Here is a 57671-nt window from a genome sequence, read left to right as displayed (position 1 = left end):
TAAAAGAGTCCATTCTTGTGATTATAAAAGTGTTCTCTAGCTCTTTTATAATGCGTCTGAATTCAATGGAATCAATAGCAAGTTTGTATTTTGTATTATTTGCCGTTATAAAGGAATTAACTGTTATTTTTAAATCCTCTAACAATACAGGCGTACCCAAGGTAGATAATACTAGCATTACCACTTGGGAGCCTTTTGAAATAGTGTTTTCAAAAGCATGCTCCCATACACTTGTTGGATTATTAAAGAAGGAGACTAAAGTTTTTGAAAACTCTTTAGGGTCACTATTTTTCCAAAAATGACTTTTAACAAACGTTTCAATAATTCTTGGATTATAACTTTTATGTTCTATTAATGTAAGGTACGTTTTCGTTTCAATCAAATTTTTCAAAAACGCTAGAGGAACGTTCGCAAAGAAAAGATGATTGTACAATATCATTGCCTTAATCTTTCTAGTGTATTTTGAAAGATCCAGAGTACACTTCGCCAATTCTAAGGATGAATCATCAAGTAGTTCAAAAGTATTTCTAGCTTGTTTTAGAATATATTCTCTTGTTGCAAGAATTAAAATCTTGTTTTTGGATTTTTTTATTCTTTCAATGAACTTTATAAGCTTGCTATCTTCATTCACTGCAAGACCAGTTTCTAAAAAGTTTCTCCCTAAAAAATCATCAAAGAAAAACACTTGTTTCTTACCGTCTTGATAATAAGAATATGCATCATTTATACTTTCTGAGATATACACAAAATCGTCAAACTCTTGTGCAAGCAATCTATAAACTAACATTCTGGACAAGGTGGTCTTTCCAATACCCGGTATACCAGATATGATAACATAATTGTTATCCTTTAATATTTTAAGAGCTTCTTTATGGCTATCGTTCTGTACGTAAATTCTAAGGACTTCTTTAATTTCATCTAATTCAAATTTAGATTGATTGTAAACGGTACTATTAACCAACCGTCTTAGAATATTTGTACTAGATAACCATAATTTATAATATTTTTCTTCAATTTTGGGATGTATTCCAAGAAGGTTATTAAGGTCATCCTTACCTAGAATATCTTCGGTAGACTTAATATATGGGAAAAAGAGATTTTTAATGTATTTCTTATTCAAGGGTGTCAGCCCAATACTTGTTGTGAGTATGTATCTATTTGGGGCAAGTTTCTTGACATTTTCAATTTCTTTTTTAAGCGTTGATTTTAAGTTACTAAAGCGTGTATATCGTTTAGCTTGTACAATAATGTTATTATCATAGCATGAAGAAGCTCTCAAATCTACACCGCCATCTTGACCTGAAGTAAAGCTTTCAAAGTAGAAACCTAACTTTTCTTGCAAAATGTCACGTGAAAGGTTTTCAAATTCAAATGAGGAAAGATTTAAAAAAGTATATTCATTCATTTAATAATTAATTTGTTTTACCCAGAACTTTTGATTTTGGCACCCATTCCACAAGCATCTCTAAATTAAACCATCCCATTGTATGCATTGCGAAAGCCGTAAATAATAAGAAAAGAAATATTAGAACAATATAAAGAACTACAATAATTGTTCTGAGTTTTTTTATTTTATTTTTTATTTTTTTAAAATCTTCTTTAAAATCTTCGAAAATTAATTTATAAGAATCTTTAATACTTGTTTCCTCATTTTGGACATCCTGCTTTAAACATTTCACGTTATAAGAAGTCATTCTTAAAATTAAAAATGCAACAATAGAATATAAAAGATAAGCAACAAGAATAAGTAATAGTATACCAGGTTGTTCTTTTACTTTGTAACTAGCAAAGATTGTTGCAGCAAATGTTAGTGGGAATGAAACTACTTGTTTTCCGACAGAAGCAATATTTTTATCTAAACTTGCAAAATATGATTCACGCTCAGTTTTGAATTCTGACTTAAGTTTATCAAATGCAAAATTAGACACATAAGTTTCATAATCCCTTCGGGCTAGGCTAAGTAGAGTTGCGGATGTTTTTAATATTTCACTGTATCTTAATTTTTCCGGAGTATTGTGTACTCCACTGATGATAATTTCTTTAAAGAATTGAATATATTCTTTTTTTTTAAACTCTTTATTAAGTTTTGTTCTAAGACCAGATAAATTCACATTATGAAAATAATCTTCTTTAGGTGTGCTATAGCCTACATTAAAAACACCATTTTCTTTACTTATTATGGTGAATACCTTATCTGTTTCACTTTTATAAGGCACCAATTCTGGGGTTGTTAAGAAATCATTTAAAATTTGTTTGTACTCATGTAGATTGTATATAAACTTGTTGTTTTCTAAGTATGATTGATTAATTTGTTTAATTATACTCTTTCCCTCTAATTTTAGTATGATAATTACACTTTCGTTATATTTTTCTTTAATAGAATACCGATTTATAAAATCGATTTCATTAAAGTAGAGGTAATGGTTTTTTAATAAAACACTAGATAATACAATTTCAACTTGATTATTTGGAAGTAACACAGTTGTTTTAAAAACCTTTTCTATAAGGTTGAATTCAGCAACGTCTAATTTTTTAGTAAATTTCAACAATAATGTTCTTCCATCATAAGAAACGAAATTCTGTTCTTTCATACTTCGAAAGAAGGTTAAGAATTTTTGTATATCTAAGTGTTGACTGTTAAACATCTATTGATTGAGCTTTTTGATATTTGTTTGATATAAGAGCTGCTAAATCTTTTGAGTGAATAACAACTTTATTTTCGAGTACTTGTACGTCTTCATCATTTATTTTATCATAATCAATATCAATTTTAATACCTTTTACTGACGCTCTGATTGTTATTAATGACTTCCATTTAGCGGAAGTAACTTTAAATTCAGGATCTAAAATAATATTGTTTGCATCCGCAAAGTCTTTCATTGCAGATTTGGAACCTTCTCCATAAAAATGAGTGCTTATGTCATAAATATTGACACGATTTCGCTTGTTGGTTCGAACATAGTCATATACTTGTCGTTTGAAATCTGCTCTTTCGATTTCGTTACCATTGACATCTTTTGGAAGGTCAATTGTTTTTAAAATTGTAATAAACCTATCTGTGTTTACAGCATTTTTGATTAATCCTTCTGCTAATATCCATTCTTTAAAATATTCTGAAACTTCTCCATCTGACTGGGTAGTAATTAAGGCTAAATAGTTCCTGTCATCTACTGAGGATTTATAAATATTGTGATTTATCCTTGTTGCCATGGCTATTTTTTCAATATTGATATTTTCAGAGCTATCAAGTTTAAAAAGTTCTCCATCCTTAATTATGTTAATACCTGATTTTTTTCTTAGCAATACAATAGCTAAATATCTATCTTTACTTATTGAGTAGTCACAAAATAAATAATATCCACCTTTTGCAAAAAACTCTTTTTCTACTTTCTCACGTAGAAGGGATAATGAGTTTGAAAATGTAATGAAATTATTATCATTTTCTGAATCTAAGTATTCTTTTAATGTATTAGTGAATAAATTGGTTTCACCTTCTTTAAAAGTTGCGTTTTTTAAACTTGGACTGGTGCTAATTGATTCATGAAGCTCTGATACTAATTTTTCCGCAAATTCATCAACTTCCAATAATTTTTTTGAAGACTCAATTTTTGCTAAACTTGATTTAGGCTGTTTTTCTAAAAAATGAACAATTATTCTTTGTATGGCTATTGACATTTAGTGTTTTATTTTAGTTTGTAGCAATAGATAATTGTAAATTTAATGATATTTCAATCGTTTACAGTAATCTTTTCTTACAATTATAAAGAGTTAAATTAAAATAGTATTACATAATAGTCAATTCCTTTTAAGGAAAATATAAACTTAAGATTGTATTTTTCTAGATTTTAATTTTCATCTAAATTCTTTAAAATATAAGTGTTTCATTATTTCATATACACATCTCACAATCTCAACAAAAAACTCTTTCATAATGCCGTATTTAAATAATTAGTAATCCCTATTAAAATGGCCAACGCCATAGCCTGACTGTTTTTAGGTTTCAAAAAATAGTCCCCTTCATCTGCATGGGTAATAAACCCCATTTCCACAAGTACCGCTGGAAAAACAGAAACTGTTTCCCGAAGTACCTGGAAATTAGCAAATTTTACGCCTCGTTTTTTAAAGCCTAATTTTTCAGTGCTTTCTTGGAGTATGGATAATCCTAACGCAATAGATTTCTTGGTATACAAATTATCTGTTGTATGCACATAAACTTCCATTCCTTTAGAATAGTTTGGGGAAGCATTACAATGTAAAGACACGAATGTATCTGCATGTAATCTTTTGGCCAATTGCGTTCTATCGGATAAAGAAATTAAAGTGTCTTTATATCGGGTTAAGTAAATATCAAAATTATCCCTGAAAAATGTTTTATTAAGTCTAATCATCTCTTTAGCAATATGTAAAACCACTTCTTTTTCTAGAATTCCATGTATACCGATAGCGCCAGTATCTTTTCCGCCATGTCCAGGATCTATAACAATCACTTTTTGTTGTCCAAAAAGGAAACACATTTTGAGTAACAAAAGCATAAAGCTGACTTTTTGGAGCATCTTTTTCCAAGGTATTTTCATAATCGAGAGGATTTTAGTGCTGGTTTTCAATAAGATTTGATTCGTTTTATTCTCCTTTAAAAGCAAAACAATTCAAACAATATTATTTATGTAAAATATTGATAATCAGTTGTTTAAATTCAAATATAATGTATTTTTATTACAACGAAAATGTATTAAAATTTAAACTATTTGAGCATGAAAAAATCAATCTATCTAAGCGCATTTTTATTATTCATAACCAACTCCATTTTTGCACAAATTGGAGGTATTGAAGATTCTGTTACCGATGTTTCAGATACTATAAGAGCCATCTTTCCCATAATTCTTGGAATCATTTTTTTAATAGGTTTTCTATTTAACGCTGGACATTTTTTTGGTGAAAATGCAGATTTAAAAAAAGGTATCACCCGTGTATTAGTATTTGTACTTATTGCAGGCGCAGTAGTAGGGATTTTCACTTACCTAATCGGCATCGTAGTCTAAGGTCGCTAAGCGACATTAAGTATGAATGTATTATGAAAAATGATGTTGTATGAAAAATGTTGTTGTATGAAAAAATACGAAGTATATAAAAATATTAGAAAACGAGCGGTAATTATGGGTTTGCCTATATCGCTGTTTGCTTTAATGATGACATGCGTAATTGGCTCCCTTTTGTTTATCATTTTCTCTTTTAGTTTTCTAGTTATTATTTGTGTTTTCGTACTTAATGGAGTCTTGTATATAGCATTAATACATTTTACCAAGAACCCTTCGCTATTGTATTTTAAAAAGGTGTTTCCTAAAACCATCAGTAATAAAAATGCCTGCATCGCTAGTGTTCTAAAAGGTCATTCGGTTCTCAAATAACTAAAACTATTACTCTATATGAAAAGACTAAATCTATCCGCATACCATCCGATTATAGATATCCAAGGCAACATAATATTCGCTAATAATGGGAATGTTGTTCTTGGTTATAAAGTAGATTCTCCCGAGATCTACAGCCTATCCGAAAAAGACTTTGAAGATATGCACGGTTCGTGGTTTCAGGCTTTTAAATCCTTACCCACAAGCACAGTTATCCATAAACAAGATATTTATAAAAAGGACGAATATTCGGAAGATAGGCTGCCTAATTGTACTTTTTTACAAAGGGCTACAAATAGCTATTTTAAAGGGCGAGAATACCTAGTGCATTCCAGCTACCTCTATTTTATTTTGCCTTATAACAAAGCTTTGAATGCGGCAAAGTTTACTAACCCATTTCGGAAAATAGAGAATGGTATTTCTAAAGAATTAGATACGAATGTTCAAGAGTTTATTGGCTCTGTAAAGGATGCCGTTTCTTTTGTCAATAATAGCCGAAAAATGGCACTAAAGCCATTAAACGAGAGTGAAATACTAAATGTATGCGATGCCTACTTTAATGGATTTAATCAAGGTTTTGATACGGATGTACAACTGAAAAAAGAGAATATTGAAATTGGAAACAACCATTTTGATGTTCTAGCCATCAATAGCGAACTCTGTTTTGGCGATGTAGTACAGAGTAGTAAAACCAATGATAAATTCACTTCCGATGATTTTGTATTCCATCAAGGTTTTATGGATGGATTAGGATTGAATCTGAATGAAAACCATATCCTTAATCAAATCATCTATCTAGATGATAAACACAAATGGCGCAAGCTACTAGATAAGAAAATTGAGGAGCTGAACAAGAGCTCCAATTTTGGAACGCAGAACAAAGTTATTCTAAAGAAGATTGAAGACATTGTTGCTAAAATCAATGAAGATGATAATGCAAGAATTATCAGAGGACACCTTAATATTATTTTCTGGTCTCGGGAAGCCCGAGAGCTAAGTACTATTGCCTCCAAAATAAAGACAGAATTTAAGGAATTGGATATTGTTCCTTACTACCCAAAAGGGGAGGAGCGGAAACATTATTTTCTGAATTCCTATTGTTGTTTTTCTTCTAACTTCTCTAATGAAGATCTGTATGTAACAGATTTAAAACATGCCTTGTGTTTGTATATTAATAACACCAATTATAAATCGGATGCAACAGGAATCCTATTTAATGACCGGCAGCATAATATACCGGTACTCAAAGATGTTTGGGACGAAAAGAAAAAGCGTATCAAGGCCAGAAATTTTGCCATTTTCGCTCCAACAGGAGAAGGGAAATCTTTTTTAGCCAATAATATATTGCGCCAATACTTTGAGGATGGCGTTCGGTTAGTGATTATAGATTTAGGAGGCTCGTATTCCAAGTTTGCCAAACTCTATCCAGATGATCATATAATTCTACGCTACGAACAGGGAAAAAACTTGGGGATTAATCCATTTTATATTTCTAATGAAAGTGATTTAACACCAGAACGATTAGAAGATTTAGCTGTTTTTATATTAGAGCTATTGGCTTCTGGTAAAGAAACCACGAAAGCCGAAGAAGTAGCCGTTAAAAAAGTATTGCTGCATTATTATGCTACCGTTAGAACAGGGCATTCCTTAGCTACTTTATATCAATTTGTAGATACGAAAAAGGATATCCTTATGGAGGAAATCAAAGTAAGAGAAACGCATTTCAGTGTCTACAATTTTCTACACATCCTTTCGGAATATGTGGATAATGGATTATATAGTTTTCTGTTCCATGTAAATGAAGATCAGACGTATAAAATAGAAGACAAGCGGATGATAGTTTTTGAATTGGATGAAGTAAAAGATAATAAGGAAATCCTTTCGGTAATGTTAAAGCTAATTAAGTCTGCCATACAACGAACCATTTGGCGCAACAAAGCAGAAAAAGGCATCATACTTTTTGATGAATTCGCCAAGCAGTTGAAATTCGACAATGTATTGGAAAGTGTAGAATTCTACTATCAAGCGATCCGTAAACAAAACGGAGCTATTGGTATTATTCTACAATCTATTAATCAACTCCCTAATAATTCTACTTCGGCAAGTATTCTAGAAAACACCCAAGTGATTTATAGTCTGAATAATGAAAAAGGCTACGAAGAATTAAAAAAGAGACTTAACCTGTCTAGTCATGATTTAAATCAATTAAAATCCATCCGAAATAATCTTACTGGAGAACGAAAATACACGGAGATGTTTATCAAAATAGGAAAGGATAGCAACATTTTTCGATTAGAAGTTCCAAACGAAGTGTATGCTGCATACCTAACCGACGGTAAAGAAAGCGAGGCCATAATGGCCATTTATGAGGAAACTCAAAATATGGAGACCGCTATCAATGAATTTATAGAAAAGAATTATTAATTAAATCCAGGCAATGCCTGTTAAAATCTAAAAATTATGAAACAGAAAATGAAAACATTAGGAATAGTACTGACTTTGACATTAATCCTTTTATTGCCTGGCCGTGCTACGGCCCAAGGGGTACCGGTGTATGATAATACCAATTTTATCAGCTTTATTAAATCCCTATTAGAATCAGGGAAACAGACCTCACAATTATTAAAAACAGTAAAATTTTTAAAACAACAAAAGGAAAATGTAGACAAGGTAAATAATGTAATAAAACAGTTGAAGGCAGTGAAGGAATTGGCCAGTAACAATCAAAAATTATTTGATATGGTACAGGTGGATTTACGTGAGATTTTTAATTCGCCCTATATAAAACCCCATGAAGTAAATAGGATATCCGAGTCCTTTAATGCTATTATAGAAAACTCTATGGAAGGTATGGAGTATATAGACCAGATACTCTCCAATGGCAGCCTAAAAATGACCGATGCTGAGCGTGCAGAAGTTTTAAAAGCAAAAGAGTTAGAATCTAAAGAAATGGTGGCAGAAATAGAAGCAAAAACCAGACGTTATCGAGAGATTATTTCATTTAGAGAAATGCAGTCCATTATCAACAGTAGAAAAGCAAATTACTAACGGATGTCGGGTCTAGCTTTAAGTATAGGATTAGAATATGTAGATACGGTATTTACCACGATTAAGAATAGTGATTTTTCGCAATACACCATGACAGGAATGAAAACCCTTGCTATTCTGTTTTTTCTAATTAATATCTTAAAAAAATACAATGAAGGCGTAGCGAATAATGAAGGCTATACTTGGGGATTAACCCCAGCAGAATTAGCCAAGAATTTTGCAGTAATTATTCTAGTTATTTTTTCTACCCAGGTATTGACTGTTTTTGATACTATACTGGTAGCCATTGAAGGGCAATATAGAGATACGGCTCCAGCACTCCTCCCGTTACAACTACAAGATGTAGATTTAGAGCAGGATGTGGGTGCTTTGGAAGCCGCCAAAAAAGCAATGGCTATACTTTATGAAGCCTTGGTAACCCCATTGTATGGTCTTAAAATGTTGTCCTTTATTGTAGCTATGTTTTTATGGTTGCTAGATCTATTTATCTATCCATTGTTTCTGTCTGAACGCTATTTTTTATTAGGCATAATGCAGGCATTTTTTCCTTTGGTGATTAGTCTTGCCGTATTTGAGAAATTTAGAAGCCTAGCGTATAATTTCTTTAAACTCTATGCAGGAGTATATATGTTGGTACCCGCCTTTTTTCTGGTAAATGTATTTGTCAATAATCTCTATACAGAAATCAATACTAATTTTTGGAGTAGTCTTTTTGGTACGGATTGGGGAAGTAACTTTTTTGCACCATTACTACAATTTGGCTCTATAGGGTTTATAGTGCTATTAAAATTTAAACTCTATAGGAGAGCGACCTCTTTCGTCTTTAAACTTTTTTCAGGCGGATAAATACTCCCTTTGAACATGAAATAATTAAAAGAGTAAAACCAATATGAAAACACCTTATAAAAATATATATACTATTCTACAACAAAATCGACTTATCGTATTAACAGTCGTAATAGGAGCAGTACTTACCAGTATCGTTTCTATTTTGATGGTTGTTAAGTTGCACAAGGAAACTGTTAACAATGCCTTTGTGGTAAATACAGATGGCAGTGTAATTCCTTTACAACTGGTTTCGCAACACGAAAATTTAGAAGTAGAATTACTGGCACATCTAGAACTTTTTCACACCTATTTTTATCATATCGATGCCAGTAATTATGAAAAGCATTTAGAAAAGGCTTTGTGGTTGGGAGATAGTTCTGTAGATGCTTTGTACCAACAAAAGAAAGCAGACGGCGTATACAACCGCATATTGCAGTATTCTTTGATACAAAAGGTGTTGCGCATAGATTCAAGAATAGATATTACACAAGAGCCATATCGCTTTGAAAGTACTACCATTTTTGAAATTAATAGAGGAACTATAACAGACACCTATGAATTAACCACTTCAGGAAATGTAATGCATGTAGATAGGAACTTTCCTAATAATACCCATGGGCTTTTGATTACCAATTTTTTTGAAAACAAACTAAAGAAAATCTCTAACGGAGAGTAGAAGTTAAAAGGCATTTAAAAAAGGATGATTATGAAAATAGAAAAAAATAAAATAGTCTTTGGGCTAGTCTTATTATGTGTGGTTCTTTTTATTGGCGTCTATACCACAATGATTCTAGGAGAAGAGGAAGAGCCAACTATCGAAGGCAACAAAATACCAGTCCCAAAACTGGAAGAGACACAAGAGGAATATGATTCTAAATTAGAAGCCTTAGATGCATTAAAAGAAGTAAGAGAGAATAATGCTCCTAGTATATATGATGAGCGATTATTAGATTCTATGGGAGTCTATGACGCGGATTTTTTAGATAAAGAAAAGATGCGAATGGTAGATAGTATCTATAACCAAGGTCGTATTAATTATACCGATAGAGGATATCGCCAAATAAAACAAAAACCTATTATATCTCCTAAAATAATAGAAAAGGATACAACAGATAATGATGGTATTGCAGAAAGTGAAACGAATGTTGCCGCCAAAGAGCGTAGTCTGGAGCATCAGCTTTTTTTTGCATCGCACCCGATAGCAAACCAAGCAATGCATACCCAAAACACGGACGCCTATATTTATGTACGTGTAGATGGGAGGCAAACTATTAAGAACAATTATCGCTTGCAAATGCGACTGACTAAAGCTGCTTATATCAATAATATTTTGGTGGAAAAAAACGCACCTATTTATGGTTTTGTAAGTTTTAAAGCAAACCGAACTATGATAATCATTGAAAATATAAATCATAAGCCAGTAAAACTTAAAGCTTTTGACTTGCAGGATGGGAGCGAGGGAATCTATGTGAAGAATAGTTTTAGAGCAGAAGCAACCAATGAAGTTATTGGAGATTTGGTAGATGAAATAAATATTACCGGTGTGCCACAAGTTAGTGGTGTTAGAAAGATATTCCAGCGGAACCACCGAAATGTAAAAGTGACGGTAACCGATAATTACCAACTTATTTTAAGAACCCCGAAACAAACATTAAGCCAACTTTTTGGAAAGCCCATAATGCCCAAGTATTAAAGGCTTTTAAAAAGCACTTATTAAAACACCATCTTATAAAAGCCCTTAAAGGGCACTGTTTAAACTTACTTTTATGAAAAAATATATTATTATTTTATTAATTATCTGTTCAACTTCAATGTTAGCACAACAATCGTTAGATACTATTTATGCTAATGATAAAAAGAATGTAGCTCTTTTTTTTCCTAAGCCTATTCGCCAGGGAATTACTGGAGCTACCCATTTTGTATTTACCTACAATCGTGAAAAAGAACAGTATTTTGGATTACTCCAAGCACAGCCTGGAATAGAAAGTAATCTGCTTACAGTTACAAATAATGGAAAGGTGTATTCGTATATTTTAAAGTACGCTGAAGAATTGCCTAAGTTGAATTATTTTATTCTTGAAAAGGAAAGTATTGGAAACGAAATACCTAAAGTTTTGCCGGCAGTAAAAGAGAAGAAAGTAACCCATTTTGAAAAAGATAAAATGGATTATTTTTATAGAGCTTGCACCTATGTACTTAATTCTAAGTATGAGACTCTAGCCACTATACGAAAAAAAGGTATGCAGTTACAATTGCAAAGAATGGTTTACGATGGTGATGAAGTATATCTGGCTATTGAAATCAAAAATACCTCAGAAATAAATTTTGATGTGGACTATATTAATATCTATGTAACTAATGGAAATGCCAAAAGAAAATCTTCGTATCAAAGCTTACAGCAAGAAGTAATATACAAACATAAAATGCCAAAATCTGTTATGAAAGGCTTACATCAAAGATTCGTTTATGTACTTCCTAAGTTTGTTTTAGGAGAGAATGAACGATTAGAAATTGAATTGAAAGAATTAAAAGGGAATAGGAAGGTAGTTTTGAATAAAGCGTTATGATTCTTTGGCCAGACATGTATTCAAGCTAAGTTTATTTCTTCACTAAAAGCGTCTTAAATAGATGCTTTTTTTATGTCTAAAATGTAGCTATAATATTCCAAAATATTTGATTTAGTTTATTTAATATTTTGTATTATCTTAGTACAATCATAAAGAAATAGAATCAAAGCAAAAGTTACCTATTCGGTTACCTGTTTTGAAAAATAAAAGTAACTATTTGATTATTAATGATATATGAGATGGCCGTTAGTTCTGCCACCCCGACTTAAAAGCCTTCTATTTATAGAAGGCTTTTTTTATGTCTATAGCTTATCATCCAATCAAATGTAGCAACTCTAGTAATTATTGGATGAGGTAATACATTTTTGAGTGAAGCTACATAGAAATTCAATTTTTACTTGTCATAAAATACTATTCTTTTTTATAAAATACGCACAGCTTTTGATTCTTAAAAGGAACCCACCCATGGTTTAATCTGAAGTGGATTGCAGCTAACTAATTCAAAAAAATTATTTGATAAAGGATTGCAGCTTTGACTATTACTACTATAACATATAATATTTCCATTATATGTTTACATTGTTTTTTATTCCTATCAAGGTTTTTACAATAACTTCTTTTTCATACTCTAAGTGCGTTAGGCAATGGAATCTAATGGAAGTATTCTTATGGATTGTAAAGTTCAGGTAGATTACTTTGTGCTTGTAGATGTAGAAAAGTAAAACCGGTTGTAACTATAACCTATTAAGTGGAGTTCTATAACGTGTTCTTTTTTTGTTTGTAGGAATATATAATTAGTGAAAACGGATTTATATCGATATTTAAGCTTATGTTGCTTTTTTTGGTTTTCACACACATACTTACCTAAGTCTACAACATTTGTAGGAAAAAGCTTATAATTTAAGATAAGTTAGCGTTTAAATGTAAAATAATTCAATTAAACTTTAATTTATGAAACTTAACAAACTGCCTCTTAAGAGGATCCCCCTAAGTGTTATTATTCTATTATTTGCTTGTTTCGGCTTACAGGCACAATCCAAAAGTCTTGTTGTAATAGATTCTGATTTTGCAGATAAACAACAAGTCATTAGTTCTTTAACTTCAGACGAAGTTTTGTTACAATTAACGAATTCTAATAACCCCTGGAGCGATATTAGAAGCGAACTAGAGTCTAATTCGACTATAAAGACAATTCATCTTTTTGTAAATGCATCCTACAACTCTTTACAAATGGGAGGCATAACTTACAACTTAGATTCGGTTAGTTCGGAGTTTGAGCTTAGTATGTTAGAAGGTCTTTATCAAGGCGAGCATATTCAATTACTTATGTACAATTGTAATTTAGGTACAAACACAGATGGTTTGGCATTAATACAAGCAATTGGAGAAAAGGCATATTTTAATATAGGTGCTTGCACAAGTTGTACATCTATTTTTGATGCAGCATTTAATTTTGACTATTGGTCCTTAAGTGCGTCAACAACCAATTCCATTTTAACAAAGTAAAATCCCCCAAATGAAGAATATATTTAAAACCACCTTAGTGTGGGTATGCTTGGTATGCGCCAGTGTATCCTTTGCACAAACTGTAGATATGGCAGTGCAGCAGGGTCCAAACATAGATGTTATGGTCACTGTTGGTTCTGCGCAATTAGATTTAACACCTTTTGAGGATGATTTAGAAGCATCCTTAATTGGAAAAGGAATGCCTTTAGGAAAACTTCGTGTAGAAGCATTTGAAAGGAGTACAATATCATCTGATCAGGCAGATGCAGCTGATATTTTTAATAGTTGGAGTAAAATGAACTTCAATGGAACAGAACCACCAAATCACCCTTCTTATTCGGGAGACTATTTTACTTTTGATGGCGGAACTAATCGAATAATTGCTGATTTTGTAGGAAGAAATACATCTTATGGATGGGGTTTCGCAATGTATGACCCTATCGGAGATATTTCTGATGGTACTCTTTCCGCAACTTGGGGACTTTCAGAAGCTCCTTATCCCCATGGAGAAGTTGGTTTTATTTTTAGAAAAGTAGACAGCCAAAATTTTTATGCATATATAATTGATAACCACTCTGCTTGTGGTAATATTAGTGGTTATGGTTCTGATGGCGATCCAGCAGAAGCAATTTTAAAAGTGGAAAACGGTACGATTACAGTTTTAGCCCTTAATACTAATAGTGGAAGCTCAGGAAGACCGGCGAGTTGGGATACTAATAGATCAGATATGTTTGCGGCCTATTTCAATGGACAGGCAATTGATTTTAAAGTGGAAATGTCAGGGAATGATATAAAAATTTCTAGAAAAGGAGGCGGAGGTAGTGCTGGTACTGGATGGATAGAAGCGTTTGACATAACGGACAGTACTCATGATGCTGGTAGTTATGGTTTTTATGTACATGAACAATCTGGTGCATATTTTGAAGATATTGCTATTGAAAAATTATCATTAAGAGCTTTTAAAGATGTTCTAAGAGAGCCACAATGGAGAAATAGTGCTTTACGTTTTAATGTGAATTTGGACGATTTAGAAGTTGCAGATTTTGATGTGGATTCTGACTTATCCGAAATTTTAATGCGTACCATTAATGAAGACATTCATTATATAGGCTGGGGTGTTAATGCTAATAAAGCCCAGTTTGAAAGATTTGTTACGCAAAACAATCAAAAAGGAACCTTTGTAAATAGAGACGAAACAGCATATAACGATTGGATAGACCAAATTGCACAATATATATACGATCAGTATGTTTTTGGCACCGTTAGCGCAGGAGAGTTTTTTATAGCAGGTACTTCTATTGAAATGGATATTACGCCAACGGAATTAAAAACAAATACAGCTAATGCTACCTATCCTAACGGAAGATGGAAAGTTAGTCATGACGAAACCTATTTTGATAATGATAGTGGTAAAGTATCTTGGCATGATTTATATTTAGAAGATGTTCCAGAATTTTATGAAAAACCTGGAGAATATACTTTTACTTTCCAGGATTTACCTACAGCACCAACAACATTGTATTTTCATAGAAAACCAGTGGCAAGTTTTGCTTACAATCCAATTACAGGTGCGTTAACCAATAATTCATACGATTTAGATGGAGGTGCTAACAATGGTATTGCAAATTCCGAATGGAAGTGGAAATCCGTAGATGCAGGATCTACAAATGATTGGACAATAGGGCAATTTAACCCTTCTGGTCAGCCAGATGGTCAATATTTAATAATGCTTACCGTACAAGATCATCAAGGAACGTATAGTTCTCCTTCAAGTATTTATGTAGAAAAAACGTCAGCCACACCTGGTAATGATGATTTGCCTTTAGCACAATTTAATATTCTACCAGATGTGTTAACAACATATACCGGGGCTATGACAATAGCAATCGAAAATAACTCAGCTGATCCTTATGGAAGAACACTCACTGCTGAAGAGTGGATTGTAACACAACGAACGTATGATAATGACAATAATCCAACAGATGTTGAAGTGTATAATTCTACCACACCAATGACTGATTTTTCTGCATATAATACAGAAAGTGCAGAGTATATAATTAGTTTAAGAACACAAACAGATACAGGGGTATGGTCCTTACCATTTTATAGAACGTTAAACATAATTCACGACGCGTCTAACCCTACAATTGCGGCTTCGCCAGCAAACGGGAATGTTACTACAGAGGATAATATTACCTTAAGTTTTTCAGATGAAGGTTCGGGTAGCGGTTTTGATGTACAACGTTATGTATTAACACAAAGTGCTACACCACCTGCAACCGATGATGTTAATTGGAGTTCATGGAGTAATAGTCAATCTAAAGATGTTTCTTTCTCAAGTGGAGGTTCTGGTTGGTATATTCACGCTGAGGCTAAAGACAATGCAGGTAATACAGGGGCAACTTCTTTTGGTCCATATAATTTAACCTTAGTAGTGGGAGCGGAAGATGATTTGGCTCTGACGAATGAGGATAATACTTCTGACCCTATTAATGTATTGTATAATGATACATATGACGGGGGACAAAGCGTTACAATTACCATTGATACACAGGGAACAAAAGGAATTGCAACAGTAGATGGAAGTAATAATATTATTTATGCTCCAAACGAAGATGCGTATGGAACAGATACTGTAATTTATCAATTAGATAACAACGGAACAATTGTTACAGGTACACTTACAATGTCTATTCAAGCAGAAGATGATTTACCAATTGCTGTTGTAGATAGTTTTAACGTAGATGAGAATGATACTTTAAATAATGATGTTTCAACTAATGATGAAGAAGTTGATGGGGATCCATTAGTATATCATTTAGTGAATGGACCTTCTGATGCAACCTCATTTACATTTAATAATGACGGAACATTTACCTACCAGCATAATGGTTCTGAAAACTTAACAGATACTTTTACGTATAATTTTGAAGATGCAAATAACTTTTCTAGTACGGTAACCGCAACCCTTAATTTTACTCCGCAGAACGATGCTCCTACAGGAGGAAACATTTCTGTAGATGTGGTACAAGATGTAGATTTTACTTTTACACCAGGAGATTTTACATTTAATGATGTAGATACAGGAGATCAATTTAACGGAATTCAAATAATTTCTTTACCGTCCGTTGGGAAAGGAGTATTAACATATGAAGGTAATCCAGTTTCTGAAAATGATTTAATAGATGATGTAACAAAGTTAATTTATGTTACAGAGGCAGGAGAGTTTGGAACCAATTACACGTCTTTCTCCTTTAAAGTAAAAGATTTAGAGGATGAGGTTAGTACCGCAACATATACCTCTAATATTGATGCGGATGAAGATACAGATGGTGATGGAGATGGTAACAGTACAGATCCAGATGATGATGGCGATGGTACACCAGATGTTGAGGATGCTTTTCCATTAGATAATACAGAAGATACCGATTCCGATAATGACGGAACAGGAGATAATGCAGATGATGACGATGATAATGATGGTACACCAGATGAAGAGGATGATTTCCCATTAGATGCCAATGAAGATACCGATACGGATAATGATGGTACAGGTGATAATGCAGATACCGATGATGATAATGATGGTACACCAGATGTTGATGATGCTTTTCCATTAGATGCCAATGAAGATACCGATACGGATAATGATGGTACAGGCGATAATGCAGATACCGATGACGACGGTGATGGTACACCAGATGTTGATGATGATTTCCCATTAGATGCCAATGAAGATACCGATACGGATAATGATGGTACAGGCGATAATGCAGATACCGATGATGATAATGATGGCACACTAGATGTTGATGATGATTTTCCATTAGATGCTAATGAAGATACCGATACAGATAATGATGGTACAGGTGATAATGCGGATACCGATGACGACGGTGATGGTACACCAGATCTTGAGGATGATTTCCCGTTAGATACCAATGAAGACACCGATTCCGATAATGACGGAACAGGCGATAATGCAGATACCGATGACGATGGTGATGGTACACCAGATGTTGAGGATGATTTCCCATTAGATGCCAATGAAGATACCGATACGGATAACGATGGTACAGGTGATAATGCGGATGACGATGATGATAATGATGGCACCCTAGATTCTGAAGATGATTTTCCACTAGATCCTACTGAGGATACCGATACGGATAACGATGGTATTGGAGATTACGCCGATACCGATGATGATGGTGATGGAAATATAGATACCGATACCGATGGTGATGGTTTAGGAAATAATATTGATTTAGATGATGATAACGACGGTACTTTAGATTTTGAAGATGCTTTTTCAACAGATCCAGCAGAAGATACGGATACCGATGGCGATGGAACAGGGGATAACGCAGATTTAGATGATGATAATGATGGGTATTCGGATCAAGTAGAACATAGAGAAGGTACAGATTCTAAAAATTTCGCCAGTACACCTGAAGATACAGATTTAGATGGAATTTCTGATAGTGTTGATACCGACGATGATAATGATGGAGTTGTAGATACTGAGGATGTATTTCCTAAAATAGCAGAACCTACATTAGCACCAGCTGAAGCATTTACCCCTAACGGAGATGGTATAAATGATAGTTGGGTTATTCCAGGAATAGATAATTATCCTAATTCCAATGTAAAAGTTTATAATCGATGGGGGCATGAGGTTTTTGCTACAGAAAGTTATAAAAATGATTGGAATGGAAAATACAAATCTAATTCAGAAAAACTTCCAGCAGGATCCTATTTATATGTAATAGACTTAGGTAATGGTACAGCACCGTTACGTGGTTGGATGTTTATTAATTACTAATGCAAAACCCCCAGATAATGAAACTAAAATTAATATATACAATAATCTTGTTTGCTTTGGCAACGGTAAGTTTGTCTGCACAGCAAGAACCTAATTATACATTTTATAGGTATAATATGAACTTAATAAATCCTGCTTATGCAGGAGCTAATGAAGGTACCGATTTAGGGCTAAATGTACGCAGCCAATGGGCAAGTGTAGAAGGAGCTCCAGAAACTCAAAGTGTTATTTTCGGTACACCTTTACGTAAAAATGTAGGTATTGGTGCATCTATAATAAATGATAGAACTTTTATAGAAAATCAAACCTCTATTGCTTTAGATTTTTCTTATAAACTTAAATTAAATGAAAAGCATGACTTATTTTTTGGAATAAAGGCTGGGTTTAATTCCTATAAAGCAAATACTGCAGGTTTAATGACTTATGGAATTCAGGCAGATCCTTCATTAATGAATATTGATGGCAGTTTTAATGTTAATATTGGAATAGGAGCTTATTTAAAGAACGATAAGTATTTTTTAGCCTTGTCTATACCAAGAGTTTTAACGCCGGATAGATTAGAGTTTGATAATGGTTTAGCAAAGATTGGTATGGATAAAATGCACGTATATTTAGCGGGTGGATACGATATTGCGCTTGCAGATAAGATTGTATTAAAACCAACAGTACTATTAAGCTATGTGGAAGCATCTCCTTTATCTTTAGATGTTACGACACTTGTAGAATTTAATAATAGATTCGATATTGGTGTAGGTTACAGATTAGATGAAAGCATAAGTGGCATCCTCATTTTTAAAGCCAGTAAATGGATGGATATAGGGTATGCCTATGAAGCAGCTTTTGAGAGTCCAGTTAGGACTATTGATAATGGTACACATGAAATATTACTTAATTTAAAATTGTAGAAGTAAAGTTTATTTGATTTTTTTATAGTAATGAAAAGACCGTCTAAAGAACAAAATTTAGGCGGTTTTTTTGTCCCTTACTTTGGTTTTGTGTTGCATAACTTTCGGAAGTTACGAAAAGGGTTTCGTGAAATTTTTGTAAATGTATTTATGAGTTTATGTTGTTTATTGTTAAGTGTTTATATTGTTGTTTTTGAATTATAATAGATTGTTTTTATTTCTATTTTCTGTTTAGTTTGCTAGAATTATTGAAAATCAAAAAGTATTTATTTAAGTTTAAAAGGATTATACTCATTTGTCTTGTTATGAAGTATATGTTTTATCAAAAAAAAAGAATAAGTTAAAAATAATATAATCGTATAGACTTATGATTTCAATAATGGAAAATGCAGATTGGTGGGTCTTAGGAGCCTATTTTGCAGCATTAATAGGTGTTGCAATATGGGTAATACTTCAAAAGAATAAAGACACCGCTGATTATTTTTTAGCAGGAAGAAATGTAGGTTGGTTTGTTATTGGTGCATCTATTTTTGCATCCAATATTGGTTCAGAACATGTAGTAGGTTTAGCGGGTACAGGGGCAGAGTCTGGCATGCCAATGGCACATTATGAGCTTCATGCTTGGATTGTTTTGTTGCTTGGGTGGTTGTTTTTGCCATTTTACTTTAGAAGTAATGCCTTTACAATGCCAGAGTTTCTAGAAAAAAGATTTGACTCTCGTTCGCGCTGGTTTTTATCTGTTTTCTCTTTAGCTGGTTACGTAATAACCAAGGTCTCGGTCACGATTTATGCCGGCGGTATAGTAGTTTCAGAACTATTAGGTATTCCTTTTTGGTATGGGGCTATTGGTATTGTTGTATTTACAGGAGCATATACGGTAATAGGAGGAATGAAAGCCGTTATTTATACCGAAACTTTACAGACAGTGGTACTTATTTTAGGATCCGTAATTATTACTTATTTAGGATTACAAGAAGTAGGAGGGTGGGGAGTTTTAAAAGAGACTGTTGGGACAGACCATCTTAATATGTGGAGACCAATAAATGACCCAGATTTTCCTTGGACAGGGATGTTATTTGGAGGAACAATAGTTGGTATATGGTATTGGTGTACGGATCAATATATTGTACAAAGAACCTTAGCTGCTAATAATATAAAAATAGGAAGAAGAGGGGCTATTTTTGGGGCATATTTAAAAATACTTCCCATATTTATTTTTTTAATTCCAGGGATTATAGCTTATGCACTTTCTATACAAGGGGTATTATCTTATGAAAAAGCCGATCAGGTATTTCCAGTTTTAGTAAAAACACTTTTACCAGTAGGTTTAAAAGGACTGGTTGCTGGTGGTTTAATGGCAGCTTTAATGAGCTCTTTAGCGTCTGTTTTTAATTCCTGTTCAACAATTTTTACGATTGATATTTATAAGAAATTGAAACCGCATACAGAGGAGAAAAAATTGTTAACTATTGGGAAGGTCGCTACGACTATAGTTGTTATATTGGGTATTATTTGGATTCCAATAATGGAGAAAATTGGAGGAGGCACTCTCTATCAATACTTACAAAGTGTACAATCTTATATAGCTCCCCCCATAACAGCGGTATTTATATTAGGAGTTTTGTGGAAAAGAACCAATTCGCAAGCGGCAATAGTTACATTATTTTCGGGCTTAGTTGTAGCAGCATTGCGAATATTAGCAGAAATTTACCAAAATAGTTTATCTGGAGTCCTTCTAGAATTTGCTACTATAAATTTTGCACATATGGCTATTTTTATGTTTCTGTTATCTATAGTTATTTGTATTGGAGTGAGTTTGGCTACAAATCCGTCAAATTATGCGGCTATTACTGGGCTTTCGTTTGGAACTTTAACCGAAGATGATAAGCGTTTAAATAAAGAAAGTATTAGCACTATAGATATTATTTTATCGGTCGTATTAATTGTAATTGTTATCTCAATTTTATCCTATTTCGTAGGATAAAGTTATTTATATAGTTCCCCTATAAATAGAGTAGTTGTTTGGCTCCTTCCTAGTAGTTTTTTTTGTTGAGATAAGTTTGGTTAGAAAATAATATGCTATCCTTTATGATTAATGTTATTGAAGTTATTTTTTCTTTGTAGTTAGACCTTCTCTTTTTCATTTAAGGTGATATATGTCATGTTATTAGTTTTATATCTGAAGTAAATTTGAGATATAACATTAAAATTAATCAATATGACTATAGATATTCAATACGTGCAAATGCCAACAAGCGAAAGTATGAGTAATTTTGTAACTGAGAAGCTGAAAAAAATAGCATCTAAATATGATTGGTTAATTAGAGCAGAAGTTTTTTTTAAATTAGAAAATGACAGAAGTGGAAAGGGTAAAGTTTGCGAAATACAATTAAGTGCTCCCGGACCAAGACTTTTTGCAAAAGCTACAGATGTAAAGTTTGATAAAGCTGCTATTAAAACCATTCACGAATTAGAAAAACAACTTTCTAAACGCAAAGAGGCATTTAGTCATCATTAGTTAATGGCAATTTTATCTTTTTTTATCCCAAGAAATGCTCAAGACACCTCGTGCTCCATTTACATCGTAATTAACGGCTTTATCTTCTGGATGCAGTATTCTTAATGTTGCCATAGTTGCAATTTCAATATTTTTAGAAGAATTGCCATGACATTGTAAACACATAAAATTTGTTTTTATTGGATAGTAAAAATGTATTTTATCCTTTCCTTTTTCTACTATGGGAGTAATCTCTTTTTCTTCGGATACCAGTTTTTAAACGTATTAATATGTTTCAATTCTATTGCATTAGCCATATGGTTAGAATTTCTGGGTTTATCAGAAACACGTTTAATATTAGCGTTATTTAATCTAGTTATACTATCTGTTAGCGTAGTGGCTTTTGCATTACAAAATTCAACAGCACCAACGGTTCCTTTTTCTTTTATAGTGTGCATTAAATTTTTTCGCAATTGAGTTTTAGTGGATTCTTGCCTACAATGTTCGTTGAGCTATTTGGGTTGTTCCATAGCATTTTTAAACTCTCATCTTTACAATAGGTAAAAAGCAACATTGCAAGAGAGAAATATATAAATTTCATAACATATTTATTTAGATAATTTTCCGGTAGCGCAGCTTACAAAAGAAGCGGCTTTTGCTAGGATAGAGTTTTCCGAATCTATTGTTGGGTAACCTAGAGATTGTAGCTTGTTTTTTATTATTTCTTGGTCTTCTTCCTTACGATATGAGAAAGAAACGGTAGAGTTGTTTGGGTTTACTAGGACTTCTGTAATATTATTTAATGTGTTTAATTTGTTGGTAATGGTTTTTGCACAACCTTCACATTTTAAATTCTGTACTATAAAAGACGTTTTCATGTTTTCTATTTTAATCGCTGGGCGATAGCCCATTTGGGTTTAATTCCCCGACACTTGCGTTGAAATAATAAAAGGTGTTCCTATTTAATATCTCGTACCCTTGGGTCTAGGAAGTTTATTTAGTTGAATAAAAAAAGGAAACAACGGGTTCCTTATTTTATAACTGTGTCGTTGGGCTGATGTATGTAGATGTTTTTAAACTCGTTTTTTTTATATCTGCAAAGCCCCCTATAACATCTGCAAAATCATCCCAGCCTCTTTGTTTTAAAATGGAGGCTGCAATCATACTTCTATATCCTCCTGCACAATAAAGAATAAATGGTTTTTCTTTAGGTAATTCTGCTAAACGTTGGTTAATTTCATTTAAAGGAACATTTATTGCTCCTAATACATGTTCTGAGTTGTACTCGCTTCTTTTTCTTATGTCTACTATTAATGGCATTTCGGCTTTATATCCGACTTCAAACTCTTTATTTGTAATTCTATTAATTCTATCTATTTGTTTATGAGATTTTTTCCAGCTAGGAAATCCTCCCTCTAAAAAACCAATAGTATTATCGTAGCCAACACGAGATAATCTAGTAATACTTTCCTCTTCTCGGTTAGGATAAGTTATTAATAAAATTTCCTGTTTTACATCTGGTATCATTTCACCTACCCACTGTGCGAAGTTTCCATTTATTCCTATGTTAATACTATTTGGAATATGCGCTTGTGCATAATCGGTGGCGTCTCTAGTATCTAATAAAAGAGCTGCTGTTTCATTAGCTACAACTTCAAAATTGATTGGGTTTAAAGGTTTTTTTGCCCTTGCTAAAACAGAATCTAAACTGTCATACCCTTTTATATTCATTAGTACATTTTGAGGAAAATATGCAGGCGGTTTAGATAAACCTGTAAGCACTTCTTTAATGAATTCTTCTTTTGTCATATCAGCGCGTAAAGCATAGTTTACTTTTTTCTGATGACCTAAAGTATCTGTAGTTTCTTTGCTCATCATTTTGCCACAAGCAGATCCAGCGCCATGATTTGGGTATACCGTTAATTTATCAGATAGAGGCATAATTTTATTACGTAAAGAATCAAACAAATGCCCCGCTAAAAGCTCCTCTGTAAGTTCGGATGCAACATGTTGCGCCAAGTCTGGTCTTCCTACATCGCCGATAAATAAGGTGTCTCCAGTAATAATTCCTTTCTCATTATTATTTTCGTCAATTAATAAGAATGAAGAACTTTCCATGGTATGACCTGGAGTGTGTAGCAGTTTAATTTTATAGTCTCCTATTTTAAATATTTGATTATCCGTAGCTATTAAGGCATTATAATTTGGATTTGCTGTAGGTCCAAATACAATAGTAGCTCCTGTTTTCTTTTGTAGGTCTAAATGTCCGCTAACGAAATCGGCATGAAAATGAGTTTCAAAAACATATTTAATTTTGGCATTATCTTTCTTAGCTCTATCTAAATATGGTTGCACTTCTCGCAGTGGGTCAAATATTGCGGCTTCTCCATTATTTTCAATATAATAAGCTGCGTGCGCTAAACATCCTGTATAAATTTGTTCTATTTTCATGATAATTGGCGTAGTTATAAATGCTATAAAATTAGGTTTCTAGAAAAAAGTACACTGTAACTTTGGTTACATATATAATGTAAGAACATTGTCCTGTTTCGATTAAGTAAGTAGTTGTTTTAATTTGGCAAGTAGTATTAATTCTGATTTGTTTTTTCCAGAAAAGGAAGAAGCAATATCATCTGCGGTTTTCCATATTATTTTATTAATATCTAGAGTAAAAAATGTTGGATGTTCTTTATAAAAATCTAAGAACTCTTTGTAATAGTACTCGCTTTCTTTTTCTTCTAAATGAAGCCAGTCGAAAACAATTTCAATTTGAAAAGCGGCATCTGTTCCGTATGCATCTTCTGTGTTATCTAAAGGAACCCAATACTTTCTAACATCTTCTTTTAATTTTTGTACTTCATGAGAATTTACTTGTTTATCTGCCATGGCAATTGCATAAAACAATTTTCCTAGATTTTGATAAAAAGCATTGCGTATTTTTGGGTTATGTACCATAAGTGCATGTATTTTTCCAAAAACAATTCCGGAAAGAACGTTCCGTTTTGAACAGATTTACTCGAAAAGGTTTAAGGGTATTACCTCAAAATTATTATATCTGTTTTTTTTGGGAAATGATATTAATCATACTAATAGAATTAAAAATTATATTTTTTTGTTAACTCTAAAATGTTTTCCATTATGATAAAGAAGAAACTTGTTTTTCCTGTTTTGTTATTGCTGATTTTGGCACCGTTAAAATCTGTAAACTCTCAGGTTAAATTTAAAAAAGATAGTAATCCTTTTGTAAAGCATTTATATACTGCAGATCCTTCGGCACATGTTTTTAATAATCGTTTGTATGTGTACACATCGCATGACGAAAATGATGCTGCCTATTTTGATATGTTAGATTGGCATGTATTTTCTTCAGATAATTTAGTAGATTGGGATGATCACGGAGCTATTTTTAGCATTGATGATATTGCATGCGCAAAAAAATGGGCTTGGGCACCAGATTGTATAGAACGTAATGGCACTTATTATTTTTATTATCCGGTAGAAAGGACAAAAATTGGAGTAGCAATTAGTGATTCTCCTATTGGTCCTTTTAAAGATGCAATTGGAAAACCATTAATAGATAATACGGGACAGGTAGAAAAAATAGGACCAGAACCAATTGACCCGGCAATTTTAATAGATAATGGGCAAGCATATATGTTTTTTGGTTGTAGAGAGTTAAGAGCGGTGAAATTACAAGATAATATGACCGAGTTAGATGGCGATATTAGTACTGTTAAAATTAATGGTATTGAAAACGATAAAGAAAACTTCGGTGGTTTTTATGGTGAAGGACCATGGGTTTTTAAAAGAAAGGACACTTTTTATTTTATATATTCCAATGGGTGGGGAAAAGAAAGCACCTTGGTATATGCCACAAGCAAAAAACCTTTAGGACCGTATGATTTTAAAGGAGAAGTTATGGATCCAGTAGATTCGTGGACATCTCATGGATCTATAGTAGAGTACAATAGTAAATGGTATATTTTCTATCATAATATGAATTTATCTGGGGACAATTACAGAAGGTCTATTTGTTTTGATGAGATTACTTTTGCTGAAGATGGTAGCATAAATAGACTTGTTTTTCCAAAGAAAAAAAAGGGAAAACAGAAATAATAGTAGCTTTGTTTTTTAAAACGGAAGCCTAATGTAATAGTATACTCCTCAAAAAAAGAGATGGATAATTAATAAAAAGATTTTATAGTATTTACAATTTCTTGCTTAGGAACAACACCCGATTGTCGCCAAACTTGTTTTCCATTTTTAAAAATGAGCATTGTAGGGACGCCACGTACTTGGTATTTTTGAGATAGGGTTTGGTTTTTATCTACATCAATTTTAATAATTTTAACGCTATCTCCAAGATTTTCTTTTACTTCCTTTAAAATAGGAGCTAAAGATTTACAGGGACCACACCATTCTGCAAAAAAGTCTATTAATACAGGAGTGTCCGATTCAATAATTTTTTGAAAGTTACTTTTCATAGTATAGTACTTATTGCAAAGGTAAAAAAGGTTTTTTTTGTAACTGATGAATGTCATGGTTTTTTAATTGTAATGCTGTTATATTTATTCAATAATCCAGATAGACATACTCTGAGAATTGAGTTAAAATTAGAATTAATCGCTTCATATCGCTTTTCGGAGATTGTTAATAGGTAGTTTATTTGTTAAGTAGTATTTGACATGAGAAAAGTTTTGGTTCCTACAGATTTTTCGGAAAATGCATTTAATGCGTTAAAATATGCATGCCAAATTTTTAAATACGAGAAGTGCGAATTTTTCATTCTACATGCCTATGCCGATGAAGTATATGCTATTGATGTTAAAAATGAAAGGTTAGTATTAGAAGAAATAAAAGATAAATGCTATCAAGAAGTATTACTAGGTTTACAATTAATAACTGAACAAATAAAAGAATATTCCCCTAATCCTAGACATATATTTAAAACAGTTCCTGCATTTGAAACTCTCGTTGACGCGGTTAATGATTTGGTGAATCAAGAAAATATGGATATTGTTCTAATGGGAACAAGAGGAGGTACTAATGACCGGAAAATTACATTTGGAAGTAACGCTTTACGCGTACTTAAATTTGTAAACTGCCCTGTATTAACAATACCAGAAGAATATAAATATTATCCTCCTAAAGAAGTTCTTTTTCCTACTAATTATTTAATTCCGTATAAGAGAAGAGAATTAAAACTATTGTGCGAATTAACAGGTTCGTATAGGTCTACAATTCATGTTTTATATATTAATGCAGAAAGAAAATTATCCTTAAGACAAGAGGATAACCAAAAATTTATGAAGGAGTGTTTACAGAAACCCAATTTAGTTTTTGAAACTATGGCTATAGAAGATAAGTCTATGGCTATATCTAAATACATTGTTCACAAGGATATAGATATGTTAGTAATTGTTAATTCCAGGCATTCTTATGTAGACGAAATGTTGTACGAATCTACTATAGATAAATTAGGATTACATATAAAAATTCCTTTTTTAGTATTACAAAACTTAGCTCGATAATCTTATTTACATGTTATGAAAAATATTTTAGTTCCCACTGACTTTTCTAATAATGCATATAATGCTTTTTTTCATGCTACCGAACTTGTAAAAAATAGCGAATGCACTTTTTATTTATTAAATGCTTATCCAGAAGATAAATCTTTATGGAGCAAAGGAGTTGTAAGTCAATTAACAGAGCAGTTAGAAGAAGACTCTATTGTTGGCTTAAAGAATACATGCCATAGAATAAAACTAGATTATAATAACCCAGAACATAAGTTGAAAACGATTTCTAAAAAAGGAGATTTGGTAAAAAGTGTTTGTACAGTTATCGATGAAGAAAATATAGATTTGGTGGTAATGGGTAATCATGGATGTTCAGAGTTAAAGGCAATTTTCTTAGGAAGTAACACTTTAAGGGTAGTAGAAAATGTTAAAAATTGCCCTATTTTAATAGTACCGAAGGAGATAGAATTTAGTATTCCAAAAGAAATAGCTTTTGTTACAGATTATAGACGCCCATTTAATGCAGAAGTATTAAAACCATTGCTGACCTTGGCGCAATATAATTCTTCTAGAATTTGTGTAATGCACGTTAATAATGAAGGTAAATTAACTAAGGAGCAGCAAGCAAACAAAAACTTTTTGGAAGCGTTTTTAAAACCTTTGAAGCATTCCAGTCATTGGATGCCTAATTTTTCTACTAAAGCAGATGTAATAAAACTATTCTTAGAAGAATTAGGAATAGATATGTTAGCAATGGTACAATATAGCCATACGTTTTTTGAAAATGTAACTCACGAACCCGTCATTAAAAAGGTAGCGTATAACTTAGATATTCCTTTTTTAGTAATACCCGATAGAAAGTAATTTATAATTAATGATGTTCCAAAATGTTTTCTAATTCATTCTTTTTACTTCTGCTCATAGGAATTTTGTTATTACATATTTCAACACTATTACTACAGAAGTTTTCTATTTTTACGACATTTACAATGTATGACTTGTGTATTCGTACAAATTGATTGTCGGGTAATTTAGTTAAAAAATCTTTCATAGTAGAGAGTACTAGTAGAGATTTGTCACTTGTAATTATTTTGATATAATCTCCTAAAGCTTCAACCCATTTTATTTCGTTTAAAAACACTTTTACCTTTTGTAAATTACTATTAACAAGAATATATGGTTGCTCTTGAGAGGCTCCTGCGATTTGATTTTTTAATTTTAAGACCCTGTCTATTGCCACAAAAAAGCGCTGTTTATTTATGGGTTTTTGTAAATAATCTGTAATAGTATAATCAAAAGCCTTTAATGCATAATCCGCTTTACTGGCAATAAGTATAACTTGAGGCTTGTGTTTTAAACCTTTCATGTTTTCTAGTTCTTCTAAAAAATCGAACCCACTACTAATAGGCATCTCTATATCCAAGAAAACCAAGTGTACTTTATTAGAGATTAAGTCTTGTTGAGCAACAATACCATTGGGATAAGTTTCTACTAAATTTAAATTAGGGTGCCTATCTATCATTTTAGAAATAGACAAGCGTTGCGTAGGAGAGTCATCTATGATAATGCAATTTAAAGCCGAGTTAGTCATCGTTAGTGTTTTAAGTTGTCAATGGATAAAACAATATTATAGTTTGTGATTAGGAAAAAGTAATGTTCTATGCAAAAGGCATGTGACTTTTAACAAATCTGTGACAAATACCCCATATACAAAATGATATTTATCATTTACAAAAAGAATACTATTGTAATAGATAATAGAATAAAACAAGAACCATACCACGATAAAGTTTAAGCAATAAGATTCCCTAAGGAAGACGTTTTTTTAGGTTAAAAACGAAATTTTTGTTTTTTTGATGAAAAAATTACGAAAACCCTTTCGAAAACTTTCGTATAGTACGAAAATATTTGTAATTGCCCGATATGCTTATTATAACGTGGTTTTTTTAATTTTTGTTGAGAAGTTGTTTATCTCTGTAACAAATGCTTAGAACTTTTAAAATATGCGTTTTAGTACGTCTTTGAATTATATTTGAAAGGGGGCAGACGTCAATTATAAATTATGAAAATAAATACATCAGAATATATGTATTATGTAGGTTTAGATATAGGAAGCTCATCTATTAAAATAGCTTTGGTGGATGTAGAAACAGGAAAAAGTTTAGGAGTAATACAAGAACCAGAAACCGAAATGTCCATGTTTGCTTCTAAAAATGGTTGGGCTGAACAGAAGCCCGAAGACTGGTGGGAATATGTTTGTAAAGGAATACGCCGTATAAAGAAAAAGTACAATGTTTCTAGAAAGCAAATAAAAGGAGTAGGTATTTCATACCAGATGCATGGTTTGGTTGTTTTGGATAAAGAAGGCAATCCTCTACGTAAATCTATAATCTGGTGCGATAGTAGAGCTGTTTCAATTGGTAATAGAGCTTTTAATGAAATAGGAGAAGATAAGTGTGCGCAATATTTATTAAACTCTCCTGCGAATTTTACGGCATCCAAATTAAAATGGGTAAAAGAGAACGAACCAGACATATATAAGAAAGTTTATAAATTTATGCTTCCGGGAGATTATATAGCGTATAAGTTTTCTAATATTATGAATACTACTATATCAGGATTATCGGAAGGAATACTATGGGATTTTAAAAAGGATAGTGTGGCTGATTTTCTGTTGAAATACTATGGGGTCTATAGCCATTTAGTACCAGATATTGTAGATACTTTTTCCAATCAATCGCAAGTAAATGCGCAAGGAGAAAAAGAAAGTGGTTTAGCAGCAGGAACTCCCATATTTTATAGAGCAGGAGACCAACCGAATAATGCACTTTCTTTAAATGTATTAAATCCTGGAGAGGTAGCAGCTACTGGAGGGACCTCTGGTGTGGTTTACGCAGTCACAAATAGTTTATCTGGAAAAGAAAGTTCTAGAGTAAATAATTTTGCGCATGTAAATTACAAAAAAGGCGAGGACCCAAGAATTGGTAAGTTATTATGTATAAATGGCGCGGGAATACAATATCGATGGCTGCTAAATAATTTAGCCGTTTCTTCATATGAAGAGATGAATATTTTGGCATCTGAAATATCGGTAGGCTCCGATGGTGTTTGTGTAATACCGTTTGGTAATGGGGCAGAAAGAATGCTAAATAATAAAGAAATAGGAACTAGAGTAGTAAACTTAAATTTAAATAATCATACTAAAGCACATATTTGTAGAGCCACATTAGAAGGAATAGCCTTTTCTTTTGTCTATGGTATGAACATATTAAAATCAGACGGTATTAATGTAAATGTAATACGCGCTGGTAACGATAATCTTTTTAGATCCGAAATTTTTGCAAATACCATAGCTACTTTAATAGAGCACGAAATAGAAATATACAACACAACAGGGGCCATAGGAGCTGCAAGAGCGGCGGATTTGCATTTGGGAGATTTTAAGAAATTTAGTAACTCTATTTTGGATAATGATTATGTAATGACATTTACGCCATTTAAAGATAAAGAGCTTTATATACAAGCGTACGCAAACTGGAAACAAGAACTAGAATTAATCACGAATAAATAAACACGAAAAATAAAAATGGCATTACTAGGAGATAAAGAATATTTTAAAGGAATTGGAGAAGTTAAATTTGAAGGAAAAGAATCGGATAATCCATTGGCATTTAAATATTATAATCCAGAACAAGTTGTGGCTGGTAGAACAATGCGCGAGCATTTTAAATTTGCCATAGCATATTGGCATACGTTCTGCGGACAGGGGTCAGACCCTTTTGGCCCAGGAACTCAGAATTTCGCTTGGGACCAGTCCTCTGACCCAATACAGGCAGCTAAAGATAAAGCAGATGCGGCGTTTGAATTTATAAGTAAAATGGGGTTCGATTATTTTTGTTTTCATGATTTCGATTTAATTCAAGAAGCGCCAACATTTGCAGAATCAGAAAAAAGAATAGCTATAATTACAGAATATATAAAAGAGAAAAAAGCAGCTTCTGGTATTAAGCTACTTTGGGGAACGGCTAATTGTTTTTCTAATCCAAGATACATGAATGGTGCAGCTACCAATCCAGACTTTACTGTCATGGCAAGAGCAGGCGGACAAATAAAAATGGCTTTAGACGCTACTATAGCTTTAGGAGGAGAAAATTATGTTTTCTGGGGAGGTAGAGAAGGGTATATGTCTCTATTAAATACAGATATGGGACGTGAATTGGATCATATGGGCCAGTTTTTAGGAATGGCAAGAGATTATGCACGAGCACAAGGGTTTAAAGGAAATTTCTTTATAGAGCCTAAGCCTATGGAACCAATGAAACATCAATACGATTTTGATTCTGCTACAGCTATAGGATTCTTAAAAGAATATGGCCTTGAGAAAGATTTTAAAATGAATATTGAAGTTAATCATGCAACTTTAGCGCAGCACACTTTTCAGCATGAGATGGAAGTTGCCGCTAGGGCAGGAATGTTAGGTAGTTTAGATGCCAACCGTGGCGATTATCAAAACGGATGGGATACCGACCAGTTTCCTAATAATATACAAGAAACAACGGAGGCAATGTTGGTATTCTTAAAAGCAGGAGGTCTCCAAGGTGGAGGAGTTAATTTCGATGCAAAAATTAGAAGAAACTCTACGGATATGGAAGATGTTTTCTTAGCGCATATTGGAGGAGCAGATACTTTTGCAAGAGCTTTATTAACCGCAGATGCTATTATTTCTAATTCTCAGTATGACGCTTTAAGAGAAAAAAGATATGCTTCTTTTGATAGTGGAAAAGGAAAAGATTTTGAAGACGGAAAATTAGACTTTACAGACTTGTATAAAATTGCTCAAGAAAATGGGGAGCTAAAATTACAGAGTGGTAAACAAGAATTATTCGAGAATATAATAAATCAATATATTTAAATTTTAGAAAAGCAGTTAAGGGGCTTTCTTAGCTGCTTTTTTAAATTTTTATTTGAGTGAACCTCCCTAGGAATAAGAAAAACAAAGTAAATAGTTCTGATTATTTAAATATTGCTATGAAAAAAATAACACTTAAAGATATAGGAGAGCATTTTGGAGTTTCTATTTCTACGGTTTCAAAGGCGGTAAGAGACAGTCATGAAATAAGTAAAGAACTTAAACTTAAAATTCAGACTTATGCTAAGGAAAAGCACTATAAACCTAATAAATTAGCTTTAAACTTATTAAATAAAAGTACAAGAACTATTGGGGTTGTAGTTCCTAATATTCTTAATTATTTCTTTATTCAAGTACTATACGGAATAGAACAAATAGCGAATGAAAAAGGGTATAGTATAATCAGTTGTGTTAGCGACGAATCTAATGAAAAAGAAGGGAAAACATTAGAGGTTTTGGATGCTGGAACAGTAGACGGACTTATAATTTCGTTAACCGACGATTCTAGATTAAACAAAAACATAGGCTATTTAAAAGAAATAGCGGAAAGTCAAATCCCATTGGTTCTTTTTGATAGAGTAACAGATTTAATTGCATGCGATAAAGTAGTTGTAGATGATTACGAATCCGGATTTAAAACCACAGAATATTTTATAAATATTGGATGTAAAAACATAGCAGTGGTCACTCCAATTAGCAATTCTAATATCGGGAAATTAAGAATCGAGGGGTACAAAAAAGCCCTACTTAAGAATAACATTTTGTTTGATGAAGGTATGATATTGAATATTGGACCCAAACAAGATTTAGATTTAGAAATGTCTTTTTTGTTAAACTATAAAAAAGTAGACGCTCTTCTTTGTTTAGATGAAATTACGGCGGTTCAAGTACAAAGTATTGTAAAAGAAAGAGGATATAGTGTTCCTGGAGATATTTCTATAATTGGGTTTACTAATGGTCAACTTTCTCAATACGTAACACCTGCAATGACTATGGTTAGTCAACATGGAAAGTATATTGGTGAAATGGCTGCAAAAATGCTGATTAAAAGAATAGAAGAACCAGAAACTTACAAAGCTTATGAGACTAAAGTAATAAAGACAAGCTTGATAGTTCGCGAGTCTACAAGAAAATTAGAAAAGTAGATTTCTAAAACCATTTTATAGTGGCATTTGTTAGTTTTTTCTTTCTTTCTGTGTATGGTGGATATAATAATTCCGTGGCACTAACGGTATGTTGCTTTAGAATAGAACGCATGTTTGAGAACTCTTGAAAACCATAAAAACCATGAGCTTTTCCTATGCCGCTGGTATTACTCCCGCCAAACGGTAAATGGTGGTTAGAATATTGTAAAACAACATGGTTTACGCAGCTACTCCCAGCCCTAGTATTTTTTATAATATATTCGGTATTTTTTTTATTTTGACTAAAAATATAGAGTGCAAGAGGTTTGTCTTTTGCGTTTATATAATTAATGGCTTCCTCCAATTTTTCATAAGTAAGAATTGGTAAAATAGGACCAAAAATTTCATCTTCTAGCAATGAGGCGTCTTTTGGAAGGTTAGTAATAAGGGTAGGAGAAATGTAATTCTCTTTTTCATTAGTTACACCTCCAAATGCAATAGTGGCATTTTTATCTTTGGCATCTTCTATATGTTGTAATAATCGAGTAAAATGTTTAGAATTAATTATCCTACAGTAAGATTCGGATACCTGCGCATTAGTACCATAAAAATATTCAATTTGTTTTTTAATGGCTTTTACAAATTGTTTTTCTACTTTTTTAGAGATTAAAACATAGTCAGGAGCTACACACACTTGTCCGTTATTTATAAATTTTCCCCAAGCAATACGTTTGGCAGCTTTTTCAATATTTGCGGTTTCATCAATTACGGTAGGCGATTTGCCTCCAAGCTCTAAAGTAACAGAGGTTAAGTGCTCTGCAGCAGCTTTCATTACTATTTTTCCAATACTAGGAGATCCTGTAAAGAAAATATGATTAAAAGGTAGTTGTAATAATTCTTGGGAAACCGTAACATCCCCCTGTATTAAGGTAATTTCATTGGGTTTAAAGAGATCTGAAATAATATCGCCCATAATTTTAGATGTTTCTGGGTAATGTTCCGAGGGTTTAATAATCACAGTATTACCTGCAGCTATAGCAGAAACTAAAGGGGCAAAAGTTAAATTTATAGGAAAATTCCATGGAGATATTAACAGACAAACTCCTTTTGGTTCATAAAGAATATAGGAGCTAGAACCTAATAAGGATAAAGGAGTGGTAACTTTTTTCTTTTTAGTCCATTTTTTTAAATTTTTAATGGCAAATTTTATTTCTCCGATTACCGGATAAATTTCTGTTAGCTCTGTTTCTACTAGAGGTTTTTTAAAATCATGATAAAGGGCATTACAAATTTTTTCTCGATGGGTACTTTCTAAAGCACGTTTTAATCGTTTTAGTTTTCTTATGCGTTGCTTATAATTAGAATTGGCAATATTCTGCTGATTACTTTTTTGTAAAGTATATGTTTCTAGAAACTTATTTTTTAAATTACTCATAAGAATACAGCCATGAAATTATTTATACTTTACAAGATAAAAATAGTTTTTGAAAAAAAAGTATTGTTTTTTGTCGATATGAAGCAAGTAGAATGCTTATAATAATAAGTACCTTATACGAAGTAAATTTTAATATAAAGGGACTATGGAAGAATTAACATTGTTTTTTGCCAATTTGAGTAGCCCTCAAAAGTTAGTTTGGATAGTATCTTGTGTGTTACTATTTTGGACTTTAGAAGGTTTGTATCCGTTACGTAAACTGCAATATACTAAATGGGAACATGCACTTCCTAATTTTGTGTTTTTGGGTTGTACCATTGTTATTAATGTTCTTTTTGGAATACTAACTGTAGGTGTTTTCCTTTGGTTAGAAAAAAGCAATTTTGGGTTGTTAAACTGGTTTGTGTCGCCCACATGGTTAGAACTAATAATTAGTATTTTAATCTTAGATTTTATTGCACAGTATATAGCCCATTTTTTGCTACATAAAATTGGTTTTATGTGGCGTTTTCATATGGTTCATCATAGCGATACTCATTTAGATGTTACCTCCGGAACAAGGCATCACCCAGGAGATTTTTTGATGAGAGAGTTTTTTGCGTTAATAGCTGTTGTTATTGCAGGGTTGCCATTTGCTTATTATGTAATTTATAGGATAATTACAATTTTTTGCACTTTCTTTTCACATGCTAATATTTCATTGCCATTATGGTTAGATAAGGGGATAAGCCTTCTCTTTATATCTCCAAATATGCATAAATTTCATCATCATTTTGAACGCCCTTGGACAGATTCTAATTACGGTAATATTTTTTCTATTTGGGACCGTGTTTTTGGGACATTTGTTTACGAAGACACCACTAAAATTATATATGGATTAGATGTTTTGGAGGATAAAGATGCAAATGACGTACTATATCAATTTAAATTACCTTTTAATAAAAAAATTAAAACGGATTATTAATTTCAAAAGTAAGAAGTTGCCATAAAATATAAACGAATGTCAATAGACTTACATCTGTTGTTTATCTTATGTGCAATACAGTTTATATCAATTATTAAATTAACAAACAACTAACAAATGCAAATTAAAGAATCATCTAAAATTTATGATGTCATCATTGTAGGCTCTGGAGCTGGTGGTGGCATGGCCACAAAAATTTTAGGGGATGCAGGTCTAAAAGTTGCTGTCGTTGAGGCAGGCCCTTTTTTTGATCCCAAATCCCCGGAACAACAAACACAGCTGAAATGGCCGTATGAATCTCCTCGACGAGGAGCAAGTACGGTAAGGCCATTTGGCGATTTCGACAGTGCTTATGGAGGGTGGGAGATTGAAGGGGAGCCGTACACAAGAAAAAATGGAACAAAATTCGATTGGTTTAGATCCAGAATGCTAGGGGGTAGAACCAATCATTGGGGACGTATTTCTTTGCGTTTTGGCCCAGACGATTTTAAGAAAAAAAACATTGATGGGCTAGGAGATAATTGGCCTATTGGGTATGATGACGTTAAGCCATATTACGATAAAGTAGATAAACTAATTGGTGTTTTTGGTAGTAAAGAAGGACTCCGTAACGATCCTGATGGTTTCTTTTTACCAGCTCCAAAACCTCGATTGCACGAGCTATTTTATATAAAAGGAGCAAGAAAAAGTAATATTCCTGTAATTCCCTCAAGAATGTCAATGCTTACAAAGAGAATTAATGAGGAACGTGGGGTTTGTTTTTATTGTGGTCAGTGCTCCAGAGCGTGCCAAGTATATGCAGATTTTTCGTCTGGCACATGTTTAATATTTCCTGCTCAAAAGAATGGCGGACAAATAGATCTTTTTGTGAATGCAATGGTTCGTGAAGTTACTACAAATGACGAGGGAAAAGCAACAGGAGTTTCGTATATAAATAAAGAAGACAGAAAAGAGTATAAACTAAAAGGTAAAGTGGTTATACTTGCTGCTTCGGCCTGTAGTTCTGCAAGAATATTATTGAATTCTAAGAGTAAGCAACATCCTAATGGATTAGGTAATGGGAGTAATATTGTTGGTAAATATCTTCATGATTCTACAGGTGCAAGTAGGTCTGCTTTTATACCCGATCTTATGAACAGAAAAACTTATAATGAAGACGGCGTAGGAGGTATGCATGTGTATACGCCATGGTGGTTAGATAATAAAAATTTAGATTTTCCGAGAGGATATCATATAGAACAATGGGGAGGTTTAGGAATGCCAAACTATGGGTTTGGATTTAATCCTAATGATTTAAATAAATATCTAGGAGAAAAAGTAGGAGGCTATGGAGAGAGTTTACGAACAGATGTGAAAAAATACTATGGGTCTGTAGTAGGGGTTTCTGGTAGAGGAGAATCGGTAGCTATGAAAGATAATTATTGCGAAATAGACCCAACGGTGGTAGATGAATTTGGGATACCGGTTTTAAGTTTTCATTACAAATGGTCCGATTTTGAAGTAAAACAAGCAAAACATATGCATGAGACTTTTGAAGAAATACTTCATAATATGGGGGGGCATGTATTACAAGAAAGGCCTAGCAAGAAAGAGCAATATGGATTATTAGCCCCAGGTAGAATAATTCATGAAGTAGGCACTACTAGAATGGGCGATGATGCAAAAACATCTGTAGTTAATCAACACCAACAATTATATGAAGTAGATAATGTGTTTATAGTCGATGCAGGTCCATTTGTATCACAAGCGGATAAAAACCCTACGTGGACAATTTTAGCACTGTCTTGGAGAACATCCGACTATATCATAGAGCAATTGAAACAACAAAACATCTAAAGAAATGGACAGAAGAAAAAGTATAAAATCAATTATTTTAGGTTCGGTTGCTGGTGGATTGGCTGTAAATGGCTGCAAACCAGGGAAGGAAAAACCTTTGGTTGAATCTACTGTTGAAGTTAATGAAAAACACTTTGGTAGAACTCCAAAAGAAAAAGAATTAATTGCAGAGCTAAATGCCAAGGAATTTTTTAATCTTCATGAAAAAGAAAGTTTGGGCGTTCTATGTAATTTAGTATTGCCTGCCAATGCAACAATTGGAGGAGCGATAGAAGCAGAGGTGCCAGACTTTATAGAATTTATGGCAAAAGATATTCCAGAATATCAGCCTACGTTAAGAGGTGGTCTTATGTGGTTAGACCATAAGAGTAATGCAGATTTTCAAGCTGAATTTAAAACCATAACAGAAATACAGCAAAAAGAGATATTAGATACTTTAGCGTACCCAGATATCGATGTTCCGGAAAAGGAAAGACCTTTAGAAATTCAATTTTTTTCTTTGGTTAGGAATCTTACTTTAACAGGGTATTATACAAGCAAAATTGGTATTGAAGATATCGGGTATAAAGGTAATATGCCTAATGTATGGGATGGTGTTCCAGAAGAAGTTTTAGCGGAGTATAATGTATCTTATGAGGAAGAATGGTTGGCCAAATGTGTAGATCAAAGTAAACGATCAATTATTGCTAAGTGGGATGAAAATGGTAATTTAGTAACTTAAATAAAAGAGAAATAAGAATGAAAATTAGTAAAAAATACAAAGCAGTACTTGTATTAGCTTTAGGATTTGGAACTTTACAAAGTTCAGCGCAAGAAATAGGTATTCAATTATGGAGTTTAAGAAATCAGTTTAAAACAGATATTCCAGGAACTCTAGCTACAATAAAAGATTGGGGAATTACTAAGATTGAAGGAGGAGATAGTTACGGAATGCCTTTTGATGAATTTAACGGACTTCTTAAAAAGAACAATCTAGAAATGGTTAGTATCGGAGCACCATTTAAAGATTTAGAAGATTCTCCAGAAAAAGTAGTAGAAAGCGCTAAGGCTTATGGAGCAAAGTACGTTATGTGTGCTTGGGTGCCTCATAACGAAAATGATTTTGCGATAGCAGAAACCAAGCATGCAACAGAAGTTTTTAATAAGGCGGGGAAGTTGTTAAAGGAAAACGGAATTACTTTAGCTTATCATGCGCATGGATATGAGTTTAGACCTTATAAAAACGGAACTCTTTTTGATTATATGATGGAGAATGCGGAACATTTTACTTTCGAAATGGATTTGTTCTGGGTGCAACATGGAGGAGAAGACCCATTGGCTTTAATGAAAAAGTATCCAGAAAAAGTTACACTATTACATTTAAAAGATATGGCTAAAGGTGTTGTTGGTAATAATACAGGTAGTGAAGATAGAGAAACTAATGTGGTTTTAGGAACAGGACAAATAGATATTGCTGGTGTTGTTGCAGAGGCTAAAAAGCTTGGAGTAGAATATATGTTTATAGAAGACGAATCTTCTAGAGTGGTAGAACAAGTGCCACAAAGTTTAGAGTATTTAAAAGGTTTAGACTAAAAAAGTATAAATTATCATTAAAAAACCAATTTCTAATCGTACTTAGAAATTGGTTTTTCTTGTTATATAAAGTTCTAAAAATATATAGTACCTTTCTGTTTTAATAGAAAATCTAAATAGTAAAATGAGAATATTAACCGTTCTATGTTTATGTATTTTTTTCTCATGTAAGGAGAAAATAAAAGAAACAAAATCTTCAGAAAAATTAGAAACAGCTATAATTGATAGTATTAAAGAAGAAAAGCCAATCACTATTATAATTCCAGAAGAGCAAAAATTAAAATTGTTTAATGCTGTAGCAGATTCTACTTTTATACGTTTGGCAGATTATAGTAATGATTTTGCATATGACATGCGTTATGCTACAGAAAATAATTTTTTAAAAGCAAAGGTGTATGATTGTGCAGAATGTTATACAAGAGTAAAAACGGCAAAAGCTTTAATAGCAGCAAATAAAGAATTTCTTAAAAGAGGCGTAAAAATAAAGTTTTTTGATTGTTATAGACCAAATTCTGTGCAGTATAAAATGTGGAAAATTGTTCCTAATCCACAATATGTAGCAAACCCTAAAAAAGGTTCTATTCATAATAAAGGAGGTGCTGTAGATATTACTTTGGTAACTTTAGAAGGAGAAGAACTAGATATGGGAACAGATTTTGATTTTTTTGGAAAAAGAGCGTATCATGATAATTTAGATTTACCAAAAGAGATATTGGAGAATAGAAAATTACTAAAAGAAACCATGGAAAAACATGGTTTTTGGTCCATTAGGACAGAATGGTGGCATTATAATTTACGAGCAGCTAGTAATGATAAAATAGCTGATTTTAAATGGGAGTGTAAGGATGTTAATTAAACTTCAAAAATATTTAATGGTGTTTATATTTTTTGGATTTTTTGGATTTTTTGGTTGTGAATCAAATAAAAATATAATAGCGTTATGGCCAGACGATAAAATTCCAAATCATATAGAAACTAATATAGAAGAAGTACATGAGCAAACTAATATTCTAAGAATAAAAAACGTTCAAAAACCTACTATAGAAGTATTCTTACCAGATGAATCTATTGCTACAGGTAAAGCCTTATTAATTTTTCCAGGAGGCGGTTATGGTTTACTTGCTTACGATTGGGAAGGAACTGATATTGCTAAATTTTTGAATAAGCATGGCATTGCAGGTATCGTGGTTAAGTACAGGTTACCATCAGATAAAACACAAACCAAAAAACATAAGGTACCGCTAATAGATGCGCTACGAGCAATGCGATTGGTGCGAAGTAGAGCAGATGACTGGAGAATTAACAAAAATCAGATAGGTGTGATTGGGTTTTCTGCTGGAGGCCATTTAGCATCCACTTTAGGAACCCAGTATAACAAAAAAGTTTATAATCCAATGGACAGTGTGGATAATTTAAGTGCAAAACCAGATTTCATGGCTTTAATTTATCCTGTAATAACTATGGGAGAAAAAACACATAATGGGTCTAAAAAAAACCTGTTAGGAGAGAACCCATCCGAAGCCTTGGTTAAAAAGTATTCTAGTCATCTTCATGTTAATGAAAATACACCCGCAACATTTCTTGTCCACGCCATAGATGATAAAGCTGTACCAAGAGAAAATAGTGAGTTTTTTCATACGATGTTATCAGTAAAAGGGGAAGGGAAGTCTATTCTGCATCTTTACGAAAAAGGCGGGCACGGGTTTTCATTAGGAGAAAAAGATGTTCATTTACGAGTATGGACAGACCGTTTGCTAGAATGGTTAGAAAGTTTGGAGTAAAATATTCCTATAAAAAAAGCAGCATATGATACTATATACTGCTTTTTTAGTATGAACTTTAAAATAAATACCTAAAACTCGTAGGCACCTATATCTATAGATTCGCCATTAATTTTTCTTGGCTCTACACCATTTGGAAGTTTAAATTGATATTCTAATTTTTTTGCGTCGGCCGGAATTTCCATACCAGCGTCAATTGCCTTAGAATTATTTTGAAGTAAGTAAGCTTTAGAAGAGTCTAGTAAGAAATCTTCATCGGGAATCATCATTCCTTCTACCTTTTCGAATAATAGGCTGCTATTTCCACATCTTTTTTGGTCTTCACCAGTATATCTAGTGCTATATGAAGCTCGGGTTGATGTAGTAATTAAATTGTTAGAAAATACTTCGGCCGTTCCAGAATTTCTTAATATACTCACGTGTATGTCTGGATCGGTACTATCATTTTGATAATATAGAATGTTGTTAAAAGCTTTTAATTTTCCTTCACAAAAAGTAAGGTCAAAAAACATTTTTCGATAACTTAATTTATTATTTCCTTTTAAAACAAAAGTATTATTATAGCAGTATAATGTACCTTTTCTATTGCCTTTACCATCTGGTGTTGCAGAATCTACATCATTTCCGTAATGTAAAATAGTTCCAGCACCAGTAGCACTGCCTTCTATAATGTTACCAGCAAAATAGGTTGTTTTAAAGGAAGGTAATTGCGGAAAATAGTCTACTGCATTTTCTGTTTCAGCAAGGTTAATTTGTCTTCCCGCAGGACCAACAAAACGATTATACATAATAACATCTCCGGAAGATCTACTTTTATAATTTCCTCCAGTAGACCCTTCTCTAATAGGACCAAATTGATTTCCTGTAGAAACAAAGCCCTCTGCTTCTATATAAATATTATGCTGGCGATCTACTTTAAACGTACCATTTTCTTTAATTATATTATTATTTAACCTAACATCTATTAATGGGTCTTTAGGGCTATTGTATGCTCCGAAAATTCCATTACCATTATTTATAATTATACAATTGTTAACTTCTAAATGAGCACCTCTCATATATATTCCAGAAGCAGCTCTTGAAAAAGGCTTTAAATTTTCAGTCCCCATTTCGTATGTTTGCTGGGTGTCGTCTTCCTTATATTGGTTTGCACCTTGTAATTGTAAGTTACTAACAGTAATGTATTCAGGGTGGTTATCAGAGGTGCCGTTTATAATAATCATACCAGTATAAGCTGTGGTTGAGTTAAAATATGGGTGTAAATTAATAGGTCTAACTCTAGAATTTTTACCATCTAGTATTGGTAGTTTCCCCTTTTCATCTGGAACTCCGCAAACACAAATTGGTTCATCCTTAGTACCTTTAGTACTAATAATTAAACGCTCATAATAGGGTTCGTTTTTAGCATAAATTCTTATAGCATCTCCTGGGCCTAAATTTTCGGTGGGGACATCAATTATTTTTTCATATTCTTTTCCAGGACCAACTTCGTAGAGTTTACCGTTTCCTTTAGCTTCGCATATATTTATAGCTTCACTTAAAATAGTAGGACTAGAATTATCGACGGTAGTGTTTATTTCATCCTTGCTACATGCAATACAAAATAGTAGTATACAGGCAGAACTCAATTTTTTTAGGTAGTATTTCATAGGTATTTTGGGTTTTAAAGAATAACAATAACGGATAGCATAAAATCATGTTGTGTTTAAAACGATAATTTCTTTAAAAAGAGAGTTGATAATCTAGGAGACTTCTTTATTTTTGTACATTATTTTCGGGATGTAGCGCAGTCCGGTAGCGCACTCGGCTGGGGGTCGAGTGGTCGCAGGTTCAAATCCTGTCATCCCGACTAAATAAATGTTTCGGTTTTCGTAGAAAGTAAACTTTCTTAAGAAAACTGGAGCTTTTGTTTTATAATATAGTGAAGCTTTATTTGCATCAATGGCTGTTTAGGATTATCTATATCCTGTCACCCTGACAAAACGGGTTCTAAGTAGAATTTAAAAATAGCTAATAAAATGATTTTCAGTGAATTGAATATTTTTTAATTTCATTTGATTGTCTTTTATATCACAACAGAAGCTTACCTATTCGGTTACCTATTTTTAGTCGAAATTTTTCACTACTTCGGTAACTCCATTGTGTTTGACTTTCGCTTCGATTATTTTAGTATTCAAATCAAGAAATAGCTTAAAGTAAATTTAGTGGTGTACCATAATGGATATGGCACATCCTAATTTTTGGTAATTGAAAGCCCTGTTTCAGGTATTCAAAATCTGGAAACGAAAAGGCGAATATTTTGACTAGTAAGGGGGGGATAAAGTTAAAGAGATGTTGTTAATTTGGATATTTAATTCATAAGCCTAAAAAATGAGTAGTTTGTGAGGTAATTTATAGGCTTTTAGGACAACTAGTTTGAAAATTTTGCAGTTAAAAATGGTTTAGCCCTGTAAGTACATTTTATTTATGTAAATTTATTATTCTCTTATGAACCGCGATTTTATTCATATCAAAGATTTTGTAATTCTTGTAGAGGAAGCAAATGCAAATAAAATAGAAGTTGATTCATGCTACTTCGATGAACCTCTTATTGCCGTTGCTTTTTACGGCTTGGGCAATGTTGATTTAACCGTAAAATATGGTCAAGAACGCAAGATTTTTCGCAATACTAAAGGACTTGCACTTTCTTTTTATGCCAATCAAGAAGTTGAATTTGAGCATACTGTTAGCCCTGGTAAAAGCCTAAAGTGCCTTGTTGTGGCCACAAAACTTTCTAGTTTAGAGCAACTACCTAATGAGGAAGGCGAATTGTTTACTGACCTTTTACATGAATTGGCAAATCCTAAAGATCATTTTGTTAAAGGTCCAAGTTTCTTTATGACACCTGAGATGGAAAACATCGTTGATGCCATTTTTTTAAATAACTATTCAGGCAAAACCAAAATGATGTTTTTCAGAAGTCAAATTACTGCCTTGCTATCTCACTTTTTTGGTCAATTAGCTCTTAAACAACAAAAAGCCTCGAAACTAATACACAGAGAGCAACTAGATAAAGCGAAAAATATCCTCTTGGAAAATTTGGAAAACCCACCTTCGCTTTCAGAACTTTCCCAAGCTATTGGATGTAATACTACTAGACTCAAAAAAGAATTTAAAGCTATTTTTGGCGTTCCTGTGTTTAAATACCTTCAAAATGAAAGGCTTGCCTCGGCACATAAACTCATTAGTGAAAATGAAGCTACTGTACAAGAAGCTGCATGGCAGGTTGGGTATGACAGTCTAAGTTCATTTTCTAATGCCTTTGCTAAAAAATTTGGCTACAGGCCTAGCCAAATAAAATAGATTGTTTAATATATAAATTAAAATAGTCAGCGTCATCTTAGTCAATAGTTACAACCGTCATACTGAAAAAAAAATATATGGGTTGACCCGTACACCAGAAGATGGTGCTGAAAATTGAAAGCAACGTTAGTATATCCTAGAATAATTGCACTAAACAATTGCGGTAGCATGAATATAGTAATTATATTTATTAAAAATAACTATAATAAAACTCTTGTTTTTCAGAACTTTGAGTTTTTTTTATGAATAGTTGAGTAAGTATGTTACTTGCATAACCCGTACCTTCAATAATACTCCCGTTATCATATTTAAGAAGATTCCAAATGGTTTCAGAATTATTTTCGAATTTATCTTACCCAAAAATTAGACTTGAGATTATTATATAGACTGCTATCAGATTTTTCATCTTTTGATTGTTGTTATATGAATTGATGAATGAACTCTTAGGGTGTGATGAGGACCTGACATATTTTTGTATTCTGACTATTTCACTTAGTTGCTTTTTTTTGATGTTCTTTAAAAAGTGCAATTAGGATTACTCCCAGAATAATTATTACACTTCCTATTGCTATACGTTTTAACATTTTACCCTGTTGCATTGTAAATAAAAGGGCATCTACCTTTCCGGTATGTATAAAAACCCAGTCGCTTGCAATTCTTGTTGCAAAATCAGTACTGCCCGTTGTTAAAATAATAATACCATCATTTGCTATAGGGTTGTATCGAAATGCTGTATTTATAGGAGGATTGTTTTTTCCATCGTGACCTATTATAAAGGCACCATTTTCTATCTCTGCGTAGAGAAATGTACCCAGTCCGTAGATAGGAGCCCCAAGGGTTTTTGTTTCGACTTGACACATCATTTTTTGGTATTCAGCTGACAACGGTTTTTGTTTGCGCTTGTCGTCATTGAAAAAATAGAAGAGCTTTTCTAAATCGGCCAAAGTGGTATAAAGCGCACTGGCAGCTTGTGCTGTATAGTACCGCTGAGATGCTTTCGAACTGTCTGAATTATAGAAATTACATAGTCTATTTCGGAAGGTTTCATCTCATTCATAAAATGAGGATATCATTTGTAAAGGTTCAAAGATTTCGGTTTTCATATAGGCATCAAAAGTTTGCCCTGTTACTTCTTCAACGATGAGTTGCAATAAGGTAGATCCACCGCCTGAATAAATCCACTCAGTTCCTGGTTCGGTACCTACGACTGTTCTACCGTTGCTTCCTGGGTCTACATCTTTAGCTTTGGTTAGTGATGTTTCCAATGACTGAACCCCTTGATTATTCTCAAAACCAGCATAACCTAATCCGTCTGTTAAGCCTGCGGTGTGGCTTAGCAATCTTCTTATGGTTACCTCATTATTATCAAAATCACTTTCGGGTAATTTCCATCTCGTGAGATAACGACTAACAGGAGCATCCAAATCTAATTTTCCTTCTTGTACAAGTCGCATTACGCCAATAGTAGAAACAAATTTAGATAACGAAGCTACTTGAAAAACGGTGTTTCTATCTACAGTCTTACCATTTGAGTGAAAAGATTCCTTCGTTATCTTTCCATCTTTGAATACTCCAATAGCCATACTTCCGACGAACTCATTCTGAAGTTCCACTTGTACTGAGGAGATAAATTTATTAGGCTCATTTTCCTGAGTAAATGGTGCGTACCACCAGCCTTTATCTGTGCCTAAGAAAATCACTATCACCCATACTGCTATGAGTATAAATGATAGAAAAGAATATTTCAAAAATCGTTTCATAACTATTTTTTAATAATACTTCCAAAAACCAAACCTAAGCCAGCTCCAAATGCTATCCCTATTGCAATATTGTTGGTTAAGATACCTACGCTAATCCCGATTCCTGCTCCGAAAATCAATCCTAATATCATTTTTTTTTCATCTGTTTTTTTCATGGTTCTTTAGGCGTCAGATGGAATTCGTCAATAATCATTTCGATAGGTATCAAATTAACTGTTAAGGCTCATTTTATTTTATCTTTTTTTTGGCTGTGTTAGGCGCATGACATTAACACAGCCTTTTTAAAGCTATGTTTTTATACTAAACTTTTTTGTTTCCAAATACCTGTTGCTGCCACTTTTGCTGCATACTCGGTAAAGTCGATGGCTTTTCTACCTAGGACTTTTTCAACATCATAAGAAACTTCTTGGTTATCTGGATTTCCTAATACTTCTTTAAATAGGTAGCCGAATAGCCATACATAAGAATCCGGTAATCCAGCTTTTTGCATTCCATCCTTAAACTCCTCAATAGAAATAGGTACGTATTGTATGTGTCTGTTAGAGGCGTCCGCCATAATCCCGACAACTTCTTCAAAAGACCTCATTTCTGGACCTGTAACCGTGATGGTTTGTCCGTTATAAGAATCATCTACCAAAACTTTAGAGACTACGTCTGCGATATCATTTGCATCTACAAAGGGAATTCTAGCTTCTGGCATAGGCAGTGCAACGACACCATCTAACACAAAATCTATAAAGGCACCTTCGCTAAAATTTTGATTAAACCAAGAGGCTCTTACCAAGGTATAGTCTAAGCCAGAATTAGCGACAATCTGTTCACAGGCTTCGGCCTCAGTCTCCCCTTTACCAGAAAGCAATACTACCTTTTTTAAACCAGCAGTTATAGCTTTTTTCGTTAAGATGGTTATTGCTTTTTTCGATCCTGGCACTGCCAAGTCTGGATAATACACGATATAGGCTCTATCCATACCCTCTAATACGGCGTCATAGGTTTCTTGATTTTCCCAATCTAAACCAGGATTTGTTTTATTACCCACAATGCGAACGTTGTATCCAGATTCTTTTAAGTTTTTTGCAACTCGGCTACCTGTTTTTCCAGTTCCTCCGATTACTACGATGTTTTCTGTTTTCATTTGTATTTGTTTTTAAATTGATAAATAATTGTACTTCAACCTTTGAAGTCTTTTTTGATTCTATTTTTGAAAATTTGATATGGTTCTTTTGGTATAGACTTTAGCAAACCAATACAGTGCAGATATGGCAATAAACTCAAGACCTATCAGCCAAAAGCCCAAGTCTGTGAAGAATTCGTAATGAGAATCTCCGTATGGAATAATAAAAAGAGGTACTGTTATCAATGCATCCAGAATGGCTGCAATTAAAAAGAATGTTAATCCAACCCTGTATCCTTGGGTATGATTGTCCTTCTCATAATACTGCCTTGCTCCATACCACACCAATGGTATTACTGCAATGAATAATGCAGTGTTTGCTTGTTTTGCAGGGTTTTCTAAGATTGGTAAGAAAAACGATATATTGTATACGCTCACTCCAATAATCCAGATAATAATTCCAATTCTTATAGCTCTAAAATATTTCATAACTGTTCGTTTTAGATTGATTGTAAAATGAAAGTGGTCTTACTTGACCTATATGTACAAATTGCTCATTTGCCAAATAATGAAGCTCTTTATGAAAGAGTTCATTTCGTTTAAGGAAACGAATCACCTTCTCTTTGGTTGAATGGCTACTTTGTAATCTTAAAACCTTATGATTATCCTCTAGGTCAAAATTCCATTGACCAGTACCCACGATAACATCCAAATGGGGTCGGATAGCTAGAAGCTGTATCTTTTGAACATACGTAGAGAGTAAATAAAAATCTGTTTTCATAATTTCTGCATTTAGATTATGATTGTTTTGTTGCTTCTAATTCCTTTATCGAAAGCATTAAAATTTTGAATAAATCAATCCTATAAGCAGTAGCGAAAAGGATGTGAAAGAAGCAATGGTACGCTGAATATGCCAGCGGTTCCAAGGCTGCTCAAATTTGGTTCGCAACTCTTTGAGCTCAATTGCCGAAAGACTTTCGAGTACTGTTTTATCTAACATTTCGTTAAGCGGCACATTTTTGAAAACCGTTATAAGCCCAATTCCGGCTAAGAATAAAATAGCTGCGAGCATATAGGACCAAAATATCGTTGGACTTGAATTGCGATGGAAAAAAGCGTTAATGAACAGCAGTACTACTGGTCCAAAAAAGGTGATGAGAAAACTACGGTTAATAATGGCTCTATTCATTGCTTGAAAAGATTGTAAGAAACCCAGGTCGTCTAGTCTTCCGATTCCCGGCGTTATTGCGTTTGACCATGTAAAACATAACCCTGCGGTAAGTCCGGTAAATAAGATGCCTAGCATCAGTACGATAATTTTAAAATTGATTTCCATTTTGATTGTTTTTTGTAGATGATATCCAGGTTAATAAATCTTGATATTCTTCGTTAGTGAGTTTAGTTTTTTTGCCCTTTGGCATTCTTTTTTTGATGAATACCTGTTTGTATACATCTTGTGACCAAGCATCCATATTTTCCTGAGTAAAAACGCGTCTGCGATTACGACTTTTATGGCATATATTGCATTTATTAGTAAGAATTTTAAAGGCTTTATCCTTGGTAGAATTAGTACTTGCCACCTCGGTGTATGCGATGGATTTGTAATCATCGGTCGATACCATATGCTCATCAAGTTCTACCATATGCGTTAAGCAGATTCCGACAATTAGTTTGATTAATACATTCATCTTTTTTCGTTTACTAGTTAATGCTGGTACAAATTTGCGCAGGTACACTCTCAATCATTTATTCGAACGGAAGTATCATTTGTTCGAAAAGTTCATTTCACAAGAACCTGGATTGAAATACTTAAAGTCTCTAGAGGAAATCAGAAACTGCTTTTCAACGAGTCCCTAGAGGTTAGTAGCAATAGTTTTTATCAAAGCCCTTTAGAAAATGAAGCGATTTTATCTTTCAATTCCTTTCTTAAATTCTCTTCAATAATTTCTCCTTCTTTAAAATTGTCATAAAAGGATGGCAGTGAATACGTTTCTAAGATTTTTGCTCCTAGAAATGGAAAATAGTTGCTTGCTAATTGTAGTACGTTTGTTCCCCCTCTTTCCCCAGGTGAAGTAGTCATTAGCAGCATAGGCTTTTCCTTCCAAATTTTCATATCTATCCGCGATAGCCAGTCTATGATATTTTTAAATACTGCTGCATAAGAGCCATTATGTTCCGCTAATGAGATTATAAATGCGTCTGCTGAATTGAGAATTTCATCTAATCTCTTCACCGTTGTGGGTATGCGATTCTCTGCTTCATAGTCAACCCCATAGATAGGGAGAACATAATCATTCAAATCAATGTTTAAGATTTTTGCATCTTCCAAAAGAGTAGCTGCATACTTTATTAGCGTTTTGTTTATTGAATTTTGACTGTTACTGCCTGCAATTGTGATTACTTTTTTCATAATTATAATTTTTGATTTATAATGGATTTTGATTTAGATGACACAAATTTGTGCAGATATGCTACCAATCATTTATTCGACCAGAAGTATCATTTGTTCGAAAAGTGCATTACCCGAGAATCTGGATTGAGATACCTGAAGTTTTGATAAGCAATCAGAAACCCTTTTCTAATCTTTTACTGCTGTGGGTATGCCATTCTTTTCTTCAAAATCAACATCGTGTATTGATAGGGTATAATCATTCAAATCAATGGTTGAGATTGCTACATCTTTCAGAAGAGTAGCTGGATACTCTGTAAATATTTTGTTGATTGAATTTTAACTGTTACAACCTGCAATTGTGATTGCTTTTTTAGCATTACTGTTTTGTAGAGATTATTGTGTCGATTGACCATTTTCCACTTCCATTAACTAGAACTATTAGCGCTAAACCAATGATTAGTAGTGAATATTCAAAACCTTCCCCTACTTGGTTACCAAACCAATTCATAAAAAATCCGTGCTCTAGTTGGGTTGTGAAAATGATACCTAAGAACATTCCAATGAGTGACAATGCCCAAAACCGACTAAAGAGACCGAGTATTAAGGAAATAGAGCCAAAAAATTCAATCATTATTACTGAAAATGCTACTAAACTGGGCAGACCCATTTGCATAGTGAACATTTCTATAGTCGCTGAATATCCGTAACCTCCAAAGAGTCCTAATAGTTTTTGTGCACCGTGAGGAAATAATACCAAACCAAGGGTTAAACGAGCAATACTGAACCCCGAATAGGGATGTGTTGTAATTATTTTTTTTAATAGATTTTTCATGATATTTAAGATTTATAGTGTTTTACGGTAGTACATTCCGAAAGAGAATTTTTGAATAGGTTTAGGTCCGTATTGGTCGCAATCTAACCCAAGACCAACTTGATGTCCTTTGTAAGATGCGCCTAAACGTATTTGCTGGAAACTTCTAGAGTGTATTTTAAATTTGTCCCAAACCGTTAGAAGCTGTCCGTTGAGCCACAACGAAATCTTTGCACTTAACGGTCTACTCAATTGAAATTGCGCGAATATTTCTGCGAGGCTTGCATTTTTCTTTACTGAGTAAGCTACTGTAGGAATAAGTACGAATAAAGCTTTCGAATTTTTCAGCGTGAATTTGGCCGAAAATCTTTCTGAAAATCCTCCAAAGCTATTGTAGTACAAAGAAGGGCCTAGAGAAATACTCTTGTTAAGGTTAAAGAATAAGGTAGGTTGTGCTCCAACTTCATCAAAAATCTGATTTTCTTTTTTCCTGAATTTATGAAAGAAAGCAAGAGTAGTTATGCTTAAGTTGTTACTGTCATTAATTGAATAGTTGGAGAGTAATGTAAAGTCTGTTTTATCAAAACCTGAAAATAGCTCTATTTGCGTAAATTGTGCCTGTAAAGAGCTTACTAAACCAATTATAAATACCCCTGATATGATTCTGATTTTTTTCACACTTCAAAATTCCGATAAGAAAGTGTGAAAAAAAATGAACTAGTTTAAGACTTTTACATACGGTTAACCTTTGAGATAATTTTACTCATAAATTCTGGGGTAATTCCTATATATCCTGCTAAATCTTTTTGAGTTATTCTATTAATAATTTGAGGGTATTTCTTTTTGAATTCAATATATCTCTCTTCCGCGGTTAAGGATATCCCGTAGTTCGAACGCCCAATATAACTTATTAAAGACTTTTGATATAGTATGCGGTAAAACCTTTCGAATTTCGGAATCTCTTGAAACAGCAAATCATAATTTGCTCTAGAAATTCCAAGTAATTCCGAATCTTCAGTTGCTCTAATATAATACCTTGAAGACTTTTTGGTCATAAAGCTCGACAAATCACCAGTCCAATAATCCTCAATAGCGAACATTGAAATGTGTGGAGCCCCATCATCATCTAAGGTATAGACTTTCAAACATCCCTTGGTGATGAAATATTCATATTTAGCAACCTCACCCGCTTGCATAAGAAAACCTCTCTTTACTACCTTAACTTCAGTCAGTAAAGAAATGTATTTCTGCTTTTCTAACTCGGTTAAATTTATAAACCGAGATACATTGTTAAGGATAAGCGTATGTGATTCTTTAAAATTCAATTCTTTCTATATTTATAGAGCGTAATTTAAAGAATTTATCGAAAATAGAAAAGAGATTATTTTGTTAGGAATATTCATATATCTTTATCATCTGTGTGTTGATTTATTATTATAAAACTATAGTAATTGGTATCTCCCGTAACGATATGGTGAATGACATACATACAATGCTTTAAAAAATGTATAGAGCGCATATTAGTAACTTTACCTTATAAAGATTAATATTGTTTGAGTTACATTTTCTAAAGACTGTAATACGGTGTACGGTTTTAAGTAATAATTTGCGAAATATTGAGATTAAATGCACCATTAGGTATGTTTATAATTCTACTGTAGCGGATGAACTATAGTTATTTTCTGTATTTTTTCTTTTGAGATAAAAGAGAAAGTTGTTTTTTTATATTGGCGAATACTACAATTTGGAAATTGATTTATTAAGTCCTTTTTTAGCTGTCTTCTCATACTGTTAAACATAAAACAGAAAATTACCTCAAAATTTATGAGGTGTTTATAGACTGTACATCATCTTATTTTAATAAATTTATAAATAGCTCAGACAGGCGAAATAATAATAGCTAATAAAAGAGATAGCACGTTAAAATCTCTTTAATTTAAATATAAAAGATTATAATGGGAATCATTAGAAAGACGAAATCAGTAAAAATTTTGTTGAAGGAATTTGATGAAAATTCAAGTGCTGTTTCTGTCGTTTCTTTAATAGAACGCTTGAGTTCACAGATGAATAAAACTACAGTGTATCGTATTTTAGACAGGCTTGAGGATGATGGATTTTTACATTCGTTTTTAGGGAAAAATGGTCATAAATGGTATGCGAAATGTATTAATTGCTCTTCCTCTATACATCATGATGCTCATGCACATTTTCAATGTTTACGTTGTGGTAAAGTAGACTGTTTAGATACAAATTTTAATATTCCAAAAATACCAAATCGTAGGGTAGATGTCTCCCAAGTATTATTACAAGGAAGTTGTGAGCAATGCTTAGAATAGGTTAAAGCGTAGAATGGATTTCGGTTTATTTTATAATCCAGATTTAAGTGTATCAAAGTTCGTTTCTGAAAAAAAATAGTCTCTAATCTTTGTCCTAAGGAATATAAGTCATTTCTTCATGTTCCACTGTAGACAAATAAAGAAGTTCACAATTAGAATCAATAATGATATTCTGCACTACAAGCTTTTTTTTGTATTCGTATTTTTTTTGAAAGTCTGAAAGTTGGGTTTATTAGCAGGATTTAGGCATAGAAGAAATCAGTTATGTTGAACCCTGTTTCCGGTAGTATTATTTTAAAAATGATACCCCTATATTATTTATTTTGTTATCTACGTATTTTTAGAACGCATCTGCAGATGAGGGGGGTATATACTTGCGGAAAAAAGGTTGCCCCTGATTATTTAAATTTGTTTTTTATCTTTTATCTACGCAGCATTTATCTGTATTACAATTACAGTATTTTTTATTGTAAAGATGTAGAAATATCAAAGCAAGGGCTGGGACATAAATAACAGCCTCTGCTAATGGGAATACCCCCATTTTTTCATTTAATAAGACGAATAGCAATGTAAACCAACTGATCCATAACATTGGTTTAATCCATTTTATAGATGTTGTTTTCGTGGACCAGTAGATTGCAAAGAAAGAAAGAATTAGGAAAAAATAATCCATAAATTTCCACCAAGTAGGAGGTGTGTGGCAGCAGATTGCGGAACCAGCTTGAGCTATAAATATAAATGGAGTCGCCATACAATGCACAAGGCATAAGGTACTCGCAAGAGTTCCTAGTATATCAGATTTTTGTTTTACTAGTATCATAAAAATTCTTTAATGCAACTTAGTTACAAAAGTAATTAACAATAATTTATAATGCAACTCGGTTGCATTATATTTTACCTTATTGCATGAGGTAGAAATAATATGAAAACAGTCTAATTACCATATAGCATAAATAGGGTAGAAGGTGCATTTTAGCTGTTTGTTCAGTAATTTTTCTTTTTTAGATCTATTATTAACTTCTACTAAAGACATTCTTATTTGTAGTTTTTTTCAATGAGCAGAGAATACTGAGTTTTGAAGTTGTAGGCCTTTTTTTAAGATATTTAAATAAAAAAGCCCCCAAAAAACACATTTCATCAATAAAAACCTGTAAATATTCATTAGTCTATTAAATTAGTAGGAATTATTTTTTAATGAACTTAATTACTTATTTTTGCATGTAAATTTTTTTAAATGTCTGATATTACAATTACGATAACCGATAGAGAGGGTGTAGCACATAAAATACAAGCACCTACAGATATGAACATGAACGTAATGGAGGTTGTTAGTGCCTATGAACTTGCTCCTGAGGGAACTATAGGAGTTTGTGGTGGCATGGCTATGTGTGCTTCTTGCCAATGTTATGTATTAAGTGATACAGAATTGCCAGAAATGCAAGATGAAGAAGAAGCAATGCTTTCTGAAGCTTTTGATGTTAGAGAAAATAGCAGATTAGGTTGTCAAATTAGAATAACCGAAGATATAGAGGGCCTTGAAGTAGAATTGGCACCAGAAAGTTAGGAGGTTATTGATAACTACCACCAAACTAAAAACATTTTTTTAATGGTACCATTTTTTTGTTTAACCCAACACATAGGAGAAAATTTCTTTTCGACATAGATTTGCGAAATATCTTTAAAGGAAATAAAATTTAACCATTTTACATGGGTGTGCGGAATTATTAACCAATCTTTCTTTGATGGAATATAAAACTTGCATTCCCTAAAATTATCCAGTTGATTTTGGCGAATATAAAAACCAACAATACAATCTGTATTTAATGTTTTAAGATGTAGATTTTGCTTTGAAAAGGGTACAAATAATTGAGCTTTAAAACATACTTGTTGCGAAATATCTTTGGAATGCATTTTAAGTTTATTTAAATAATTTTCGCATTCTATTGTATATAAAAGAGGTAATTGTTTATTTTTAAGTTTTTGTAGTTTTTCTTTTAAAGAGTCTTTTCTATTAGGACCAATACAATGTTCTATTTCATTTTCTCCAACAGCACTATCGTATAAATAAAATTTATATACAATTTCTAAATGAATAGGAGTGTTGTTTTTAAGAAGCAAACAATCTAATTCTCCCAATGTAGTTTTATCTTTCTGAATTTGAATATTTTCTGCCAATATAGAAATGTCTTTTTGTTGTTTTAATTCATAAGAAACTAGGCATTCAACATATTTTCCTAATCGTAATTTTTCATTAATATAGAAGCTAATTTTATCAGGTTCTGAATGTATTTCTATTTGAAATAGATTAAAAACAGAATTACCTTTCCATAGGGGAGCCGTTTTTAAAAAGCCTTCATATCGTTTTTGAATCACACTTGTTTTTTGGTTTTGGGATAGTTAAACAGTTCAAGAAAAATAATATTTTAAGGAAAAAAGAAGGTATTACGTAATTACGGAAAATTAGAGTATAACCTTTCACTAGATATGTTGTTGCTCGTAGTTTTATTAAGTTGTTGGCAACACGGAGATATAGTTAGGCTCTCGCGTTTCCGTTTAGTCTAAGTTAAAGATAGATGTTTTGATTTGTTTTTTACTTTTAAAATGTCAAATTAAATAGATTTAGCAATCGTATAAAATTATTCGGAACATCTTTTATGGCTATTAAAACATTAATTACTGGTGTCCTAAGTTTGTAATTTATCGATTTAGAGTAGATATAATCAAAGAACAAAAGAGAGTATTAAGGTTACTATATAATTCCTCCGTTATGTTGTACTAATAGCCATGGGTTTCTTGAACTTTTAGGGTTATTATTTTTTCTTTTCCGTATTTTGGATACTAATTATCAGGAAATGGAAAGCTATTGTTTTTGGTATTGTAAATAACTATAACTCATGATTTTCGCCAATGTCTTAGTTTTTTTTGAGCGGAAACTTCAACATAAGTATAGGTCAAATAGGATGAGCTAATTATTAATACTAACAATATAGATAACCAAAGAATTTTATATGGTATACCGGGTACTATATTGGGGTTTGAAGGTATAAAGTACAAATCCAACCACATCAACCACAGGTATATCCAAAATAAATGTATTAAATATACGGAGTAAGAAATATTACCCAGAAAAAGTAACGGTTTAGAATTCAGTATTTTAGAAGGTAGTCCTTTGTTTAGAGAGGCGCAAAGAATAAAAGCTCCAAAAAAAGGAATAACTATTACATCGTAAAAATCAAAATGTAAAACGGATAAAGAACATAAAAGCATTGCGTAAAATAACCAATCTTTACTCCATATTGATACTTTATTGAATAGAATGGAGTACGCCTGATATACGTTTATACCAATTGTAAAGCCGAAAATACAACGAAGTGTTCCTAACCCATAAAACTCATCAATACTTAGGTTGGGGTTCTGATTAGCAATAAAAATGAATCCCAATAAAGCCAATATTAGAGCTAGAATATGTATTAGATTCTTACCTTTATTTAACAATGGAATGAGTCCAATTGCAAAAATGTAGGTCCACCATTCAGCTGCAATGGACCAAGATCCTACATTCCAAACAGGACTATTAATAATTCCGCTAGTTTGTAAAAAAAACAAATGAATAAAAAAATCTGACACAGTTCTAGCCCATTGCCATTTTTCAATTGCATATACGGGGTATAACCAGAATAGCACTATTGTTTGCAAAAGAAAAAGTAGCATTACAAAAACATGTAATGGGTAAAGACGTGTAAACCTAGCCCATAAATATTTTTTTATAACCGTTTTGGTTTGGTTTTCTAGTCGTTGACCATATACATGGCAAATAACAAATCCGCTAAGAATAAAAAAAAAGTCTACCCATAAATAACCATTAGATATTATAGATGAATAATTTGGATTTATTAATCGAGGAAATCCACGAAGCATTAGCCAAATATCGTAATGGAATAATACAACTAATAAAGCAGCCAATCCTCTTAATGGGGTTAGAGATGAAATGTAATTAACAGATTTGGATTTCATAGTTTACTTGTTATTTAAATTACATGTTGCCTAATGTTGGTTTATCTCATTAACTCAAATTAAGTTTATGAGAATTGCATATTTGAAGAATAAAAAAGAGATTGCTAAGAATTAGCTCTATTAAGAAACTTTTCGTAATTATTATTTTTTCTGGCCGGTGGTATACAGCAATTCTTTTTAGATTTTTAAATCATTCATTATTATTTTCAAATAAATCTGCCATTAAAGATTTATATGTGTAAATTAATTGAATGAAAATGACAAAAAAGTTGAACAAGTTCAATCGTACAAAATATTTTTTACTTTTTAGAATCTCAACTTTTTTGTGGTATAAATGGCAAAGAGCATTTAACATTAATACTGTAGTATAAAATTATCAAAACAAATATTCGATTTAAATAAATTATAGAAATTTTGTAATGTATGGGAGTAAGGTTAATTTTTAGTCAACCTATTTCAGAACGATGCACTCCTGTAATAAGTTCCATATCAGCAATAATGTCTTGTTGGAAGTCTTTTAGAAACTCTAGTTCTTCGATCTTTTCCTTTAATCTTTTAATTTCATCGTTTTTACTCATGCCAGTATTTTGTTGAACTAAAGTACTGTATTTTCTTAACCAATAAGAAGTAGTAGTTCTAGGAACATCATATTTTTTAGACGCTGAGTTTGTAGATATTTGACCATTGAGGATTTGGTCAACAACTAAAATTTTAGTGTCTAAATTTACTTTTTGATAGCTTTTTTTTCGCCAGTTTTCTTTTTGGGTTTTCATAAGTGACTATAATTAATTGCTTAATTTTTAGTTAACCTATTTCAGGAAAGTACATTTGTCAACTTGCGGACAACGGTTTAGCTATGAACTGTACGGGAGCAAACCAGCGTTTACTTTCCGCCACGCACATAGCGAAATCTTTTTGTTTTGTTTTTTCTTTTCCTGTCCAAAGCAAAATCCCAAAGATTTTGCGAACATCATAAAAATAGGCAAACCCTGCGACTATTCCCGAAGCCCGTATTGTTTATAGGTTTTGTTAGGCAACGTATTTATTCAATCACTACCATTGGATAAGTGGTATTAACAAAATCCATTTCAGTTTGATTTAGTCTTTCAAATGGTTTTTTAAATTTTGATTCAGCTAGTTCCATTCTTAACTGATTTAATTCTTTTCTTATAAGTTCACTA

General features: G+C 32.6%; 56 protein-coding genes and 1 tRNA gene (1 of these 57 running past the window's edge). 28 read left to right on the top strand and 29 right to left on the bottom strand.

What is annotated here, in order from left to right; genetic code table 11:
* The 4 genes from Q0856_RS09665 to Q0856_RS09650 all read right to left on the bottom strand — a co-directional run.
* Window positions 1–1405: the 5' portion of a restriction endonuclease gene (locus Q0856_RS09665; protein WP_298504492.1), read on the bottom strand. The gene continues 890 nt to the left of window position 1, outside the view; 1405 of the gene's 2295 nt are visible here — the first part of the coding sequence; its start codon is at window positions 1403–1405; the stop codon falls past the left edge of the window.
* A 7-nt stretch (window positions 1406–1412) separates the two neighbouring features.
* Window positions 1413–2591 carry a hypothetical protein gene (locus tag Q0856_RS09660; RefSeq protein WP_298504490.1) on the bottom strand — a complete coding sequence of 393 codons (1179 nt, stop codon included), beginning with the start codon at window positions 2589–2591 and terminating at the stop codon, window positions 1413–1415.
* A 46-nt stretch (window positions 2592–2637) separates the two neighbouring features.
* The gene (locus tag Q0856_RS09655; RefSeq protein ID WP_298504488.1) at window positions 2638–3675 is read right to left on the bottom strand and encodes a nucleoid-associated protein; all 1038 of its coding nucleotides are present in this window, start codon (window positions 3673–3675) and stop codon (window positions 2638–2640) included.
* A gap of 251 nt (window positions 3676–3926) precedes the next feature.
* On the bottom strand, window positions 3927–4574 hold the full coding sequence (locus tag Q0856_RS09650) for an N-acetylmuramoyl-L-alanine amidase (RefSeq protein WP_298504487.1): 648 nt from the start codon (window positions 4572–4574) through the stop codon (window positions 3927–3929).
* 177 nt (window positions 4575–4751) lie between these two features.
* On the opposite strand from Q0856_RS09650, the gene Q0856_RS09645 reads away from it, so the two are divergent.
* The 12 genes from Q0856_RS09645 to raiA all read left to right on the top strand — a co-directional run bounded on the left by Q0856_RS09645 (window position 4752) and on the right by raiA (window position 21602).
* The gene (locus Q0856_RS09645) at window positions 4752–5039 is read left to right on the top strand and encodes a hypothetical protein (RefSeq protein WP_298504485.1); all 288 of its coding nucleotides are present in this window, start codon (window positions 4752–4754) and stop codon (window positions 5037–5039) included.
* Between the two features lie 384 nt (window positions 5040–5423).
* Window positions 5424–7829, top strand: coding sequence for a TraG family conjugative transposon ATPase (locus tag Q0856_RS09635; protein ID WP_298504480.1), 2406 nt, complete (start codon window positions 5424–5426; stop codon window positions 7827–7829).
* Window positions 7830–7865: 36 nt separating this feature from the next.
* Window positions 7866–8453 (top strand): conjugal transfer protein, encoded by a 588-nt coding sequence (locus Q0856_RS09630; RefSeq protein ID WP_298504478.1) that lies wholly within the window; start codon window positions 7866–7868, stop codon window positions 8451–8453.
* A gap of 3 nt (window positions 8454–8456) precedes the next feature.
* Window positions 8457–9299: a hypothetical protein gene (locus Q0856_RS09625; protein ID WP_298504476.1), complete on the top strand. Its 843-nt coding sequence runs from the start codon at window positions 8457–8459 to the stop codon at window positions 9297–9299.
* Window positions 9300–9342: 43 nt separating this feature from the next.
* Window positions 9343–9957: a conjugal transfer protein TraK gene (locus Q0856_RS09620; protein WP_298504474.1), complete on the top strand. Its 615-nt coding sequence runs from the start codon at window positions 9343–9345 to the stop codon at window positions 9955–9957.
* 30 nt (window positions 9958–9987) lie between these two features.
* Window positions 9988–10974 (top strand): conjugative transposon protein TraM, encoded by a 987-nt coding sequence (gene traM / locus Q0856_RS09615; protein WP_298504473.1) that lies wholly within the window; start codon window positions 9988–9990, stop codon window positions 10972–10974.
* Window positions 10975–11047: 73 nt separating this feature from the next.
* Window positions 11048–11848: a DUF4138 domain-containing protein gene (locus tag Q0856_RS09610; RefSeq protein ID WP_298504471.1), complete on the top strand. Its 801-nt coding sequence runs from the start codon at window positions 11048–11050 to the stop codon at window positions 11846–11848.
* 951 nt (window positions 11849–12799) lie between these two features.
* On the top strand, window positions 12800–13354 hold the full coding sequence (locus tag Q0856_RS09605; RefSeq protein ID WP_298504470.1) for a DUF4347 domain-containing protein: 555 nt from the start codon (window positions 12800–12802) through the stop codon (window positions 13352–13354).
* A gap of 10 nt (window positions 13355–13364) precedes the next feature.
* Window positions 13365–18179 (top strand): gliding motility-associated C-terminal domain-containing protein, encoded by a 4815-nt coding sequence (locus Q0856_RS09600; protein WP_298504468.1) that lies wholly within the window; start codon window positions 13365–13367, stop codon window positions 18177–18179.
* A gap of 17 nt (window positions 18180–18196) precedes the next feature.
* On the top strand, window positions 18197–19084 hold the full coding sequence (locus Q0856_RS09595; RefSeq protein ID WP_298504465.1) for a type IX secretion system membrane protein PorP/SprF: 888 nt from the start codon (window positions 18197–18199) through the stop codon (window positions 19082–19084).
* Between the two features lie 367 nt (window positions 19085–19451).
* Window positions 19452–21068: a sodium:solute symporter gene (locus tag Q0856_RS09590; RefSeq protein ID WP_298504462.1), complete on the top strand. Its 1617-nt coding sequence runs from the start codon at window positions 19452–19454 to the stop codon at window positions 21066–21068.
* A gap of 234 nt (window positions 21069–21302) precedes the next feature.
* Window positions 21303–21602 (top strand): ribosome-associated translation inhibitor RaiA, encoded by a 300-nt coding sequence (gene raiA, locus Q0856_RS09585; RefSeq protein WP_298477072.1) that lies wholly within the window; start codon window positions 21303–21305, stop codon window positions 21600–21602.
* Between the two features lie 12 nt (window positions 21603–21614).
* Here raiA and Q0856_RS09580 read toward each other — a convergent pair whose 3' ends face one another.
* The 5 genes from Q0856_RS09580 to Q0856_RS09560 all read right to left on the bottom strand — a co-directional run bounded on the left by Q0856_RS09580 (window position 21615) and on the right by Q0856_RS09560 (window position 24536).
* Window positions 21615–21824: a DUF3365 domain-containing protein gene (locus Q0856_RS09580; protein WP_298504820.1), complete on the bottom strand. Its 210-nt coding sequence runs from the start codon at window positions 21822–21824 to the stop codon at window positions 21615–21617.
* Window positions 21821–22054 carry a DUF3365 domain-containing protein gene (locus Q0856_RS09575; protein ID WP_366139604.1) on the bottom strand — a complete coding sequence of 78 codons (234 nt, stop codon included), beginning with the start codon at window positions 22052–22054 and terminating at the stop codon, window positions 21821–21823. The genes Q0856_RS09580 and Q0856_RS09575 overlap by 4 nt, the downstream gene beginning before the upstream one ends.
* Before the next feature lie 135 nt (window positions 22055–22189).
* Window positions 22190–22459: a heavy-metal-associated domain-containing protein gene (locus Q0856_RS09570; RefSeq protein WP_298477067.1), complete on the bottom strand. Its 270-nt coding sequence runs from the start codon at window positions 22457–22459 to the stop codon at window positions 22190–22192.
* Window positions 22460–22616: 157 nt separating this feature from the next.
* A complete protein-coding gene (locus Q0856_RS09565) occupies window positions 22617–24032 on the bottom strand; it encodes an MBL fold metallo-hydrolase (RefSeq protein WP_298504458.1) in 1416 nt (471 codons plus the stop codon).
* A 102-nt stretch (window positions 24033–24134) separates the two neighbouring features.
* Window positions 24135–24536, bottom strand: coding sequence for a hypothetical protein (locus Q0856_RS09560; RefSeq protein ID WP_298504456.1), 402 nt, complete (start codon window positions 24534–24536; stop codon window positions 24135–24137).
* Between the two features lie 183 nt (window positions 24537–24719).
* Between Q0856_RS09560 and Q0856_RS09555 the strand changes: the two genes are divergently transcribed.
* Window positions 24720–25697 (top strand): family 43 glycosylhydrolase, encoded by a 978-nt coding sequence (locus tag Q0856_RS09555; protein WP_298504455.1) that lies wholly within the window; start codon window positions 24720–24722, stop codon window positions 25695–25697.
* A gap of 68 nt (window positions 25698–25765) precedes the next feature.
* Here Q0856_RS09555 and trxA read toward each other — a convergent pair whose 3' ends face one another.
* Window positions 25766–26065 carry a thioredoxin gene (trxA, locus tag Q0856_RS09550; protein ID WP_298477055.1) on the bottom strand — a complete coding sequence of 100 codons (300 nt, stop codon included), beginning with the start codon at window positions 26063–26065 and terminating at the stop codon, window positions 25766–25768.
* A 201-nt stretch (window positions 26066–26266) separates the two neighbouring features.
* On the opposite strand from trxA, the gene Q0856_RS09545 reads away from it, so the two are divergent.
* Window positions 26267–27112 (top strand): universal stress protein, encoded by an 846-nt coding sequence (locus Q0856_RS09545; protein WP_298477053.1) that lies wholly within the window; start codon window positions 26267–26269, stop codon window positions 27110–27112.
* A gap of 15 nt (window positions 27113–27127) precedes the next feature.
* Window positions 27128–27964: a universal stress protein gene (locus Q0856_RS09540; RefSeq protein ID WP_298504452.1), complete on the top strand. Its 837-nt coding sequence runs from the start codon at window positions 27128–27130 to the stop codon at window positions 27962–27964.
* Window positions 27965–27971: 7 nt separating this feature from the next.
* Here Q0856_RS09540 and Q0856_RS09535 read toward each other — a convergent pair whose 3' ends face one another.
* On the bottom strand, window positions 27972–28691 hold the full coding sequence (locus Q0856_RS09535) for a LytTR family DNA-binding domain-containing protein (protein WP_298504449.1): 720 nt from the start codon (window positions 28689–28691) through the stop codon (window positions 27972–27974).
* 495 nt (window positions 28692–29186) lie between these two features.
* Between Q0856_RS09535 and Q0856_RS09530 the strand changes: the two genes are divergently transcribed.
* From Q0856_RS09530 to Q0856_RS09520, 3 genes are all read left to right on the top strand, one after another.
* Window positions 29187–30671, top strand: coding sequence for an FGGY family carbohydrate kinase (locus tag Q0856_RS09530; RefSeq protein WP_298504818.1), 1485 nt, complete (start codon window positions 29187–29189; stop codon window positions 30669–30671).
* A gap of 15 nt (window positions 30672–30686) precedes the next feature.
* The gene (xylA, locus tag Q0856_RS09525; protein ID WP_298504446.1) at window positions 30687–32012 is read left to right on the top strand and encodes a xylose isomerase; all 1326 of its coding nucleotides are present in this window, start codon (window positions 30687–30689) and stop codon (window positions 32010–32012) included.
* A gap of 116 nt (window positions 32013–32128) precedes the next feature.
* Window positions 32129–33154 (top strand): LacI family DNA-binding transcriptional regulator, encoded by a 1026-nt coding sequence (locus Q0856_RS09520; protein ID WP_298504444.1) that lies wholly within the window; start codon window positions 32129–32131, stop codon window positions 33152–33154.
* Window positions 33155–33158: 4 nt separating this feature from the next.
* On the opposite strand, the gene Q0856_RS09515 is transcribed toward Q0856_RS09520, so the two are convergent.
* A complete protein-coding gene (locus Q0856_RS09515; RefSeq protein WP_298504443.1) occupies window positions 33159–34568 on the bottom strand; it encodes an aldehyde dehydrogenase family protein in 1410 nt (469 codons plus the stop codon).
* A gap of 145 nt (window positions 34569–34713) precedes the next feature.
* On the opposite strand from Q0856_RS09515, the gene Q0856_RS09510 reads away from it, so the two are divergent.
* The 6 genes from Q0856_RS09510 (at window position 34714) to Q0856_RS09485 (ending at window position 40721) form a co-directional block, all read left to right on the top strand.
* The gene (locus Q0856_RS09510; RefSeq protein ID WP_298504441.1) at window positions 34714–35532 is read left to right on the top strand and encodes a sterol desaturase family protein; all 819 of its coding nucleotides are present in this window, start codon (window positions 34714–34716) and stop codon (window positions 35530–35532) included.
* Between the two features lie 117 nt (window positions 35533–35649).
* Window positions 35650–37368, top strand: a complete 1719-nt coding sequence (locus Q0856_RS09505) for a GMC family oxidoreductase (protein ID WP_298504438.1) — start codon at window positions 35650–35652, stop codon at window positions 37366–37368.
* Between the two features lie 4 nt (window positions 37369–37372).
* The gene (locus Q0856_RS09500; protein WP_298504437.1) at window positions 37373–38089 is read left to right on the top strand and encodes a gluconate 2-dehydrogenase subunit 3 family protein; all 717 of its coding nucleotides are present in this window, start codon (window positions 37373–37375) and stop codon (window positions 38087–38089) included.
* Between the two features lie 17 nt (window positions 38090–38106).
* Window positions 38107–38940, top strand: a complete 834-nt coding sequence (locus Q0856_RS09495; RefSeq protein WP_298504435.1) for a sugar phosphate isomerase/epimerase — start codon at window positions 38107–38109, stop codon at window positions 38938–38940.
* A 124-nt stretch (window positions 38941–39064) separates the two neighbouring features.
* Window positions 39065–39796 (top strand): M15 family metallopeptidase, encoded by a 732-nt coding sequence (locus Q0856_RS09490; protein WP_298504433.1) that lies wholly within the window; start codon window positions 39065–39067, stop codon window positions 39794–39796.
* A gap of 16 nt (window positions 39797–39812) precedes the next feature.
* Window positions 39813–40721, top strand: coding sequence for an alpha/beta hydrolase (locus tag Q0856_RS09485; protein WP_298504431.1), 909 nt, complete (start codon window positions 39813–39815; stop codon window positions 40719–40721).
* Between the two features lie 71 nt (window positions 40722–40792).
* Here the strand turns inward: Q0856_RS09485 and Q0856_RS09480 are convergent, their stop codons facing one another.
* Window positions 40793–42370: a hypothetical protein gene (locus tag Q0856_RS09480; RefSeq protein WP_298504428.1), complete on the bottom strand. Its 1578-nt coding sequence runs from the start codon at window positions 42368–42370 to the stop codon at window positions 40793–40795.
* A 126-nt stretch (window positions 42371–42496) separates the two neighbouring features.
* On the opposite strand from Q0856_RS09480, the gene Q0856_RS09475 reads away from it, so the two are divergent.
* Together Q0856_RS09475 and Q0856_RS09470 are read left to right on the top strand one after the other, a co-directional pair.
* Window positions 42497–42570, top strand: a tRNA-Pro gene (locus Q0856_RS09475).
* A gap of 638 nt (window positions 42571–43208) precedes the next feature.
* Entirely contained in the window at window positions 43209–44063 is an 855-nt protein-coding gene (locus Q0856_RS09470; protein WP_298504426.1) for an AraC family transcriptional regulator, read from the top strand.
* Window positions 44064–44551: 488 nt separating this feature from the next.
* On the opposite strand, the gene Q0856_RS09465 is transcribed toward Q0856_RS09470, so the two are convergent.
* The 12 genes from Q0856_RS09465 to Q0856_RS09410 form a co-directional block, all read right to left on the bottom strand.
* The gene (locus Q0856_RS09465; RefSeq protein WP_298504424.1) at window positions 44552–44926 is read right to left on the bottom strand and encodes a hypothetical protein; all 375 of its coding nucleotides are present in this window, start codon (window positions 44924–44926) and stop codon (window positions 44552–44554) included.
* Window positions 44927–45112: 186 nt separating this feature from the next.
* Entirely contained in the window at window positions 45113–45823 is a 711-nt protein-coding gene (locus Q0856_RS09460) for a serine hydrolase domain-containing protein (RefSeq protein ID WP_298504421.1), read from the bottom strand.
* 2 nt (window positions 45824–45825) lie between these two features.
* The gene (locus Q0856_RS09455; RefSeq protein WP_298504420.1) at window positions 45826–45978 is read right to left on the bottom strand and encodes a hypothetical protein; all 153 of its coding nucleotides are present in this window, start codon (window positions 45976–45978) and stop codon (window positions 45826–45828) included.
* Window positions 45979–46118: 140 nt separating this feature from the next.
* A complete protein-coding gene (locus Q0856_RS09450) occupies window positions 46119–46958 on the bottom strand; it encodes an NmrA family NAD(P)-binding protein (protein WP_298504418.1) in 840 nt (279 codons plus the stop codon).
* Window positions 46959–47018: 60 nt separating this feature from the next.
* On the bottom strand, window positions 47019–47426 hold the full coding sequence (locus Q0856_RS09445; RefSeq protein WP_298504416.1) for a DUF5367 family protein: 408 nt from the start codon (window positions 47424–47426) through the stop codon (window positions 47019–47021).
* Window positions 47413–47718 (bottom strand): hypothetical protein, encoded by a 306-nt coding sequence (locus Q0856_RS09440; RefSeq protein WP_298504414.1) that lies wholly within the window; start codon window positions 47716–47718, stop codon window positions 47413–47415. Before Q0856_RS09440 ends, Q0856_RS09445 begins: the two co-directional genes overlap by 14 nt.
* A gap of 57 nt (window positions 47719–47775) precedes the next feature.
* Window positions 47776–48273: a DUF1772 domain-containing protein gene (locus Q0856_RS09435; RefSeq protein WP_298504411.1), complete on the bottom strand. Its 498-nt coding sequence runs from the start codon at window positions 48271–48273 to the stop codon at window positions 47776–47778.
* A complete protein-coding gene (locus Q0856_RS09430) occupies window positions 48257–48625 on the bottom strand; it encodes a hypothetical protein (protein ID WP_298504408.1) in 369 nt (122 codons plus the stop codon). The genes Q0856_RS09435 and Q0856_RS09430 overlap by 17 nt, the downstream gene beginning before the upstream one ends.
* A gap of 191 nt (window positions 48626–48816) precedes the next feature.
* A complete protein-coding gene (locus Q0856_RS09425) occupies window positions 48817–49347 on the bottom strand; it encodes an NAD(P)H-dependent oxidoreductase (RefSeq protein ID WP_298504406.1) in 531 nt (176 codons plus the stop codon).
* Between the two features lie 358 nt (window positions 49348–49705).
* Window positions 49706–50161 carry a DoxX family protein gene (locus Q0856_RS09420; RefSeq protein ID WP_298504404.1) on the bottom strand — a complete coding sequence of 152 codons (456 nt, stop codon included), beginning with the start codon at window positions 50159–50161 and terminating at the stop codon, window positions 49706–49708.
* Between the two features lie 12 nt (window positions 50162–50173).
* A complete protein-coding gene (locus Q0856_RS09415; RefSeq protein WP_298504401.1) occupies window positions 50174–50818 on the bottom strand; it encodes a hypothetical protein in 645 nt (214 codons plus the stop codon).
* A gap of 53 nt (window positions 50819–50871) precedes the next feature.
* Window positions 50872–51465, bottom strand: a complete 594-nt coding sequence (locus tag Q0856_RS09410; protein WP_298504399.1) for a Crp/Fnr family transcriptional regulator — start codon at window positions 51463–51465, stop codon at window positions 50872–50874.
* A gap of 630 nt (window positions 51466–52095) precedes the next feature.
* Between Q0856_RS09410 and Q0856_RS09405 the strand changes: the two genes are divergently transcribed.
* Window positions 52096–52476: a transcriptional repressor gene (locus Q0856_RS09405; protein WP_298476974.1), complete on the top strand. Its 381-nt coding sequence runs from the start codon at window positions 52096–52098 to the stop codon at window positions 52474–52476.
* Window positions 52477–52891: 415 nt separating this feature from the next.
* Here the strand turns inward: Q0856_RS09405 and Q0856_RS09400 are convergent, their stop codons facing one another.
* The gene (locus Q0856_RS09400) at window positions 52892–53296 is read right to left on the bottom strand and encodes a MerC domain-containing protein (RefSeq protein WP_298504397.1); all 405 of its coding nucleotides are present in this window, start codon (window positions 53294–53296) and stop codon (window positions 52892–52894) included.
* A gap of 414 nt (window positions 53297–53710) precedes the next feature.
* Here Q0856_RS09400 and Q0856_RS09395 point away from each other — a divergent pair, with 414 nt between their 5' ends.
* Window positions 53711–54040, top strand: a complete 330-nt coding sequence (locus Q0856_RS09395) for a 2Fe-2S iron-sulfur cluster-binding protein (protein WP_298476967.1) — start codon at window positions 53711–53713, stop codon at window positions 54038–54040.
* Window positions 54041–54054: 14 nt separating this feature from the next.
* On the opposite strand, the gene Q0856_RS09390 is transcribed toward Q0856_RS09395, so the two are convergent.
* The 3 genes from Q0856_RS09390 to Q0856_RS09380 form a co-directional block, all read right to left on the bottom strand.
* Window positions 54055–54849 carry a DUF1853 family protein gene (locus Q0856_RS09390; protein ID WP_298504396.1) on the bottom strand — a complete coding sequence of 265 codons (795 nt, stop codon included), beginning with the start codon at window positions 54847–54849 and terminating at the stop codon, window positions 54055–54057.
* 519 nt (window positions 54850–55368) lie between these two features.
* Complete coding sequence (locus Q0856_RS09385; RefSeq protein WP_298476961.1) at window positions 55369–56490, bottom strand: acyltransferase; 1122 nt, start codon at window positions 56488–56490, stop codon at window positions 55369–55371.
* Between the two features lie 446 nt (window positions 56491–56936).
* On the bottom strand, window positions 56937–57263 hold the full coding sequence (locus tag Q0856_RS09380; protein WP_298504394.1) for a helix-turn-helix domain-containing protein: 327 nt from the start codon (window positions 57261–57263) through the stop codon (window positions 56937–56939).
* Window positions 57264–57671 lie beyond the last annotated feature (408 nt).

Origin of the sequence: uncultured Maribacter sp., assembly GCF_947496775.1 — a bacterium.
GTDB lineage: Bacteria > Bacteroidota > Bacteroidia > Flavobacteriales > Flavobacteriaceae > Maribacter_B.
The sequence above is the reverse complement of the archived record's forward strand: the minus strand, read 5'-3'. Positions and strand labels throughout refer to the sequence as shown.

Excerpts from the sequence above, each read along its gene's own strand:
- Q0856_RS09660 (WP_298504490.1), bottom strand. The coding sequence starts at position 2,591 with ATGAAAGAACAGAATTTCGTTTCTTATGATGGAAGAACATTATTGTTG.
- Q0856_RS09655 (WP_298504488.1), bottom strand. The coding sequence starts at position 3,675 with ATGTCAATAGCCATACAAAGAATAATTGTTCATTTTTTAGAAAAACAG.
- Q0856_RS09650 (WP_298504487.1), bottom strand. The coding sequence starts at position 4,574 with ATGAAAATACCTTGGAAAAAGATGCTCCAAAAAGTCAGCTTTATGCTT.
- Q0856_RS09645 (WP_298504485.1), top strand. The coding sequence starts at position 4,752 with ATGAAAAAATCAATCTATCTAAGCGCATTTTTATTATTCATAACCAAC.
- Q0856_RS09635 (WP_298504480.1), top strand. The coding sequence starts at position 5,424 with ATGAAAAGACTAAATCTATCCGCATACCATCCGATTATAGATATCCAA.
- Q0856_RS09630 (WP_298504478.1), top strand. The coding sequence starts at position 7,866 with ATGAAACAGAAAATGAAAACATTAGGAATAGTACTGACTTTGACATTA.
- Q0856_RS09625 (WP_298504476.1), top strand. The coding sequence starts at position 8,457 with ATGTCGGGTCTAGCTTTAAGTATAGGATTAGAATATGTAGATACGGTA.
- Q0856_RS09620 (WP_298504474.1), top strand. The coding sequence starts at position 9,343 with ATGAAAACACCTTATAAAAATATATATACTATTCTACAACAAAATCGA.
- traM (WP_298504473.1), top strand. The coding sequence starts at position 9,988 with ATGAAAATAGAAAAAAATAAAATAGTCTTTGGGCTAGTCTTATTATGT.
- Q0856_RS09610 (WP_298504471.1), top strand. The coding sequence starts at position 11,048 with ATGAAAAAATATATTATTATTTTATTAATTATCTGTTCAACTTCAATG.
- Q0856_RS09605 (WP_298504470.1), top strand. The coding sequence starts at position 12,800 with ATGAAACTTAACAAACTGCCTCTTAAGAGGATCCCCCTAAGTGTTATT.
- Q0856_RS09600 (WP_298504468.1), top strand. The coding sequence starts at position 13,365 with ATGAAGAATATATTTAAAACCACCTTAGTGTGGGTATGCTTGGTATGC.
- Q0856_RS09595 (WP_298504465.1), top strand. The coding sequence starts at position 18,197 with ATGAAACTAAAATTAATATATACAATAATCTTGTTTGCTTTGGCAACG.
- Q0856_RS09590 (WP_298504462.1), top strand. The coding sequence starts at position 19,452 with ATGATTTCAATAATGGAAAATGCAGATTGGTGGGTCTTAGGAGCCTAT.
- raiA (WP_298477072.1), top strand. The coding sequence starts at position 21,303 with ATGACTATAGATATTCAATACGTGCAAATGCCAACAAGCGAAAGTATG.
- Q0856_RS09570 (WP_298477067.1), bottom strand. The coding sequence starts at position 22,459 with ATGAAAACGTCTTTTATAGTACAGAATTTAAAATGTGAAGGTTGTGCA.
- Q0856_RS09565 (WP_298504458.1), bottom strand. The coding sequence starts at position 24,032 with ATGAAAATAGAACAAATTTATACAGGATGTTTAGCGCACGCAGCTTAT.
- Q0856_RS09560 (WP_298504456.1), bottom strand. The coding sequence starts at position 24,536 with ATGGTACATAACCCAAAAATACGCAATGCTTTTTATCAAAATCTAGGA.
- Q0856_RS09555 (WP_298504455.1), top strand. The coding sequence starts at position 24,720 with ATGATAAAGAAGAAACTTGTTTTTCCTGTTTTGTTATTGCTGATTTTG.
- trxA (WP_298477055.1), bottom strand. The coding sequence starts at position 26,065 with ATGAAAAGTAACTTTCAAAAAATTATTGAATCGGACACTCCTGTATTA.
- Q0856_RS09545 (WP_298477053.1), top strand. The coding sequence starts at position 26,267 with ATGAGAAAAGTTTTGGTTCCTACAGATTTTTCGGAAAATGCATTTAAT.
- Q0856_RS09540 (WP_298504452.1), top strand. The coding sequence starts at position 27,128 with ATGAAAAATATTTTAGTTCCCACTGACTTTTCTAATAATGCATATAAT.
- Q0856_RS09535 (WP_298504449.1), bottom strand. The coding sequence starts at position 28,691 with ATGACTAACTCGGCTTTAAATTGCATTATCATAGATGACTCTCCTACG.
- Q0856_RS09530 (WP_298504818.1), top strand. The coding sequence starts at position 29,187 with ATGTATTATGTAGGTTTAGATATAGGAAGCTCATCTATTAAAATAGCT.
- xylA (WP_298504446.1), top strand. The coding sequence starts at position 30,687 with ATGGCATTACTAGGAGATAAAGAATATTTTAAAGGAATTGGAGAAGTT.
- Q0856_RS09520 (WP_298504444.1), top strand. The coding sequence starts at position 32,129 with ATGAAAAAAATAACACTTAAAGATATAGGAGAGCATTTTGGAGTTTCT.
- Q0856_RS09515 (WP_298504443.1), bottom strand. The coding sequence starts at position 34,568 with ATGAGTAATTTAAAAAATAAGTTTCTAGAAACATATACTTTACAAAAA.
- Q0856_RS09510 (WP_298504441.1), top strand. The coding sequence starts at position 34,714 with ATGGAAGAATTAACATTGTTTTTTGCCAATTTGAGTAGCCCTCAAAAG.
- Q0856_RS09505 (WP_298504438.1), top strand. The coding sequence starts at position 35,650 with ATGCAAATTAAAGAATCATCTAAAATTTATGATGTCATCATTGTAGGC.
- Q0856_RS09500 (WP_298504437.1), top strand. The coding sequence starts at position 37,373 with ATGGACAGAAGAAAAAGTATAAAATCAATTATTTTAGGTTCGGTTGCT.
- Q0856_RS09495 (WP_298504435.1), top strand. The coding sequence starts at position 38,107 with ATGAAAATTAGTAAAAAATACAAAGCAGTACTTGTATTAGCTTTAGGA.
- Q0856_RS09490 (WP_298504433.1), top strand. The coding sequence starts at position 39,065 with ATGAGAATATTAACCGTTCTATGTTTATGTATTTTTTTCTCATGTAAG.
- Q0856_RS09485 (WP_298504431.1), top strand. The coding sequence starts at position 39,813 with ATGGTGTTTATATTTTTTGGATTTTTTGGATTTTTTGGTTGTGAATCA.
- Q0856_RS09480 (WP_298504428.1), bottom strand. The coding sequence starts at position 42,370 with ATGAAATACTACCTAAAAAAATTGAGTTCTGCCTGTATACTACTATTT.
- Q0856_RS09470 (WP_298504426.1), top strand. The coding sequence starts at position 43,209 with ATGAACCGCGATTTTATTCATATCAAAGATTTTGTAATTCTTGTAGAG.
- Q0856_RS09465 (WP_298504424.1), bottom strand. The coding sequence starts at position 44,926 with ATGATGTGTCAAGTCGAAACAAAAACCCTTGGGGCTCCTATCTACGGA.
- Q0856_RS09460 (WP_298504421.1), bottom strand. The coding sequence starts at position 45,823 with ATGAAACGATTTTTGAAATATTCTTTTCTATCATTTATACTCATAGCA.
- Q0856_RS09455 (WP_298504420.1), bottom strand. The coding sequence starts at position 45,978 with ATGAAAAAAACAGATGAAAAAAAAATGATATTAGGATTGATTTTCGGA.
- Q0856_RS09450 (WP_298504418.1), bottom strand. The coding sequence starts at position 46,958 with ATGAAAACAGAAAACATCGTAGTAATCGGAGGAACTGGAAAAACAGGT.
- Q0856_RS09445 (WP_298504416.1), bottom strand. The coding sequence starts at position 47,426 with ATGAAATATTTTAGAGCTATAAGAATTGGAATTATTATCTGGATTATT.
- Q0856_RS09440 (WP_298504414.1), bottom strand. The coding sequence starts at position 47,718 with ATGAAAACAGATTTTTATTTACTCTCTACGTATGTTCAAAAGATACAG.
- Q0856_RS09435 (WP_298504411.1), bottom strand. The coding sequence starts at position 48,273 with ATGGAAATCAATTTTAAAATTATCGTACTGATGCTAGGCATCTTATTT.
- Q0856_RS09430 (WP_298504408.1), bottom strand. The coding sequence starts at position 48,625 with ATGAATGTATTAATCAAACTAATTGTCGGAATCTGCTTAACGCATATG.
- Q0856_RS09425 (WP_298504406.1), bottom strand. The coding sequence starts at position 49,347 with ATGAAAAAAGTAATCACAATTGCAGGCAGTAACAGTCAAAATTCAATA.
- Q0856_RS09420 (WP_298504404.1), bottom strand. The coding sequence starts at position 50,161 with ATGAAAAATCTATTAAAAAAAATAATTACAACACATCCCTATTCGGGG.
- Q0856_RS09405 (WP_298476974.1), top strand. The coding sequence starts at position 52,096 with ATGGGAATCATTAGAAAGACGAAATCAGTAAAAATTTTGTTGAAGGAA.
- Q0856_RS09400 (WP_298504397.1), bottom strand. The coding sequence starts at position 53,296 with ATGATACTAGTAAAACAAAAATCTGATATACTAGGAACTCTTGCGAGT.
- Q0856_RS09395 (WP_298476967.1), top strand. The coding sequence starts at position 53,711 with ATGTCTGATATTACAATTACGATAACCGATAGAGAGGGTGTAGCACAT.
- Q0856_RS09385 (WP_298476961.1), bottom strand. The coding sequence starts at position 56,490 with ATGAAATCCAAATCTGTTAATTACATTTCATCTCTAACCCCATTAAGA.
- Q0856_RS09380 (WP_298504394.1), bottom strand. The coding sequence starts at position 57,263 with ATGAAAACCCAAAAAGAAAACTGGCGAAAAAAAAGCTATCAAAAAGTA.